General features: G+C 53.4%; 35 protein-coding genes (1 of these 35 running past the window's edge). 18 read left to right on the top strand and 17 right to left on the bottom strand.

Annotated elements, in window-relative coordinates; genetic code table 11:
* The 7 genes from cysM to rluF form a co-directional block, all read left to right on the top strand.
* Positions 1 to 263 carry the 3' portion of a cysteine synthase CysM gene (gene cysM, locus ELY33_RS05940; protein WP_126945377.1) on the top strand. The gene continues 634 nt to the left of window position 1, outside the view, so the window shows 263 of its 897 coding nt (coding positions 635–897); its start codon lies off the left edge, out of view; the stop codon is at positions 261 to 263.
* On the top strand, positions 264 to 1,730 hold the full coding sequence (gene rlmD, locus ELY33_RS05945; protein WP_126945380.1) for a 23S rRNA (uracil(1939)-C(5))-methyltransferase RlmD: 1,467 nt from the start codon (positions 264 to 266) through the stop codon (positions 1,728 to 1,730).
* A gap of 70 nt (positions 1,731 to 1,800) precedes the next feature.
* Positions 1,801 to 4,077, top strand: a complete 2,277-nt coding sequence (gene relA, locus ELY33_RS05950; protein WP_126945383.1) for a GTP diphosphokinase — start codon at positions 1,801 to 1,803, stop codon at positions 4,075 to 4,077.
* Complete coding sequence (mazG, locus tag ELY33_RS05955; RefSeq protein WP_126945385.1) at positions 4,077 to 4,916, top strand: nucleoside triphosphate pyrophosphohydrolase; 840 nt, start codon at positions 4,077 to 4,079, stop codon at positions 4,914 to 4,916. The genes relA and mazG overlap by 1 nt, the downstream gene beginning before the upstream one ends.
* 47 nt (positions 4,917 to 4,963) lie before the next feature.
* On the top strand, positions 4,964 to 7,612 hold the full coding sequence (ppc, locus tag ELY33_RS05960) for a phosphoenolpyruvate carboxylase (RefSeq protein ID WP_126945388.1): 2,649 nt from the start codon (positions 4,964 to 4,966) through the stop codon (positions 7,610 to 7,612).
* Positions 7,613 to 7,700: 88 nt separating this feature from the next.
* A complete protein-coding gene (locus ELY33_RS05965; RefSeq protein WP_126945391.1) occupies positions 7,701 to 8,246 on the top strand; it encodes a DUF924 family protein in 546 nt (181 codons plus the stop codon).
* Between the two features lie 51 nt (positions 8,247 to 8,297).
* Positions 8,298 to 9,401, top strand: a complete 1,104-nt coding sequence (rluF, locus tag ELY33_RS05970) for a 23S rRNA pseudouridine(2604) synthase RluF (protein WP_126945394.1) — start codon at positions 8,298 to 8,300, stop codon at positions 9,399 to 9,401.
* 119 nt (positions 9,402 to 9,520) lie between these two features.
* Here rluF and ELY33_RS05975 read toward each other — a convergent pair whose 3' ends face one another.
* The 3 genes from ELY33_RS05975 to ELY33_RS05985 are packed head-to-tail and all read right to left on the bottom strand — an operon-like array spanning position 9,521 to position 11,876.
* Positions 9,521 to 10,180 carry an anthranilate synthase component II gene (locus ELY33_RS05975; RefSeq protein ID WP_126945397.1) on the bottom strand — a complete coding sequence of 220 codons (660 nt, stop codon included), beginning with the start codon at positions 10,178 to 10,180 and terminating at the stop codon, positions 9,521 to 9,523.
* Positions 10,177 to 11,598, bottom strand: a complete 1,422-nt coding sequence (locus ELY33_RS05980) for an anthranilate synthase component I family protein (protein ID WP_126945400.1) — start codon at positions 11,596 to 11,598, stop codon at positions 10,177 to 10,179. The genes ELY33_RS05975 and ELY33_RS05980 overlap by 4 nt, the downstream gene beginning before the upstream one ends.
* A gap of 2 nt (positions 11,599 to 11,600) precedes the next feature.
* Positions 11,601 to 11,876 carry a Trp family transcriptional regulator gene (locus ELY33_RS05985; protein WP_126945403.1) on the bottom strand — a complete coding sequence of 92 codons (276 nt, stop codon included), beginning with the start codon at positions 11,874 to 11,876 and terminating at the stop codon, positions 11,601 to 11,603.
* Between the two features lie 118 nt (positions 11,877 to 11,994).
* Between ELY33_RS05985 and ELY33_RS05990 the strand changes: the two genes are divergently transcribed.
* On the top strand, positions 11,995 to 13,893 hold the full coding sequence (locus ELY33_RS05990; RefSeq protein WP_126945405.1) for a monovalent cation:proton antiporter-2 (CPA2) family protein: 1,899 nt from the start codon (positions 11,995 to 11,997) through the stop codon (positions 13,891 to 13,893).
* On the opposite strand, the gene ELY33_RS05995 is transcribed toward ELY33_RS05990, so the two are convergent.
* The 9 genes from ELY33_RS05995 to ELY33_RS06035 form a co-directional block, all read right to left on the bottom strand.
* Positions 13,890 to 14,459 carry a hypothetical protein gene (locus ELY33_RS05995; protein WP_126945408.1) on the bottom strand — a complete coding sequence of 190 codons (570 nt, stop codon included), beginning with the start codon at positions 14,457 to 14,459 and terminating at the stop codon, positions 13,890 to 13,892. The genes ELY33_RS05990 and ELY33_RS05995 overlap by 4 nt on opposite strands.
* A 42-nt stretch (positions 14,460 to 14,501) precedes the next feature.
* A complete protein-coding gene (locus ELY33_RS06000) occupies positions 14,502 to 15,326 on the bottom strand; it encodes a class I SAM-dependent methyltransferase (RefSeq protein ID WP_126945411.1) in 825 nt (274 codons plus the stop codon).
* A gap of 61 nt (positions 15,327 to 15,387) precedes the next feature.
* Positions 15,388 to 17,091 carry an AMP-binding protein gene (locus ELY33_RS06005; RefSeq protein ID WP_126945414.1) on the bottom strand — a complete coding sequence of 568 codons (1,704 nt, stop codon included), beginning with the start codon at positions 17,089 to 17,091 and terminating at the stop codon, positions 15,388 to 15,390.
* 61 nt (positions 17,092 to 17,152) lie between these two features.
* Positions 17,153 to 18,058 (bottom strand): hydroxymethylglutaryl-CoA lyase, encoded by a 906-nt coding sequence (locus tag ELY33_RS06010; protein WP_126945417.1) that lies wholly within the window; start codon positions 18,056 to 18,058, stop codon positions 17,153 to 17,155.
* Between the two features lie 10 nt (positions 18,059 to 18,068).
* A complete protein-coding gene (locus ELY33_RS06015) occupies positions 18,069 to 20,108 on the bottom strand; it encodes an acetyl/propionyl/methylcrotonyl-CoA carboxylase subunit alpha (protein WP_126945420.1) in 2,040 nt (679 codons plus the stop codon).
* Entirely contained in the window at positions 20,105 to 20,938 is an 834-nt protein-coding gene (locus ELY33_RS06020; RefSeq protein ID WP_126945423.1) for an enoyl-CoA hydratase/isomerase family protein, read from the bottom strand. The genes ELY33_RS06015 and ELY33_RS06020 overlap by 4 nt, the downstream gene beginning before the upstream one ends.
* An 11-nt stretch (positions 20,939 to 20,949) precedes the next feature.
* Positions 20,950 to 22,557, bottom strand: coding sequence for a carboxyl transferase domain-containing protein (locus ELY33_RS06025; RefSeq protein ID WP_126945426.1), 1,608 nt, complete (start codon positions 22,555 to 22,557; stop codon positions 20,950 to 20,952).
* 10 nt (positions 22,558 to 22,567) lie between these two features.
* Entirely contained in the window at positions 22,568 to 23,737 is a 1,170-nt protein-coding gene (locus ELY33_RS06030; RefSeq protein WP_126945429.1) for an isovaleryl-CoA dehydrogenase, read from the bottom strand.
* Positions 23,738 to 23,743: 6 nt separating this feature from the next.
* On the bottom strand, positions 23,744 to 24,151 hold the full coding sequence (locus ELY33_RS06035) for a MerR family transcriptional regulator (RefSeq protein ID WP_126945432.1): 408 nt from the start codon (positions 24,149 to 24,151) through the stop codon (positions 23,744 to 23,746).
* Positions 24,152 to 24,509: 358 nt separating this feature from the next.
* Between ELY33_RS06035 and ELY33_RS06040 the strand changes: the two genes are divergently transcribed.
* The 8 genes from ELY33_RS06040 to mmsB all read left to right on the top strand — a co-directional run bounded on the left by ELY33_RS06040 (position 24,510) and on the right by mmsB (position 33,094).
* Entirely contained in the window at positions 24,510 to 25,298 is a 789-nt protein-coding gene (locus ELY33_RS06040) for an ABC transporter ATP-binding protein (protein WP_126945493.1), read from the top strand.
* Positions 25,295 to 26,047: an ABC transporter ATP-binding protein gene (locus tag ELY33_RS06045; protein ID WP_126945436.1), complete on the top strand. Its 753-nt coding sequence runs from the start codon at positions 25,295 to 25,297 to the stop codon at positions 26,045 to 26,047. Before ELY33_RS06040 ends, ELY33_RS06045 begins: the two co-directional genes overlap by 4 nt.
* A 136-nt stretch (positions 26,048 to 26,183) precedes the next feature.
* Positions 26,184 to 27,407, top strand: a complete 1,224-nt coding sequence (locus ELY33_RS06050; protein ID WP_126945439.1) for an ABC transporter substrate-binding protein — start codon at positions 26,184 to 26,186, stop codon at positions 27,405 to 27,407.
* A 263-nt stretch (positions 27,408 to 27,670) separates the two neighbouring features.
* A complete protein-coding gene (locus ELY33_RS06055) occupies positions 27,671 to 28,558 on the top strand; it encodes a branched-chain amino acid ABC transporter permease (protein WP_126945443.1) in 888 nt (295 codons plus the stop codon).
* A gap of 2 nt (positions 28,559 to 28,560) precedes the next feature.
* Positions 28,561 to 29,553: a branched-chain amino acid ABC transporter permease gene (locus ELY33_RS06060; protein WP_126945446.1), complete on the top strand. Its 993-nt coding sequence runs from the start codon at positions 28,561 to 28,563 to the stop codon at positions 29,551 to 29,553.
* A gap of 318 nt (positions 29,554 to 29,871) precedes the next feature.
* A complete protein-coding gene (locus ELY33_RS06065; protein WP_126945449.1) occupies positions 29,872 to 31,026 on the top strand; it encodes an acyl-CoA dehydrogenase family protein in 1,155 nt (384 codons plus the stop codon).
* Between the two features lie 20 nt (positions 31,027 to 31,046).
* Positions 31,047 to 32,162 (top strand): enoyl-CoA hydratase/isomerase family protein, encoded by a 1,116-nt coding sequence (locus ELY33_RS06070; RefSeq protein WP_126945452.1) that lies wholly within the window; start codon positions 31,047 to 31,049, stop codon positions 32,160 to 32,162.
* A 23-nt stretch (positions 32,163 to 32,185) separates the two neighbouring features.
* Positions 32,186 to 33,094, top strand: a complete 909-nt coding sequence (gene mmsB / locus ELY33_RS06075; RefSeq protein WP_279629868.1) for a 3-hydroxyisobutyrate dehydrogenase — start codon at positions 32,186 to 32,188, stop codon at positions 33,092 to 33,094.
* A 55-nt stretch (positions 33,095 to 33,149) separates the two neighbouring features.
* Here mmsB and ELY33_RS06080 read toward each other — a convergent pair whose 3' ends face one another.
* From ELY33_RS06080 to ELY33_RS06090, 3 genes are all read right to left on the bottom strand, one after another.
* The gene (locus tag ELY33_RS06080) at positions 33,150 to 34,070 is read right to left on the bottom strand and encodes a ketopantoate reductase family protein (RefSeq protein ID WP_126945458.1); all 921 of its coding nucleotides are present in this window, start codon (positions 34,068 to 34,070) and stop codon (positions 33,150 to 33,152) included.
* A 273-nt stretch (positions 34,071 to 34,343) separates the two neighbouring features.
* Positions 34,344 to 35,684, bottom strand: a complete 1,341-nt coding sequence (locus tag ELY33_RS06085) for an HlyD family type I secretion periplasmic adaptor subunit (RefSeq protein WP_126945461.1) — start codon at positions 35,682 to 35,684, stop codon at positions 34,344 to 34,346.
* Complete coding sequence (locus tag ELY33_RS06090) at positions 35,681 to 37,450, bottom strand: type I secretion system permease/ATPase (protein ID WP_126945465.1); 1,770 nt, start codon at positions 37,448 to 37,450, stop codon at positions 35,681 to 35,683. Before ELY33_RS06090 ends, ELY33_RS06085 begins: the two co-directional genes overlap by 4 nt.
* 601 nt (positions 37,451 to 38,051) lie before the next feature.
* On the opposite strand from ELY33_RS06090, the gene ELY33_RS06095 reads away from it, so the two are divergent.
* Positions 38,052 to 51,815: a carbohydrate-binding protein gene (locus tag ELY33_RS06095; RefSeq protein ID WP_244208567.1), complete on the top strand. Its 13,764-nt coding sequence runs from the start codon at positions 38,052 to 38,054 to the stop codon at positions 51,813 to 51,815.
* Positions 51,816 to 52,015: 200 nt separating this feature from the next.
* On the top strand, positions 52,016 to 52,321 hold the full coding sequence (locus ELY33_RS06100; RefSeq protein ID WP_126945468.1) for a hypothetical protein: 306 nt from the start codon (positions 52,016 to 52,018) through the stop codon (positions 52,319 to 52,321).
* Between the two features lie 144 nt (positions 52,322 to 52,465).
* Here ELY33_RS06100 and ELY33_RS06105 read toward each other — a convergent pair whose 3' ends face one another.
* Entirely contained in the window at positions 52,466 to 52,855 is a 390-nt protein-coding gene (locus tag ELY33_RS06105; RefSeq protein WP_126945471.1) for a hypothetical protein, read from the bottom strand.
* A gap of 116 nt (positions 52,856 to 52,971) precedes the next feature.
* A protein-coding gene (locus tag ELY33_RS06110; RefSeq protein WP_126942763.1) for an IS3 family transposase occupies positions 52,972 to 54,542 on the bottom strand; the annotation gives its coding sequence in 2 pieces (ribosomal slippage) (positions 52,972 to 54,089 and positions 54,089 to 54,542; 1,572 coding nt in all).
* Positions 54,543 to 54,617: the final 75 nt, after the last annotated feature.

A 54,617-nucleotide genomic window follows, 5' to 3' on the forward strand; every position in this document is an offset into this window, starting at 1 on the left:
GTCGTTGGCCAAAAGAGTATTTGCCGTCGATTTTTGAACCACCAAGAGTCGATATTACCCTGGATATCGGTCAGCTAGAAGCAGAAGCCCACATGCGCCGTTTGGCCCGTGAAGAGGGTATTTTAGCAGGAGTGTCATCGGGTGGCTGTTTGGCGGGCGCTCTGCGCATTGCAGAGCAAACCGAGAACGCGGTCATTGTCTTTATCGTTTGTGACCGGGGTGATCGCTACCTTTCCACAGGCTTATTTGCGCCGGAGTTATAGATGGCCATGTTGGGTAAGCGGCGGCCACCTCGCCCCGCCTCAGGACACTCGGGACTCGTACGCAAACCAAACCGTAAAACTGAGTCTAACGATGAGACCTCGACAACGCTGGTGGTTGAGCGTCTAGCCCATGATGGCCGTGGTGTAGCGCATAACACAGCGGGTAAAACTGTGTTTATTGATCAAGCGTTACCTGGTGAGCATGTCGATGTGGCAGTACACGTTACCCGTAAACGATATGACGAAGCGCATATTAAAACGCGGCTGACCACATCAGAGCAGAGAGTTCAGCCTGCTTGTGTTTACTTTGGCCAGTGTGGCGGCTGTGATTTACAACACCTTAACCTTGCTGCACAACGTCAGCATAAGCGCGATGTGGTCACCGAGCTGATGGCGCGCCAAGGACTAACGCTAGGTTCAATTGCTGCGTTAGATGGCAGTAGCGAGCACTACCGACGTCGCGCACGCTTGGGGGTTAGGGTGGATGGACAGGGTAATGTTCTCCTGGGATTTCGAGCGCCCAACAGTCATCGGTTAGTTGATATTGAGCAGTGCCATGTTTTGGTGCCAGCGTTGAATGCATTGATCCTTCCGTTGCGGCAACTGCTAGCAACGTTAGCCTCTCCCCGTCTTGTTGGCCATGTTGAACTACTGGCGACCAATGAGGCGACGGTGGTACTGGTGCGTCAGTTAAAAGCACATGATCAAGATATGGCCCGTTGGCAGCGCTTTGCGGAGCAGCAGCATGTCGCGCTAGGCACTTGGTTAGGGCGGGAAACACCAGTTTTGCACTGGAATAGTGCGCATAGTAGCGGGGCACCTACTCTACAAGAAGTGGTTAACCTTGATGAACTCGATATTCAAAGAGCGAGTTTGCCAAACATTGAGCATCGTTCGTCAGCTGATGAGGTATCCAATTTACTGACGTTACGTTTCTCGCCAGGCGATTTTTTACAGGTAAATGCTGAGGTTAACCAAAAGATGGTAGCCCAGGTGATAGCATGGTTGAAGCCATCGCCAGGGCAACAGCTCCTAGACCTCTTTGCTGGGATTGGCAACTTCAGCCTGCCGCTAGCGGCGGCTGGAGCAGAGGTGATCGCCGTAGAAGGCAGCCCGGCGATGGTGAAGCAAATTACTGCCAACGCAGAAGCTAATCAGTTGGATGTGCATGCTCAGCAAGCCGACTTAAGTGACGCTCACACGGTGAAAAGGCTACTCAGCGAGCACCAACAAATAGATGCAGTTGTGCTGGATCCACCTCGCAACGGCGCAGAAGCAGTTTGCCAAGTATTAAGCAGTTACAATGTATCCCGGGTGGCCTATATTTCTTGTGATCCAGCAACGCTTGCTCGCGATGCGGCACATCTTGTGCATGCAGGTTATCGTGTCAAGCAAGTCGCAGTGGCAGATATGTTTCTACACACTGCTCACCTGGAAACGCTGATGCTGTTTGAATACGAGGGCTAGCCAGCCCTTTGCATCAAGCCTCGGTGACGGAAAATGAATAGCCGTTTCCCTGAAAGGATGAATCATTGTCATGGTGAAAGTGCGTGCAGACCAACCGCTTACACAAAGCGGAAAGGTAGACATTCAGCAGTGGTTAGCGCGCCTTCAAGAAGATGTGCGCCTACGCGAACCCGAGCGACTCTCGCAAGCGTGTGAACTTGCTGAGCAGTTGGAGCGAGAGGCGCCGCAAACCCACCGCGCGTGGCTCTCGCCAGGTTCAAGTTTTCGAATGGGGCTGGAAATGGCCGATATATTGGCCGAGCTCAAGCTTGACCAGCCAACCCTTGAGGCTGCCGTGTTGTATCGTGCAGTTCGCGAGGGGCTGCTGAGTATAGAAGCGGTTACCAAGCGTTTTGGAGAAGAGGTCGCTAAGCTGATCGATGGCGTTCTGCAAATGGCGGCCATTAGCTACCCACTAACACCCAATCATGGTATGGGGCAGCATAACCAGCAGGAAAATCTGCGCAAAATGCTGGTTAACATGGTCGGGGATGTTCGCGTTGCACTGATCAAAATTGCGGAACGCACCTGCGCTTTGCGCCAAGTAAAAGATGCGCCCCGTGAAAAGTGCTTACAAGTAGCGCGCGAAGTGGCCGATATTTATGCGCCACTTGCTCATCGATTAGGAATAGGTCAAATCAAGTGGGAGCTTGAAGACCTATCATTTCGCTATCTGCATGAAGAAGAGTACAAAACGATTGCTAAGCTGCTGGCGGAAAAGCGCTTAGATCGTGATCGCTATATTCACGACGTGGTGGAAACCATCAAGAGCTTGATGGAAGCCCAGAATATTCACCACTACGACGTGGACGGCCGAGCCAAACATATTTACTCAATCTGGCGCAAAATGAAGCGCAAACGGATTGATTTTTCCCAGGTACACGACGTGCGCGCAGTGCGCATTCTGGTGCCCGATGTAGCTGACTGCTACACCGTACTCGGGATTGTTCATTCCCGCTGGCACCATGTGCCTAACGAGTTTGATGACTATATTGCTAATCCGAAGAAAAATGGTTACCAGTCGCTGCATACCGCAGTGATGGGGCCGGAAAATAAGGTGCTGGAAATCCAGATACGCACCTTTGCAATGCATGACGAAGCAGAGTTGGGTGTATGCGCCCACTGGCGGTATAAAGGCCACGATACCAACGCCAAAAGCCGAAGTTATGAAGAAAAAATTGCCTGGTTGCGTCAGGTACTTGAGTGGCAGGACGAAGTGGGTGGTTTTGGTGATTTACGTGAAGGGCTCTCAAGTGATGTGGCGCCTGATCGGATCTATGTCTTTACCCCCGATGGCCATGTCATTGACCTACCTCGCATTGCAACGCCCATCGATTTTGCTTATCGCGTGCACACTGAAATTGGTCACCGCTGTCGCGGTGCCAAGATTAATGGCCGTATCGTCCCGCTTACCTACAAATTAAAGACTGGTCAGCAAGTTGAGATTTTAACAGCAACCAAAGGTGGCCCCAGTCGCGACTGGCTAAACCCTAGTTTGGGCTATGTGCGTACCTCTCGGGCGCGTGCCAAAATCCAGGCGTGGTTTAAGTACCAAGCGCGAGACCAAAACTTAGATGAAGGGCGGGCGCTGTTCGAGCGTGAGATGCGCCGTTTGGATGTTGAAGGGCTTGATCTCGCTAAGCTTGCCGGTGCTGTTAACTACCAAAATGCCGACGATATGTATGCCGCTCTTGGCGCGGGCGACCTGCGTATCGGCCAAGTACTCCATCAAGCTCAGCAACTGTTTGGTGAAACTGATGATCAAGAGCAATTAGATCGATTGCTTGCAAAGCCTCGTCGTCAGCAAAGCAAAGCAACGAAAAGCGATATCACCGTACTGGGTGTCGGTAACTTAAAAACCAGCATGGCCAACTGCTGTCGGCCAGTGCCAGGCGAACCGATAGTGGGCTTTATTACCCAAGGCCGCGGTGTCACCGTCCATCGCCAGGATTGTAGCAATATTCTTCAATTGCGTATGGAAGAGCCCCAACGCATTATCGAAGTAGAGTGGGGTGAGCGCGCCCACACCCGTTACCCCGTCACTATTGAAATTCAAGCATGGGATCGCTCTGGATTGCTGCGCGATGTAACCGGACTATTAGGTAATGAAAAGGTTAATGTATTAGCAGTGAACACGCTAACAGATACCGATAAGGGGATTGCGCGGTTGCGCATCACACTTGAGGTTGACGGTCTTGAATCGTTAGGGCGCTTGTTTTCCCGTATTCAGCAACTGCCCAATGTCACGGAAGTGCGCCGATTGCGCAATGCTGACCCAGAGAAAAATCCCCGCAAAGGAGGAGCTTGATGCGTTACAGCGTCGATGATCTGCTCACGTTGATGTCGGTACTCCGCGATGCGGAACAGGGTTGCCCTTGGGATATCAAGCAAGATTGGGATAGCATTGTTCCCCACACCATAGAAGAAGCTTACGAAGTTGCTGACGCTATTGAGCGACGCGCCTTCGATGAATTGCCGGGTGAACTGGGCGACCTGCTTTTTCAAGTGGTGTACTACGCCCAGTTTAGTGCCGAGGAGCAGCGCTTTGACTTTCATGACATTGTCGATACGTTAACTGCGAAAATGGTGCGACGTCATCCGCATGTGTTTCCCGATGGCACGCTCGCGTCGCGGCGTCCACCTGGAGTGAGTGCCGAGGACGTACAAACCGAGCACGTTAATTCGCGCTGGGAAGCGCTCAAAGCCAATGAGCGTGCCGAGCGTGCACAACATACAGCGCCTTCGGTACTTGACGATGTTCCGCGCACGCTACCTGCGCTCAGCCGTGCCGCTAAGCTGTCGAAACGCGCCGCCAGGGTCGGGTTTGACTGGCCGGATGCCAGCGGCGTGCTAGACAAAATCCGTGAAGAGCTGGCTGAAGTTGAAGAAGCCCTTGCCGAGGGAAACCAACAGCATGTCCAAGAAGAAGTTGGCGACCTGCTGTTTGCAGTGACCAATTTAGCTCGCACAGTCGGGGCTGACCCCGAACGATGCCTGCGTAGTACTAACACGAAATTTGAGCGCCGCTTTCGCTACGTTGAGGGCAAGCTTGCCGCCGATGCGCGTCCGCTGGCCGACGCCTCGCTTGATGAAATGGAAAGCCATTGGCAAGCCGCAAAAGCACAAGAAAAAACATTTACCCCTTAATTGCTAACATTTAACAACTAATGCGACCCCGCAAGGAGGCCATGCCAATGAGTCACGACCTACACGAATCGCTACGTGATAACGTACGCATTCTCGGCGACAGCCTGGGCCGTACGATTGCCGATGATTTAGGCCAGTCTTTTGTTGATAAAATTGAAACGATTCGTGCCCATGCTAAGCGGGGACGCCAGGGCGATTCATTGCAGCAGCGTGAACTCATTGAGTATCTACGCCAATTGCCTGAACGCGATCTGCTGCCCGTTACGCGTGCGTTTAACCAGTTCTTAAACCTCGCCAATATTGCTGAGCAGCACTACCGGGCGCGCTTTCGCCGAGTGGAAGACTACAAGCCTGGCACCCAGCCGGTGCTTGGTGAACTGTTAAGCCGTGCTCAGCAGGCGGGTAATTCGCCGCGCAAGTTAGTAGAAACTTTGGCCAGCATGCGCGTTGAGCTCGTGCTTACCGCCCACCCAACAGAAGTTATTCGCCGCACGCTGATTCAGAAATATGATGCTATCGACGAATGCCTGACTGCCATTGAAAGCTCCGAAGACTACCCGGAACGTGGAACCCGCGCTCAAGGGCGTTTGGAAGAGTTGATCAGTCAGGCGTGGCATACCGATGAAATTCGTCATGAACGTCCGACGCCTGTTGATGAGGCCAAGTGGGGCTTCGCTGTTATCGAAAACTCCTTGTGGCAGGCGGTGCCAGACTTTCACCGTGATCTCGATAATTTATTGCTGGATACTGCCGGAGAGCGGTTGCCGTTGGATGCGGCGCCAATTCGCTATGCTTCTTGGATGGGTGGTGACCGAGACGGCAATCCAAATGTAACGGCGCGTGTGACGCGAGAGGTGCTGTTATTGGGCCGATGGATGGCTGCCGATCTCTATTTACGGGATATTGAGCAGCTGAAAACCGAGCTTTCTATGTGGAAAGCCAACAGTGCCTTAAAGGCAGAGGTAGGGGAAGGTACTGAGCCTTACCGTGAACTGCTCAAGCGCCTACTTAACAAAATGGAAGCCACCCGCGACTGGGCAAAAGCCGAGCTGGATGGCCGCAACTATGATGGCGGGCCAATTATTGAAACCCGCGACCAGCTCTATTCGCCGCTGCTGGCGTGCTACCGCTCACTGTGTGATGTCGGACTGGATACGATTGCCAACGGCGCGTTGCTTGATACCTTGCGACGCGTGGCAGTGTTCGGTGTCACGTTGACCAAGCTTGATCTGCGCCAGGAAGCCAGTCGCCACGCCCAGGTGATGGAAGAACTCACCAGTGTGCTGGGCTTGGGTCACTATCAGGAGTGGAGTGAAGCGCAGCGCCAAGAGTTTCTATTGGGCGAACTTGAATCACGGCGGCCGCTGATTCCACGCCGTTGGGAGTGTTCGGCAGAGTCCCGCGAAGTGCTCGATACCTTCAAAGTAATCGCTCAAGAGCACGCCGAAGCGCTAGGCACATATATTATTTCAATGGCTGCCGAGCCCTCGGATGTTTTAACAGTGGCGCTGTTGATGAAAGAAGTTGGGGGACAAGTCACGCTACCTATCGCACCGCTATTTGAAACCCTAAACGATCTTGATCATGCGGGCGATGTTATCGATCAATTGCTGACGTTACCGGGTTACCGCGCCCTGGCAAAAGACCGACAAGAAGTCATGATTGGCTATTCTGACTCTTCCAAAGACGCCGGACAGCTTGCCGCCGCCTGGGCACAGTACCGTGCCCAGGAATCGTTGGTCGATGTATGCAACAAACATGGCGTGGATTTGACGCTTTTCCATGGCCGCGGAGGTACCGTAGGTCGTGGTGGCGGTCCTGCCCATGCGGCGATTCTCTCTCAACCGCCAGGTTCAGTGAATGGTAGTCTGCGGGTAACTGAACAGGGTGAGATGATTCGCTTCAAGTTTGGGCAGCCGGATATCGCCCTGCGCTCAATGGAAATTTACGCCTGTGCCGTGCTTGAGGCCACCTTGTTACCGCCGCCCGCGCCGGAACCTCACTGGCGGGAAGAGATGGACCAACTGGCGAAAGTGGCCCATGCCGCCTACGTCGGTGTCGTGCGGGAAGACCCCGACTTTGTCCCGTACTTCCGGTCTGTTACGCCGGAAGGTGCGCTGGGCAGGTTGCCGCTCGGCTCTCGGCCAACTAAGCGCCGTCAGGATGGAGGCGTAGAAACGTTGCGCGCGATTCCGTGGATTTTTGCCTGGACGCAGATTCGCTTGATGCTCCCTGCCTGGCTAGGCAGTGGTGAAGCGTTTTCGCGGCGTTTAGAGCAGCCGGGTGGTCGAGAAGTCTTGCAGGAAATGCGTAGCCAATGGCCTTTCTTTGGCACCTATCTCGATATGTTGGAGATGTTGTTGGCAAAAGCGGACGTAGCGATTGCTGCTTATTACGAGCATCGGTTGGTCGACGAGCCCTCATTGAAAGCGCTGGGCAAAAAACTGCGTACGCGATTTGAGTGCCTAGAAAATGTGGTGCTGGATATTCTCCAGCAAGAGAAACTCCTCGAAAATACACCGCTGATTCGCCAGGCAATTGATGTGCGCAATCCCTACATCGACCCACTTCATGGCTTGCAAGCGGAACTTCTACAACGTAATCGAGATGCCGATGGTGCGATCAGTGCAGACCTCTCGCGGGCGCTGATGGTGACCATGGCAGGGATTGCCGCAGGCCTGCGTAACACCGGTTAAATACAATGCTATTCGGTTTTGCCGCCACACTCGTGGCGGCATTTTTATCGTTCTGCCATAAAAAATAGCCATCAAAAAGGGACGTGATATGTCACAGGATGCTCAGGCCGTATTAAAGTTCTGGTTTGATGAATTAACACCCGCCCAATGGTTTAAAAAAGACCCCGACATGGACCAGCAGATCGCAGCGCGTTTTGGTGCTACCCATGTCCAGGCCGCCGCCTGCGAGTGTTTTGAGTGGCGAAGTCACCCACAGGGGCGGTTGGCGGAAATCATTGTACTGGACCAGTTTTCGAGAAATATTTATCGAGACGATGCACGCGCGTTTGCCAGTGATGGTATGGCCCTGGCGCTGGCTCAGGAAGCGGTCGCTCATGGCGCGGATCAGACATTATCAGTGACCGAACGCAGCTTTTTATACATGCCTTACATGCACAGTGAGTCTGCTAAAATCCACGCCATCGCAATGCAGCTTTTCAATCAGCCGGGGTTAGAGAACAACCTGGACTTTGAGGCGCGCCACAAGGTCATTATCGACCGCTTTGGTCGCTACCCGCATCGCAACGCGGTATTGAAAAGAGCCTCAACGCTTGAAGAAGTCGACTTTCTCACGCAGCCCGGCTCGGCGTTTTAAGCGCTTTTAATACGCGGCTTTTGTTCATTCCACCTATGCCTATGGCGTTTTATGTCATTACGAAAATCGACCCGGATCAATAAGTACATCAGTGAAAGTGGTCTTTGTTCCCGTCGGGAGGCTGACCGCTTTGTGGAGCAAGGCAACGTCTGGATTAACGGACGCCGTGCGACGACAGGCGATCAGGTGGTGGCAGGTGACCGAGTAAAGGTCAATGGCCAGGACATTGAGCCTCAAGAAGAAGAGGATTTAGTGCTTATTGCACTCAATAAGCCGGTGGGTATTGTCAGTACCACCGAATCTAGCGAAAAAGACAATATTGTTGACTTCGTTAAGCACGGCACGCGCATCTTTCCTATCGGGCGGCTGGATAAAGACTCCCAGGGGCTTATTTTTCTGACCAACAACGGCGACTTGGTTAATAAAATTCTGCGCGCCAATAATAACCACGAGAAAGAGTATGTGGTAACGGTCAACAAGCCGATTACCGATGAGTTTGTTGCGGATATGCAAAACGGGGTGCCAATCCTGGGGCAGGTCACCAAAAAGTGCAAAGTGAGCAAAGAATCGACCTTTGTGTTCACTATCACGCTGGTGCAAGGATTGAATCGCCAGATTCGTCGCATGTGCGAATATTTCGGCTATGAGGTCACTCAGCTTGTTCGTACACGTATCATGAACGTGTCTCTGAAAAGCCTGGCCCTGGGTGACTGGCGGGATTTAACGCCGAAAGAGATCGATACCATCGTCGCACTCACGGAACGTTCGCAAGCCGTGCCCGATAAAAGCAAGCCCGCGAGGCCCGATTACAACGCGGGTGCCGGCTCCAACAAAGTCAACCCTGCCGCCAAGGGCAACGGTGGGCGCCAGCAGGTGGCAAAAAACGCGGCCAAGCCCGGTGCCAGCGCCACAGGGAAACCAGCGGCCAAAGGCAAAAAAGCCGCCAGTGGAAAAGTGCGCCCTGGCCCGAAAGGTAATCCGGCAGGTAAGCACCCTCCAAAGGCCAAAGCAGGAAAGCCCGGTGCGAAAGGCAAAGCCGGGGCGAAACCAGTGGGTAAAGGTGGGGTCGGGCGATCAGGCAAACCAACCTCAGGTAAGTCTGTCTCAAGTAAGCCTGTCTCAAGTAAGCCCCCACGCGCGAAAGGAAAGCGTTAATCTGTTTGTTAGGGAAAGGCGGTTAAGAAAGGATGGTCAAGAAAGGATGGTCAAGAAAGGGCGGGTTGATGCCCGCCGTCAACGTTAATCAACTTAGATAGTTAGAAACTCCAACAAGGTTAGGCAAACAGAAAGTTAGCGATCAGCTCCTTGCCACCTTCGGTTGCAAACGATTCAGGGTGAAACTGGATGCCATGAATCGGGTAATCACGATGTTTGACGCCCATCAATTCGAATTCGCCTACCGTTTGCCACTGGTCGCGTTGTTCGAACTTGTCAGCGCCCAGTGCGCCTACTGTTGCGGTCACCTCCAAGCAGTCGGGCAGTGTCGCCGCATCAGCAATTAATGAGTGATAGCGCATCACTTCAAGTTGGTCGGGCACGCCATTAAAGACTGAATGATTGTTGTGGTTTATCGGGCTGATTTTGCCATGCATAGGTAATGGCGCTTTTACAACCTTGCCGCCAAACACATGGACGATTCCCTGCATGCCCAGACAAACCCCTAGCAGCGGTGTCGTCTTGCCGAGCCTTTCAATCACGTCAGCACAGACGCCAAAATAGCGTGGATCATCGGGCGAGCCTGGGCCGGGGGAGATAATAATGCGATCTGGTGCCATGGCCTCAATGGCCTGAAAATCAATCTGATTGTTGCGCTTCACCAGAATCTCGAAGTCCGCCAGCCCGCCGCGATTTTTCTCCGTCGTTAAAATCTCACCTATAAATTGATACAAGTTATAGGTAAAAGAATCGTAGTTATCGATAATTAGCACCTTCATGCTTGGCTCTCCATATCCGCGCTCATAAAAGGGGCAAGGGCTTTGCGGGTACCGGCAAATTTGCGGCGAATCTCTTCGTATTCATCCTCAGCGTTACTATCAAAGACGTTGCCACCACAGGTCTGCACATAAGCGTTTTCGCCGTTAACAAACACCGTGCGAATGGGAATCGCAAAGGTGCAGTCGCCATTGAATGAAAACTGGCCAACCGCGCCACCGTAAGGGCCACGCCCGTCAGTTTCCAGATCGTCGATAATTTTCATTGCCTCGATCTTGGGGGCGCCGGTCAGTGTGCCCGCCGGAAAATTACTGGCCAGCGAGGTAAACATGTCTTCCCCTTCGGCGATAATCCCGACAATCTCGCTGGAGATATGCTGGACGTGGCTAAAGCGCTTGATGTCCATCAGGCTGCGCACTTTCACCGTGCCGAACTGCGCCACCCGGCCAATATCATTGCGGTGTAGGTCGACAATCATGTTGTGTTCGGCAATTTCTTTCGGGTCGTTGAGCAGCGCGCGGGCCAGTTGAGTATCTTCCTGCGCTGTCTTGCCGCGAGTGGTCGTGCCTGCCAGCGGAAAGGTTTCCATTTCTCCCTGACGTAACCGGAACAGCAGTTCAGGGCTTGCGCCAATCAGCTTCTGCTCGCCGAACTTGACGTAATACATCTGCGGTGACGGGTTGATGGTACGCAGCTGATCGTAGAGCGCCAATGTATCGCCTTGAATGCGAAAGCGCTTTTTAAAGCCCACTTCGCACTGGAAAACCTTACCGTCAATAATGTCTTGCTTCACCTTAGCGACGGCGGCGGCGTGTTCTGCCTGGCTCATGGTGTCGCCAAGTGCGGTGATATGCAGTGGGCCTGAAGGGGCGTCGTCAGCGTCGATCAGCGCCTGGAGAAACGTATAGCGGCTATTATCGTAATAAAAATAGGTGACTTCCCCAGTCATTTTGTCGAGGATCAGCCCATCCTTATAAAGCCCGAACCGAAAGGTGTCGAAGTCGTCACTGGCTTTCAACGTTAGGGAAGGCTCAAAGTATTGCATGGCGTCGTAACCCAGATAGCCACTTAATCCGCCCGCATATTTGCGTGAAATAATGTTTTGCGGGATCAGGCTGCGCAGCAGTTCATAAGGGTTGTCGCTGGGGTAATGATTGGCGTTGCCGTCGCGATCTTCAATGCTCAGCGTCTTGCCATTAGCGTAGAGCGTGTACTCCGGGTCAAAGCCAATAATCGAGTGGCGCGCCATGTGGCTATCTTCGCCCAGTGATTCCAGCATGTAGCAGGTATTAAATTGGCGTTCTATTTTTTGAAACAATGCAAAAAAGTCACAGTCTGCCGCCAAGGTAACGTAATGAGGCTTGCGCGGCAGCGTAAATGGCTGTGGGCTTGATGAAGCAGACATAGTGGCTGTCGTCATGATCAATCGGTCCGTGAAAAAGGTAACGATGTTGATGAAGGTAATGCGGTTAAAGCGCGAGAGCCGCGGGAAACTGTGGCAATACCAACGCCTAGGGTTTCGGCAATTTTGCGATGAGGAACACCTTCACGCAGCAGCTTAAAAATTTGTAGGCGCTTGCTGATTTCTTGGTATTCAGCGGGCGTTAATAAGCTGGCTAGTGCCTCATTCATTGCCTCTGGCGAGTCAATGGCGAGTAAGTAGCGTATTAAATCAGCTTGATGTTCATCAAATGACATAGCGTGAGGTTACCGTGTTGCCACCCAAAAAAGTGAATAAGATCCTGTACTAGCGTACTAGTACGTTACCTTATTGTTCGATGAAGTCAAGCTTTTTGCGTCAACCTGAGGAAGCCCGATGACCGACTATTTTATTCAAGCGTTTATCTACCTTATCGCCGCGGTGGTAGCGGTTCCCCTTGCCAAACGGTTTGGACTGGGTTCGGTGCTTGGCTATTTGGTCGCTGGGGTAGTGATTGGGCCTATGCTTGGGTTAGTCGGGCAGGAGACCACCACAATTCAGCATTTCGCCGAGTTTGGTGTGGTAATGATGCTGTTTTTGGTGGGAATGGAGTTAGATCCTCGAAGCTTATGGGCCATGCGGGTGCGCTTGATAGGAATGGGTGGTTTGCAGGTGCTAATAACCGCCGCTGCAGGCACTGCTATAGCTTGGTGGTTGGGGCTTGTTTGGCAAGCGTCTCTCGCTATCGGGCTGATTTTTGCACTGTCTTCAACGGCGATTGTGCTGCAAACCCTAAATGAAAAAGGACTCACAAAAACAGATGGCGGGCGAAGTGCGTTTTCGGTGCTGCTCTTTCAGGATATTGCGGTCATCCTAATGTTGGCATTTATTCCGCTGCTAGCATTGCCCGAGCTGGCGGGAGAAGGTGGAAACTACGCGGAGCATGGAAGTCTTAGCCTTGTAGAAGGAATGTCTGCCTGGCTCCATGGGTTAGTAGTGATTGGGGCTATTGGGTTCGTTATTGTTGGGGGGTATTACCTTGGCCCTCTATTATTCCGCTACGTCGTCTCTTCAGGCTTGCGCGAAGTATTTACCGCGGCAGCACTAATGCTGGTGATTGGTATCGCCGCCCTCATGGGGTTGGTCAATCTATCACCCGCTTTAGGTGCTTTCTTAGCCGGCGTTGTACTGGCGAACAGTGAATTCAAACACGAAATTGAGGCCAATATAGAGCCATTTAAAGGGCTCTTATTAGGTCTATTCTTTATCACGGTGGGGGCGGGAATAGATTTTCAGGTGCTCGCATCGCAATGGGCAACGGTACTAGCCCTCGGTGTCGTCGTCATTGCTGTTAAAGGCGTGCTCTTATTCGGGTTAGCAACGCTGTTTGGAGTTCGTAGCAGTAATGGTTGGTTGTTTACGCTGAGCCTTGCCCAGGCGGGTGAGTTTGGGTTTGTGTTGTTAACCTATAGCGTGCAAAGCAACGTTATTCCTTTCAATGTATCGCAAGTACTTTCACTGGTTGTCGCATTTTCAATGTTTGTAACGCCACTATTGTTTATCGCCTATGACCGCTTAGTGCTGCCGCGTTACCAAACAACTAATAATAACAAGCGCGATGCGGATACGATTGAAGAGCAAGCACCTGTCATCGTTGCCGGAGTTGGTCGTTTTGGTCAGGTTGTATGCCGCCTGTTACGGGCAAACAATATCCCTATCGTGGCTCTTGATCTCGAAATTAAGCAAATTGAACTCCTTCGATATATTCGTATTAAAAGCTATTTTGGTGATGCGAGCCGTTCAGACCATCTAGAAACCGCGGGTATTGCGCATGCGCGCGTACTGGTGGTGGCTATTGATGATCGAGAGCGCGCTGTAGATATGGTGAAGCACGTCAAGCACTACTATCCTAACGTTTGGGTATTGGCACGTGCCTTCGACCGTGGTCATTGTTATCAACTTCGCGAAGCGGGAGCGGACGATGTAACCAGAGAGGTCTATCACTCTGCGCTGGAGCTGGGCGGTCATACGTTAACAGCTATGGGCGTACACCCCATGCGTGCTAAGCAAATGACCGACGCTTTTGAGCAGCACGAAAATGCCCATGAGGATGTACTGTTTGAGGCCTGGAAGGAAATCGAGGAGGGTATTAGTTTTAGCCCGCGTTATGGTGAACTGTTTATGAAATTGGAAGAAGCGTTAAGTACGTCCATGCAGCATGGCGTGGAGAAGCCAAATCAAGAAGATGAGCCCACATGGACGCCACCCGAACAGGCACCCGAGGGAAACCGCTAAAACGGTAGGTGCAGGGAAGCGCTTAACATATTGAGGTGGCTGAGGGTGGGGGCGTCGATGCGTTCGTATTCTAGGCGACTTACCAAGCGATTGATGGTCATGGTGGCACCAAATCCTTGCAGGAAGGCGGTGCCGCTGTCGTCAGCTAATGGTTGATCGGTTTCGCCACGCCACTCGGTTATGCCAGACTTCGCGTAAATACTAAAGGCCCCCATTCTAAGGCCTGCAACGATGGCTCCGCCTAGGCTGAGGGTATCCATGATGAGAGGGTCTGCATTAGAAGAGATGGGGACTTCTTCACTTTCGCGGTAGGCAATTTCAGCGCCAATATCCAGCTGTGGTAGTTGCCATGGACTAAAACCTGCCGTAAAGCGAAAGCCTGTTGTGTAGCTATCGAGGCTACTTAGGTCACTGCCTTCCAAAACAACACCGTTGCGTAGGGACACGAACTCACTATTGGGAGTCGCATAGGCAAGGTCGGTATCTCCACCGCTGGCGAAACAGCTTATGAGCGGTAGCATCGAACCAGTGAATCCATAGAGCAGGGTGCTTGCCAAGCGTTTCATTGGCGTTCCTCGTTCCCTGGTTAAGGAAGTTATTTACTCAGCCTAGCAACGGGCGCTGATTTCTACCACGTTAATTGCGCTATTTGATAAATTTTCTAGCAGATTTTTACCCATGTTTAAAAAGCGCTCGCCAAATACCCATTGCGGAGAAAGCACAGCGACAGTGTTAGTTTGCTCTTTCTGCCGCTGCCGCTGCCGCCACTCAAGCGCAGTGCTACTCCAATCTTCACTGTGCTGAAGCTGAAAGCCGTTTGCCTCCAATAAGCCCGTCAGTTCTGTGATTGTTAGTAAGTGCGAGTGCTCTGGCGTTGCTGCCCAAGGAACTGGATAGCGCAGATCGGCAAGGTTTTTCCCGCTAACCACTTCATGCATGACAAGCTTGCCGCCTGGGCGAAGCACGCGTCGGCTTTCGGCAATAACACGGGAGGGGTCGGGCATATTCATCAGGCTGTGCTGAAACAGCACTGCATCGAATGTGCTTTCTGGAAAGGGTAACGCGCAGGCATCTCCAGTAACCCAGCGAAGTGGTGGGTGGGTCAAATCAACTGATAAGTCCGTTAGCGCCTGGTTAAGCACGTTAAAACGATGGGTGATATCTAACCCAGTCAGTTGAAAACCTAGCGCTGCCCCTTGGCGCATTAACCCCCCTAAACCTGAACCGATATCGAGCACAGTTTTGTGTAGCGACGGATCAAGCAGGTTAAGCAGCTTTTTAGAAGCGGCAATGCCGCCGATATGCAGCTGGTCTAGCGGGGCAAGCTGGTGAAGAGTTGGGCCATCAGGATAATGGGTGCGAATTTGGTCAAGGATATCGTCATCGCGTAACCCTTGATGGTAATGCTCTGCAAGCCGCTGATGAGTGGACATGTCAGTGTCTCAATACCTTACAAAAATCAACGCCGACCATTGGCCAGCGTTGATTATAAAGTTATTTTTGATCCTCAAGCCCAAGCTCTTGGATAGAGATTTCGCGCATTTTGAATTTCTGAATTTTACCTGTCACCGTCATGGGGAATTCATCAACAAATTTAAAGTAGCGGGGAATCTTGAAGTGAGTGATTTTGCCTTTGCAGTACTCGCGGAGGTCTTCTCCCGTGACTTCTTCAGCGCTGCTGTTAATCTTCACCCAGGCAATTAATTCTTCGCCATACTTCTTGTCTGGCACGCCAGTAACTTGTACTTCTGAAATCGCTGGATGGGCGTACAAAAACTCCTCGATCTCTTTGGGATACACGTTTTCGCCGCCGCGAATGACCATGTCTTTAATGCGGCCAACGATCTGGATATAACCTTCCTCGTCCATTGTTGCCAAGTCACCCGTGTGCATCCAACCCGCTTCATCAATGGCTTCCACAGTGGCTTTTTCATTTTTCCAATACTTAAGCATCACACTGTAGCCACGGGTGCATAGCTCGCCAATTTCACCGCGGGGCAGAATGCCGCCATTGCCTGGATCGACTATTTTGCTTTCCAGGTGGGGCTGGGTGCGGCCAACGGTAGAAACGCGTTTTTCGATGGTATCGTTAGCGCCGGTTTGCGTCGATACGGGGCTTGTTTCAGTCATGCCATAGGCGATTTGTACGCCTTTCATGTTCATCTTTTCGATGACCTGCTTCATGATTTCTGCAGGGCATATAGAGCCCGCCATAATGCCAGTGCGCAGCGATGAAAAATCGGTAGTGGCAAAGTCAGGGTGTTCTAGCTCGGCGATGAACATAGTGGGTACGCCGTACAGCGCGGTGGCTTTTTGCTCGTGTACCGCTTTTAACACTTTGCCTGGGTCGAAACCTTCATCCGGATAAATCATTGTTGCGCCGTGGGTCATGCAGCCCAGGTTACCCATCACCATGCCAAAACAGTGGTATAGAGGCACGGGGATTACCAAGCGGTCTTCGCTGGTAAAGCCCATGCTTTCGGCCACAAAAAAACCATTGTTAAGAATATTATGGTGTGAAAGTGTCGCGCCTTTCGGAAACCCCGTTGTGCCCGAGGTGTACTGAATATTGATCGCGTCATCAAACTGTAGCGTGGCCTGTAGGTCATCGACATCTGTTTGGCTGACCTTTTTGGCTTCCTTAATAAAATCTTCCCAGCGCCACATACCGCTGTGTTTTTCATTGCTTAGATTAATGACGCATTCAAGATCAGGCAGCTTTTGTGATTTTAATTGACCTTCCTCACTGTTGTTCAGTTCGGGCGCAAGCTCAAATAACATAGCGGTGTAATCAGAACTTTTGAACTGATTGGCCGTAATTAGAAAGCGCGCACCAGATTGATTGAGCGCGTAGTCCAGCTCATGAGTGCGATAAGAGGGATTAATATTGACCAAAATTGCGCCGATTTTGGCGGTGGCAAACTGGGTTAGGGTCCATTCGCAGCAGTTGGGTGCCCAGATGGCAACTCGGTCGCCTTTTTTAACGCCAATGGCCAGCAACGCGCGGGCGCAGCGGTTAACCTCTTCTTGGAGCTGCCGATAGCTCCAATGGATGTTCTGGTGAAGTGCGATCAGTGCGTCGTTATCAGGATATTGTGCAGCGATCTGGTCGAACTTATCGCCAATGGTCATACCCAGCAGCGGCTTATCTGCGGTGCTGCTGGTATAACTAGGTAGGGTGTGTGCAGGTGATGCCATGGGTTTCTCTCCGAACTGTTTTTTTTGTCTCAACGGGAAAGTAGTTGGCCTCTAGTTATTATTAGCCAACCGTGCTTTTGGCCAACGCGACTTTAGAACTGGGCTTGCGGCCGAGCTGTTGAGAGATCCAGATGCCAGTATCAATCACTGCCTGGAGGTCTATGCCGGTGTTAATGCCTAGCCCTTCCAGCAGGTAAAGGACATCTTCCGTAGCCACATTGCCGGATGCCCCTTTGGCATATGGGCAGCCGCCAAGCCCCGCTGTCGCAGCGTCAATCACGCCCACACCTTCTTCCATAACGGCATAAAGATTGGCTAGTGCCATGCCATAGGTGTCGTGGAAATGAGCGGCTAAATGCTCAATGGGCACCTGCTGACGGGTCGCCTCGATCATGCGTTTAGCGGCCAATGGGGTGCCTACACCGATGGTATCGCCTAGGGAAATTTCATAGCAGCCCATTTCATAAAGTGCCTTTGCTACCTCAGCGACTTTGTGGGGCGAAATATCCCCTTCGTAAGGGCAACCCAGTACACACGAAACATAGCCACGCACTCGAATGCCAGCGTCATTGGCTCTCGCCAGTACTGGCTCAAAGCGGGCCAGCGACTCAGCAATCGAGCAGTTAATATTTTTCTGCGAGAACGCCTCAGAGGCCGCACCGAATACCGCTACTTCCTCAACGCCAGCGGCAAGCGCACCTTCTAGCCCCTTTAGGTTAGGCGTTAACGCCGAGTAAACCACGCCAGGCTTGCGAGTAATGCCGTGCATAACTTCGCTGGCATCACCCATTTGTGGCACCCATTTAGGCGATACAAAGCTGGCTGCCTCAATATGGGTAAGGCCAGCGTTAGCCAGCCGTTCGATCAGTTCGATTTTGATAGCGGTGGGCACTAGAGTGCCCGGTTCGTTTTGCAGGCCGTCACGAGGGGCCATCTCAAACAATTTAATAGACGTCGGTAGTGCCATCGGTTAGCTCCTATTCGCTGGGGGCAAAGTCGAGTAGCACGTCACCTTGGCTAACGGTATCGCCCGACTGGAAGTGGAACGTCTCCACGCTACCATCAACAGGCGCGGTCATGGTGTGTTCCATCTTCATCGCTTCCATGACCATCAACGGCATGCCTTTCTCAACAGAGACACCCGGCTCCACCAGCAACGCCACGACAGTGCCATTCATGGGGGCAGTCAGTGTTGATTCTGCTTCATGGTGACCGTGATCGATGGCATCAATGCGTCGCCAGAATAGGCGAGTTTCACCGCTTGGTTCAGCCATGACCACGACATGGCCATCGCGGCGCGCTTGCAGGCGATGACGGTGTCCATTTAGTGTGACCGCCACTGCGTCGCCCGTTAGCGGTTGTAAGCTAGCCGTCAGTGTTTTATCGCCAATAGTGAGGTTCCAAAGCGATTCACCGCTTTCACGCTTCCCTTCGACAATAACCACCGCTTCATCGCTGTCAGCCGCTTGGGCACTTGCCGGGTCACATAGCGCAATACGAATCGTATGCGGGGCATTCAGGCGGAAGCCGTCGTGACGATCCCATGGGGAGTCGCTTTCACACTCTTGAGCCAGTTGGTGCAGGCCAATCAGAGCGGCGCTGGCATAGGCCTCGGTAGAGTAGCTACGCGGTGCAAACAGCGTGGCTTCGTTACGTTCGATAAAACGCGTGTCGAGTTCAACGTTTTTAAAGCCTGGGTGATTTGCCAAGCGCTGCAGGAAGGCGCGGTTAGTCACCACGCCCTGCACATCCAATGCTGCCAAGGCGCGATTGAGCGTGGCGAGCGCCGCATCACGGTCAGCGCCATGAACAATCAGTTTGGCCAGCATGGGGTCATAGTGCATAGAAACAGCATCGCCGCTTTCTACACCACTGTCTAAGCGCACCCGATCGCTATCTAAATCGGCACCCTCTAAATCCAACGCAAAGCGAGTCAATAAGCCGGTAGCGGGCAGGAAGTCTTGCTCTGGATCTTCGGCATAAATGCGTGCTTCAAAACTATGGCCTGTGATGGTTAGCTCATCTTGTGAGCAAGGAAGTGGTTCGCCCATCGCGACGCGCAGCTGCCATTCCACTAAATCCTGGCCGGTGATCATCTCGGTGACAGGATGCTCAACCTGAAGACGAGTGTTCATCTCCATAAAGTAAAACGAGCCGTCAATGTCTAGCAAAAATTCGACGGTGCCTGCGCCCACATAACCGATCTCTTGGGCAGCTCGCACGGCAGCGTCGCCCATGGCGCTGCGTAGTTCTGCCGTCATGCCGGGGGCTGGCGCTTCTTCGATGACTTTTTGATGGCGACGCTGAACGCTGCAGTCACGCTCGAAAAGATACACGCCATTGCCATAGCGGTCGCAGAATACTTGTACTTCGACGTGGCGTGGCTGAACCAGGTATTTCTCAATCAACATACGGTCATCGCCGAAAGCCGCTTTGGATTCGCGTCGGCAGCCGTCTAGCGCTGCTTGAAATCCTTCGCCGCTTTCGACAACGCGCATGCCTTTACCACCGCCACCGGCGCTGGCTTTCAACATCACGGGATAGCTGATTTTGTCGGCTTCGCTGCGCAGGAGTGCGTCATCCTGATCGTCGCCATGATACCCAGGCACTAGCGGCACGCCAGCATTCGCCATGCGGGCTTTTGCGGCGGATTTGTCGCCCATCGCGGCAATTGCCGACGCGGGTGGGCCAACAAAGATAATGCCTGCTTGCTCAAGGGCTTTAACGAACCCACCGTTTTCTGAAAGGAAACCGTAGCCGGGGTGGATAGCGCCTGTGCCGGTACGTTTGGCAGCGTCGATAACTGCGTCAACGTTAAGGTAACTTTCGCGGGCGGCGGCAGGACCTAAGCGAATAGCTTCGTCGGCTTCGCGGACATGGCGAGCGGAGGCATCGGCATCTGAATAAACGGCGACGGTTTTCAGCCCCATGCGCCGGGCGGTTCGCATTACGCGGCAGGCAATCTCACCGCGGTTTGCCACCAGTAGCGTATCGAATTTTGTGTGTTCAAGCGTCATGAGCGTGGCTCCGCAGCATTGTTATGTTCTTGAAGGCCAGACGGTTGCGTCCAGGCCGGGCGGCGCTTTTCAAAAAAGCTGGATAAGCCTTCTTGGCCTTCTTGGCTCACCCGGAGTTTGGCAATGACGTGGCAGGTATGCTCTCGGGTAACATCGCTATCGGGCGCCTGGGCCACGCTCGCGAGCAATGCTTTGGTCGCCCGCTGAGCTTGGGGAGAGCCCCCAAGAAGGGTGTCAAGCATGTCGTTTACCGCACTATCCAGCGCATCGTGCTCAACGACTTGGTGGGCTAAGCCGAGTGCCAGTGCCGTTGGCGCATCTATTACTTCAGCGGTGAGTGCGTAGCGCCGCAGTTGACGTTCGCCAAGTGCACGCTGTACGTAAGGGCTAATCACCGCAGGTGATAGGCCAATTTTTACTTCCGACAGACAGAATTTAGCTTTATCTGAAGCGACCACCAGATCGCAACAAGCGGCAAGACCTACCGCGCCACCAAAAGCCGCCCCCTGTACACGGCAAATGGTAGGGCAGGGCAAGGTGTCTAGCCCGAACATAAGTGCTGATAGCTTACGAGAGTCAGCTAGGTTGTCTTCAAGGCTGTAATCGACCATGCGCTTCATCCAGTTAAGGTCAGCGCCAGCAGAGAAACTTTTACCTTCGGACCCAAGTACTACCGCCCGAACATCACCGGCGTTGGCAAGCGCATGCAAGTCGTCTAGATGCGTATTTAATTCGGCGATTAAGCTATCGTCAAAGGCGTTATGCACCTCTGGACGGTTTAAGGTCAGGCGTGCCACGCCTTTATCAATCAATAGCGTTGAGTAAGCCATAGTGTTCGCCCTTACATCCGGAACACGCCGAAGCGTGTCTCTTCGACGTCAGCATTCATTGCGGCGGCCAGAGAAAGCCCAAGAACGTCGCGTGTTTGTAACGGGTCGATCACGCCGTCATCCCATAGGCGGGCGCTGGCATAGTAGGGGTGTCCCTGGTGCTCGTACTGCTCACGGGTGGGCTTTTTGAAGGCCTCTTCTTCCTCTTTAGTCCACTCGCGGCCATCGCGCTCATACTGCTCACGTTTTACCTGGGAGAGTACACCTGCTGCCTGCTCGCCACCCATTACCGAAATACGCGCATTGGGCCACATGAACAGCAGGTTGGGATCGTAGGCGCGGCCACACATACCGTAGTTACCCGCACCAAAACTGCCGCCAATCAGAACAGTGAACTTAGGGACTTTAGCGCATGCCACGGCCGTCACTAACTTCGCACCGTGCTTAGCGATCCCTTCATGCTCGTACTTAGACCCAACCATGAAGCCAGTAATGTTCTGCAGGAAGACCAGTGGAATCTTGCGCTGGGCGCATAGCTCGATAAAGTGCGCACCTTTTACAGCGCTTTCTGAAAACAGCACGCCGTTATTGGCCACGATGCCCACCGGATAGCCGTGGATATGGGCAAAGCCAGTGACCAAGGTGTCGCCGTAGTAGCGCTTGAATTCATCAAAGTCAGAGCTATCGACAATCCGCCCGATCACTTCGCGAACGTCGTAAGGCTTTTTAAGGTCGGTGCCGACAATGCCATACAACTCAGAAGGATCAAGCGTTGGTGGCTTGGGCGCTTGCATGGCGAGCTTGCCACGCTTTTGCCAGTTTAAACGGGATACGCAAGCGCGAGCCAACTGCAGGGCATGGGCATCATTTTCAGCATAATGGTCAGCCACACCGCTCACTTTAGCGTGAACATCCGCACCGCCTAGGTCTTCAGCGCTAATGCTTTCACCGGTGGCAGCTTTTACCAACGGCGGGCCGCCTAAGAAAATAGTGCCCTGCTCTTTAACGATAATCGACTCATCAGCCATGGCGGGAACATAAGCGCCGCCCGCGGTGCAGGAACCCATCACCACGGCGATTTGAGGAATGCCTTCAGCAGACATGGTGGCTTGATTGTAAAAAATACGCCCGAAATGATCACGATCAGGGAACACTTCATCCTGGCGGGGCAAGAAAGCACCGCCGGAATCCACCAAATAAATACACGGTAAGCGGTGCTTGCGTGCGATTTCTTGGGCACGCAGGTGTTTTTTCACCGTTAGCGGAAAGTAGGTGCCACCTTTAACCGTGGCGTCATTAGCCACAATCACACACTCAACGCCAGAAACCCGGCCAATGCCTGTCACCACGCCTGCGGCAGGTATGTCGCTATCGTAAACGTGATGGGCCGCCAATGCGGAAAATTCTAGAAATGGCGAGCCTTCGTCAATTAAATGATCGATACGGTCACGCACGAATAGTTTGCCGCGGCTTTCATGGCGCTCACGAGCCTTGTGGCCACCGCCCTGGGCAACGGCAGCGGTCAATTCTCGTAACTTGGAAACTTCCCCAAGCATAGATGCTGCGTTGGTTTGAAAGACATCGCTGCGGGGATTGATCTGTGTAGAGATAGTGCTCATGGCGCGTCCCTTACTTTGTTTCGTTGAAGAGTTCGCGGCCAATCAGCATCCGGCGAATTTCGCTGGTGCCCGCGCCAATTTCATACAGTTTGGCATCACGCAGAAGGCGACCAGTGGGATACTCATTGATATAGCCGTTGCCGCCCAGTAACTGAATAGCATCGAGCGCGACCTGGGTGGCCTTTTCTGCGCAGTAAAGAATGACACCGGCAGCGTCTTTACGAGAGGTTTGTCCACGGTCGCAGGCGCCAGCCACAGCGTACAAGTAGGCACGACAGGCATTCAGCGTGGTGTACATGTCCGCCACTTTTCCTTGCACCAACTGGAACTCGCCAATTGACTGGTTGAACTGCTTACGTTCGTGAATGTAAGGCAAAACAACGTCCATAGCGGCTTGCATGATGCCGATAGGGCCAGCAGCCAGTACGGCGCGCTCGTAATCCAATCCGCTCATCAATACTCGTACGCCTTTGCCAACGTCACCTAGCACGTTTTCAGCAGGTACTTTGCAGTCTTGGAAAACTAGCTCGCAGGTATTGGAGCCACGCATGCCCAGTTTGTCGAGCTTCTGTGCGGTAGTGAAGCCCGGCATGCCTTTTTCGACGATAAAAGCCGTAATGCCTTTGGAGCCTGCGTCTGGGTCGGTTTTGGCATAGACCACCAGTACGTCAGCGTCGGGGCCATTGGTGATCCACATTTTATTGCCGTTAAGAATGTAGTGATCACCGTCTAGTTTGGCACGCAGCTGCATTGACACGACATCAGACCCCGCGCCTGGCTCCGACATTGCCAGAGCGCCCACGTAGTCGCCGCTGATCAGCTTAGGCAAGTATTTCTCTTTTTGTTCAGCGGTGGCGTTAATTTTTAACTGGTTGACGCACAGGTTTGAGTGCGCACCGTAGGAAAGCGCGACAGAGGCGCTTGCCCGTGAAATTTCTTCCATCGCGATGCAGTGGGCCAAATAGCCCATGCCGCTGCCACCATCTTCTTCGGAAACAGTAATCCCTAACAGACCCATGTCGCCAAATTTCTTCCATAGATCGTTAGGGAATTCGTTGTTGCGGTCGATTTCAGCGGCGCGAGGAGCAATTTCGCTAGCGGCAAAGGCGTTGACCTGCTCGCGCAGCATGTTCAGTTCATCGTCGAGGCCAAAATTGAGTTCTGAATAGTGGGTAAACATGGTCAATCACCTTGTCATTGTTAAAGGGGGCTTTTCATCAAGTTCTTCAAGTGCTTGGCGACAACGAATTTCAGCGCTCTCAAGCTCTAGCTGAACCATTGTTATGTCTTTCATTTGTTGCTCTAGCGCCGCTTTACGCTCGCTGATCTTGCTTAACATTAGATGCAACTGCTTTTCACTGCCGCTGCGAGTTTCATCCCACAGCTCGAATAATTCGCGAATTTCTGCCAGGGAAAACCCGAGTCGCTTACCACGAAGCGTTAACTTCAGTCGTACGCGATCCTTACTGCCGTAAACACGTGTTTGGCCGCGGCGGGTGGGGTGAAGTAGCTCCTGGTCTTCATAAAACCGGATGCTGCGAGTAGTAACGTCGAACTCGCTGGCCAGTTCGCTGATCGTGTAGGTTTTGCTCATTATCATTATTCTCGTCAATAGGGGATGTCCCTATGGAACACTGACCATGAGGCTAAAACAAGTTTACGTTAACGTAAAGCAGTTGTTGTGCATTTGTGATTTGCTTGATTTTTTTATAAGCTATTGAAAAATATTAAATTAGATTGTTAACTTGAAGAATCATTAAACAAGCGTAGACCAAAGTTGTAATTGTAATACCCCTCAAGTGATTGCTAGTTTGCACCTACACCTTACGTTCAGGTAAGGGTGTGTTGCCGGCTAACGAGTTTCACTGATGAAGTGGTTGGTGAAACGTCAGCACCCAACACCCGGATACAAGAACACCCGAACACAAGAACAAAAAGAGGCTTATCACTCCATGCGTGCAGACGATGTTCTTAATGGCCCAGTGCTCGAAACCAGAGGGCTGACCAAAGAATTCCGCGGTTTTACCGCCGTGGATAACGTTAATCTCAGTGTTCAAGAAGGGCATATTCACGCCCTGATTGGGCCAAACGGTGCAGGGAAGACCACCTTTTTTAACTTGCTAACCAAGTTCCTGCCGCCTACACGTGGAGAAATTATTTATCGCGGTAAGCCCATTACTAGTAAGAAATCTAACGAGATTGCGCAGTTGGGGCTGGTGCGTTCATTTCAAATTTCAGCAGTGTTTGCCCATATGACGGCGCTGGAAAATGTGCGGGTCGCGTTGCAGCGTCAATTAGGTACATCGTTTCACTTCTGGAAGTCAGAAAAGACGTTGGACCACCTTAACGAGCGAGCCCTGGAGCTACTCGAAGAGGTTGGCCTGCGTGAATACGCCGATACGTTAACGGTAGAAATGCCTTATGGCCGAAAGCGCGCGCTTGAAGTTGCTACCACGCTGGCGCTAGACCCTACGATGATGTTGTTAGATGAACCAACCCAAGGCATGGGCGCAGAAGACGTTGACCGCATCGTGGCGTTAATCAAGCGTGTCTCGAAAGGGCGCACAGTATTGATGGTGGAGCACAACTTGAGCGTGGTTAGCCGACTTTGCGACCGCATTACGGTCTTGGCGCGTGGCGCAGTACTAGCCGAAGGCGACTATGACGAAGTTTCGCGCAATCCGCTGGTGCGTGAGGCTTATATGGGCAGTGACGCTGCTGAAGAGGAGGCTGCCGTATGAATACTGCTGAAGCCCACAACGCTAATGAGTTTGCGGACTCTCAAACGACGTTAGAAATGCTTAGAGTGCACGATTTGCACGCTTTCTACGGCGAATCCCACATTCTTCACGGCGTAAATTTCGATGTTAAGCGCGGTGAGTTGGTCACACTGCTTGGCCGCAACGGGGCGGGACGAAGCACCACGCTAAAATCTATTATGAATATGGTCGGGCGTCGTACTGGCTCCATCGTGATTAATGGCAACGAAACGTTGACGATGAAGGCGCACCATATTCCACGGCTAGGTATTGGTTACTGCCCTGAAGAGCGCGGTATTTTTGCCAGCCTAGATGTGCATGAAAATTTATTGCTTCCGCCCACGGTACGTTCTGGCGGCATGAGCCTAGATGAAATCTACGGCATGTTTCCTAATCTTTACGAACGTCGCAAAAGCCAAGGCACACGGCTTTCCGGTGGTGAGCAGCAGATGCTGGCCATGGCGCGTATTTTGCGCACCGGTGCGCGGCTTCTCTTGCTGGATGAAATTACCGAAGGGTTAGCTCCCGTTATCGTGCAAAAACTCGGCGAGGTACTCATGCAGCTAAAAGAGCGGGGCATGACCATTGTCCTGGTCGAGCAAAACTTCCGCTTTGCAGCGCCATTGGCAGATCGTCATTTTGTCATGGACCACGGTCAGATTGTTGAAGAGATCAGCGCTGAACAGCTTCCGTCACGTCGAGACCATCTCAATACCATGCTGGGGGTATAACGCCGACCTAGATCATTAATATCGCATCAGCTAAACAGTATGTGCAGTACAAGATTAATAACACTAAACGTTCTGTAAGCACTTTATTCGTACGTCGTAACACAACAAAAAAGGCCCCGAGGGCCAGGAGACGAACATGACCTTTATGAAAAAAACACTGACCGCTAGCATCGCCGTTGCCGCTGCTTCTAGCATGGCGATATCCACCGCTCACGCAGAAATTAGCGATAACGAAGTTCGTATTGGTTACCTAGCTGATATGTCAGGCACGTATCGCGATCTTGCTGGACCAGGCGGCCAAACGGCAATGGAAATGGCGGTTGCTGATTTTGGTGGCAGTGTGAATGGCTCGCCCATCGTCATCTTTAGTGCTGATGACCGTAACAGCGCTGACGTCGGTGCTAACACGGTTCGTGAGTGGATCGACCAGCGTAATGTCGACATGGTGGGCGGCCTGGTAGCGTCCTCGGTGTCTATCGCGGTCACTAAGGTGCTTGAAGAAAACAATGGCTTGGGCATCGTATCGGGCTCTGCTGCATCAAGTATCACCAATGAGCACTGTACGCCGAATCACATTCACTGGGTATACGACACTTACCCGCTGGCAAACGGTACCGCGAAAGCAGTCGTAGAGCAGGGTGGTGACAGCTGGTTCTTGTTAACGGCGGATTATGCTTTCGGCCATGCGCTAGAAGCGGATGTCACCAATGTCGTAGAAGCTAACGGCGGTGAAGTTGTTGGTGGCATTCGCCATCCATTCCCAACAAGCGATTTCTCCTCGTACATCCTTCAGGCCCAAGGCTCTGGCGCGAAGATTGTTGGTTTGGCTAACGCCGGTGCTGATACCGTTAACGCGATTACCACGGCTAGCCAGTTTGGTTTGACCCAGAGTGGCCAGCAGTTAGCAGGCCTGCTGATTTTCCTAAACGACGTTCACGCGCTAGGTTTAGAATCTACTCAAGGCCTGCTGCTAACCACTGGCTGGTATTGGGACATGGATGAACAGTCTCGTGAATGGTCAGAGCGGTACTTTGAAGAAGTTGGCCGTATGCCTACCATGGTTCAAGCAGGTATCTACTCAAGCACCATGCATTACCTGAAAGCCATAGAAGCAGCGGGTACCGATGACCCTGAAGTTGTACGTGCCCAGATGGCTGATATGCCTATTGAAGACTTCTTTGCGCGTAACGGTTCCATTCGTGAAGATGGCCGCATGATCCATGACATGTACCTTGCCCAAGTAAAAACGCCGGAAGAGTCTACCGGTGAGTGGGATCTTTACGAAATCCTCAGCACCATTCCTGCCGATGAAGCCTATCGTCCGCTCTCTGAAAGCCAGTGCAAACTGGTTCAAAACTAAGCGCTTGTAAGCTTAAGTGCTGAGAAATTTAAGTACTTAGCAATTTAAGTACTTAGAAACTTTAGCACTTAGAAACTTTAGCACTTAGAAACCAAGCGGTTAAATCGTCGAGTTGTTCAAGCCATATTGGATGGCTCGGCGGTTTATGTAACCCGCTAGGTGTTATTGAAAAAGGCGCTTTTGTAAACGCTTCTAAAAAATAGGCAACACGCAGGGGTGGTAGCAGGCGCTACCATCAGCTTGGCGGCGAGGAGAGTCATACAATGATGATGATATTCGGCGTGCCATTGGCCGTTTTCATGGGCCAGCTAACGCTTGGGCTCGTGAATGGAGCCTTTTATGCACTGCTTAGTTTGGGCCTGGCGGTCATCTTCGGCCTACTGAAGATCGTCAACTTCGCCCATGGGGCGCAATACATGCTGGGGGCCTTCGCCGCACTGCTAGGCTTTCGCTATTTAGGTATCAACTATTGGCTAGCGCTGTTTTTAGTGCCATTGGTGGTTGGTGGTTTCGGCATGCTAATGGAGCGCTTTTTGCTACGTCGCATTGCCCATTTAGACCATCTCTATGGGTTGCTACTCACCTTTGGGCTGGCGCTAATTTTTGAAGGGACGCTGGTGAATTTCTTCGGGGTTTCTGGTGCGCGTTATTCGACCCCAGAAGCGCTACAAGGCGGCCTGAATTTAGGCTTCATGTTCTTGCCTACCTACCGTGCTTGGGTGTTGGTAGCCGCACTGGCTATGTGTCTATTTACCTGGTTTATGATTGAGCGCACGCGGTTGGGCGCCTATCTACGGGCGGGCACTGAAAACTCCCAACTGATGCAAGCGTTTGGGGTAAACGTACCGCTGTTAATTACCCTGACTTATGGGTTTGGCGTAGCGTTGGCCGCTTTTGCCGGCGTGTTAGCAGCACCGCTCTATCCTGTTTCACCTACCATGGGTTCAAGTCTACTGATTGTTGTATTTGCGGTGGTCGTTATCGGCGGTATGGGGTCCATTCTAGGCGCGATTCTCACCGGCTTAGGCATGGGGATCATCGAAGGCTTAACCAAAGTGTACTACCCCGAAGCCTCCAATACCGTGATCTTCTTAGTGATGATATTGGTGCTCATGTTACGCCCCGCTGGGCTGTTCGGTAAGGAGGCATAATCATGGCAGACTCTCAAGCATACGATGCACCATCGGTCGTTAAAGAGCGGCAAAAACGGGCCAGAATGCGCCGCAATATTTTCTATATAGCGCTTTTAGCCGTTGGGTTAGTGGCCCCTTTTCTAGCCTATCCCGTTTTTCTGATGAAGATTCTTTGCTTCGCCCTGTTTGCCTGCGCTTTTAACTTGTTACTAGGCTATGCGGGACTGCTTTCTTTCGGACACGCGGCATTTTTAGCCACCGGTGGCTATGTAACAGGCTATTTATTGGCAAGCTACCCAGGGTTAACACCAGAAATGGGTATTATTGGGGGAACCTTGATGGCAACCCTATTGGGTGTGTTGTTTGGGGTGCTTTCGATCCGGCGGCAGGGTATTTACTTTGCCATGGTGACATTAGCGCTTGCCCAGCTGATGTTTTTCGTTTTCGTTCAGTCATCGTTTACCGGTGGTGAAGACGGCTTGCATGGCGTGCCGCGCGGTGATTTGTTTGGCGTAATCAACCTGAGCAGTAACCTGGCGATGTATTACTTTGTGCTTGCGGTGTTTATTTTTGGCTTCGCAGTAATTCAGCGCACCGTGCATTCGCCCTTTGGGCAGGTACTCAAGGCGATTCGAGAAAATGAGCCGCGTGCTGTTTCGCTGGGCTACAACGTAGATGCTTACAAGCTGCTGGCGTTTGTACTCTCTGCAGCGCTGGCGGGGTTGGCGGGTTCTACCAAAACCGTAGTATTCCAGCTGGCTTCGTTAACGGATGCCCACTGGCATATGTCGGGTGAAGTGATTCTCATGACGCTGCTAGGTGGCGTGGGCACGTTACTTGGTCCTCTTATGGGGGCAGGCATTGTCGTAAGCCTGCAGCATATTTTGGCGCAGTCACCGTTGGGCAACTGGGTAAGCGTCATTCTCGGCATTATCTTTGTTCTCTGTGTGCTTAGCTTCCGTAGCGGCATTGTGGGCGAACTCGACAAAATGTATCGCAAAAACTTTAAATAATCGGTTCTGTCCGATGTTTGGGTGCCTTCGGGCACCCTTTTTTCTGCCCACATTATCTCTCTACACCAAACAAATCATCTCTCTACGCCAAAGGTAGTGGAGTAAGCAGTTGCACGTGTTGGGGTAAAAATATAAGTTAACGTAAACGTCAACATTGTCCGTAAAAGGCAGTTGTCCGTTAAAGACAGTTGTCTGTAATGACAATCGCCTGTAGAGACAATGGCCAATAACGCCAATTACTAATAAAGATAATAGCAAACGCCAAGTTGCTCAGCCCGATCCTATGCTGTTCAGCTATGCATGCTGCGGAGATTCGCCATGAATTTTGAGTTAAGTGAAGACCAGGTAGCTTTTTCCGATATGGCTCGGGCTTTCGCCCAGAACGAGTTAGAACCCCATGCCGCGCAGTGGGACGCTGAATCCTTTTTTCCTGTAGATGTCATCCGCAAAGCAGGCGAGCTAGGCTTTTGCTCACTTTACGCGCCAGAAAGTGTTGGCGGACTTGGGCTGTCTCGTCTGGATGCCAGCATTATTTTTGAACAGCTTTCCATGGGCTGCACTTCAACCACGGCTTACCTCACCATTCACAATATGGTGACGTGGATGCTGGCCGACTTCGGTACGCCGGAAGCGGTAGAGCGGTGGGGCGAAAAGCTGGCCACAGGTGAGTTACTGGGTTCTTACTGTTTAACCGAACCCAACTCAGGCTCCGATGCGGCCTCGCTAAAAACCACCGCTAAACGTGATGGCGATGATTATCTGTTAAACGGCAGCAAGATGTTTATCTCTGGCGCCGGCAGCACCGATTTCCTAGTGGTGATGGCGCGCACAGGCGGTGAAGGCCCTGGCGGCGTTTCTGCTTTCGCAGTCGATGCTAAAGCAAGCGGCATTAGTTACGGCCGCAAAGAAGACAAAATGGGCTGGAACAGCCAACCAACGCGTATGATTACTTTTGAAGATGTGCGTGTTCCTGCCAATCACCTGTTAGGTAATGAAGGCGACGGCTTCAAAATTGCCATGAAAGGTTTGGACGGTGGGCGCATCAACATCGCCACCTGCTCAATCGGCACCGCCCAGCAAGCTATTAATAAAGCCCGTGAATACATGTTGGAGCGCAAGCAATTTGGTAAGCGCTTAGCAGACTTTCAGGCGTTGCAGTTCCGTTTAGCCGATATGGTCACTGAGCTTGTGGCGGCCCGCCAGCTAGTACGAATGGCGGCAACAAAATTGGATGCTGGCAACCCCGATGCCACTGCTTACTGTGCCATGGCTAAACGCTTTGCGACCGATGTCGGCTTTAAAGTATGTGACGAGGCGCTTCAGCTATACGGTGGCAACGGCTACATTAAGGAGTACCCGATGGAGCGCTATGTGCGTGATACCCGCGTACACCGCATTCTGGAAGGAACCAACGAAATCATGCGACTGATTATTTCCCGCCGCGTGCTATCTGATGGTGCCTCTGAACTGTAGCCAACCACAAGGACAATGGAATGAGTAGCGTACTGTTTGCTGAACACGCCACCCAAGATGGCCATGTTATTGGCGAGATCACGCTTAACGCAGAGCGTTCACTGAATGCCCTGACGTTGGAGATGATTGAAGAGATCCTGCCACGCTTACAAGCGTGGCAAACCGACGAAAGAGTCGTTGCTGTTCTGCTGGATAGCGCCGGTGAAAAAGCATTTTGCGCTGGCGGCGATGTCGTCAATCTCTACAAAGCGATTAAAGGTGACGGCGAGCCAGATTTCCCCGAACGTTTCTTTGAAAACGAATACCGCCTGGATTACCTACTGCATACCTATCCCAAGCCCGTGATTTGCTGGGGCAGCGGTATTGTGATGGGCGGTGGCATGGGGCTGCTAAGCGGTAGCAGCCACCGAATTGTCACCGAAACCACTCGGCTTGCCATGCCAGAAGTGACTATTGGCCTTTATCCGGACGTTGGCGCAAGCTGGTTTCTCAACCGCTTGCCGAATGGCACCGGGCGCTTTCTAGCGATGACCGGCAGCCAGATTAACGCGCCGGATGCTGTTCATCTTGGCCTTGCTGACCGTGCGATTGCTAGCCACTACCGCACAGATCTGGCTCAAAAACTGATGGATGCCACCTGGGGAGAAGGGAAACAAACTGACGCCCATGGCGTGGTGAACAGCGTGTTGCGCGAATTTGAGCAAGCGTCTCAAGACGTATTTGCTGACCTGGCATCTCCGGTTTACAAATCAGCTGTATTGATTCGTGAGCTGATGGATCACGACACTATTGAGCAGGCCGTCGATGCTGTGCTTGCGGTTAACAGCGATGATAAATGGTTCAGCAAAGCGCAGAAAACATTGGCCCATGGTAGCCCGGTGTCAGTGAAGTTGATTGATGAGCAACTAAAGCGCGCTAAGCATATGTCGTTGGCTGAGGTGTTTCAGTTTGAACTGGCGCTTTCCGTGCAGTGTTGCCGCCATCAGGAATTCCCCGAAGGCGTCCGCGCGCTGCTGGTCGATAAAGACGGCCAGCCGGCGTGGAAATATCCGGATGTTTCGTCAGTCGAAAAAAGCTTTATCGATGAGTTGCTGGTTTCGCCGTGGGAAAAGAGCCCTCTGGCAGATCTTCACTAACCCGTTTCTCAGCCAATTTTTTAATAAGGACAATAAAGATGACTACTGTCGCGTTTATCGGTTTAGGCAATATGGGTGGCCCCATGGCGGCCAACTTAGCGAAAGCGGGCTTTAACGTTCGTGCGTTCGACCTTTCTGAGCAAGCCTTGGAAGCGGCAAAATCTCAAGGCTGTGAAGTAGCTGCTTCTGCCCAGGCCGCGGCCACCGATGCAGATTTCATTATTTCCATGCTGCCTGCAGGCAAGCACGTGCGTGGGCTGTATGTAGACGGCGACCAACCGCTGTTTGATGTGATTAAAAAAAGTGCCCTGGTGATTGATTGCTCGACCATTGACGCGGATACCGCCCGCAGCGTCGCAGCTGCTGGCGCTGAAAAAGGTGTTGGCTTTGTCGATGCGCCGGTATCTGGTGGGGTAGGTGGGGCGCAGGCGGGCACATTGACCTTTATTGTGGGCGGCAGCGCAGCACAATTTGAGCAGGCCAAGCCCGTTCTTGATGTAATGGGTAAGAACATTTTCCATGCTGGTGACCACGGCGCGGGGCAGGTGGCTAAAGTGTGCAATAACATGCTGCTCTCGATCCTGATGGCAGGCACCTGTGAAGCAATCAACATGGGCGTGAAAAACGGCCTGGACCCCGCCGTGCTTTCCGAAATCATGAAGCAAAGTTCTGGTGGTAACTGGGCGTTAAACGTCTACAACCCTTACCCTGGTGTGATGGAAAATGCCCCCGCCTCGAAAGGCTATCAAGGCGGTTTCCAGGTGGATCTAATGATCAAAGACCTGGGCTTAGCGATGGATGTCAGCCAGCAAAGCGCCTCACCGGTACCCATGGGCTCTGCCGCACGTTCGTTATTCACTCTGCATAAAGCAGGCGGCAACGGTAAACTCGACTTTTCCAGTCTGCTGCAGTTTTATCAAGATAAGGAGTGAGTAGTAAATAATGAATAGTGAGGAGGTTGGGTGGCATAGCCACCCAGTCTACTAGCTAAAAACGTGCCTCCAACAACGCCAATTCACCATCCAACCTCTTCAGCACCTCACACCTCAACCCATGCCGCACAGCACTTTCTATCAGCGGCCCTAAAATCGCCTCACGCTCGGTAGGGCGCTTTGCTTCCACATCCTGCAACATCGACGCCTTATTGTTCGCGGTGTTTTCTACCACCTGCCACACTAGCGCTAACCACGCGGATTCACCTTCGCCACCATTGGGTGCAGCCACGCCTTCTTGCTGTAAAATTGCTGCCACTTCGTTCACTACGGCTATCACACGGCCTGCGTAGGCCTTGTCGCGTAGCTTTCCATTACGCACGCCATTTAGCGCCACTATGGGGTTAATTGCTGCGTTCACCGCTAACTTTTGCCACAAACGCTGACGAATATCGCTTACCGCCGTGGCAGTCAATCCCGCCTCACTCAACAGCGCCGCTAAAGATTCTGCCAACCCCGCGTGCTGATTACCCAAGTCACCAATAAACGTTGGCCCACGCCCAGCGTGTACCACACTATCGTCTCCAGTGAGGTAAGCGCCTTGGGTAGTCGTGGCGCACAGCACCGGCCCAGGCCACAACTGAGTAAGTCGCGGCTGCGCATAAAAACCGTTCAGCCACAGCACCAGTGGGGTAGTAGGCGGTATTACATCAACAATACTCTCAAGCGCCGCTTCAGCGGCCATGGCTTTGGTGGTGATATGCACAAACCCAGGCGGCGCGGGCGCATCAGCCGTTAACTGCGCAGCGGTCAACATGTTTAAGTTCTGACTATGCGATTCGCCTTTTGGCGTGGTAAGCACCTGCCGCGTAGGCAAAGCACGGCGGCCAATCACCACCACCTCAATAAATGGAGCCATTGAATGCGCCAACAAGCGGCCAATGGCCCCAGGGCCAAGAATCCAGTGGGTTGTCATCATCGAAACATTATCGGTATTGGGAATGCTGCAAAGCTTACCGCGTTCGGAGTACAGAGGCGAAGGTGAGGGAACTTTAATAGCCGCATTAGCGAAGATGGCCGCTCCCCCATTACGCTGGGCATGCTAACCAGTGACGTCGTGGTCAAAAGCTATCTGGCCTGCTGGGTCTGTGGAGCGTGCCACAGAACCCAGCGTGCATAACGCTATGAAAACGCTTTTGCTAAGGGCAGGCCGCAAGGGTTAAAAGCGTCTGATAACTAGCCTAACCTATCAATCCTCACGCATGGCGCGGGCTAGCATGTCTGAGAGTGGCTTGGCGAGGTAGCTTGCGAAGCTTCGCTCGCCCGTTCGCAGCATCACCTCGGCCGGCATGCCGGCTAGCAGCGTCATTGTGTCGGTCATATCTTCCTGGCCTTTGGAAGTGACGCGCAGTCGTACTTTGTAGTAGCGAGCCCGAGTGGCTTCATCTTCGAAGCTATTGGCGCTCACATGGATGACCTCAGCGGCGATGACATTCGATAGGCGCTGATTGAAGGCGCTGAAACGAATCTCCGCTGGCTGCCCCCTATAAAGGTGATCGATATCATGGTCGGGGACTTTGGCTTCGACGATGAAACCAACATTGGTAGGCACGATATCGAGTAGTGGATCCCCGGAGCGAATGACGCCTCCCAGCGTATGTACCTTTAACCCGACGACCGTTCCTGAGACCGGCGCTAGCACCTGGGTGCGGTTCACTTTATCCGTAAGTGCCGTGAGACGCTCTTCGGCGTCGGCCACTTCGGCTTGGGTCTGGCGCAGCGACTCGCCCACCTGCTGTTGAAATTCCTGCAAGCGAACTTGTTTTTTTAATGCGTTTTCGCTGATTTGGGAGTGCAGGCGGGCAACCTCAGAGGCATGCTGGGCATTGACGCTCTGGTACTCCAAGCTCTCACGTTCCAGTTCACGCATTCGCTGACTGCTGATCATGCCGTTTCTAAATAGTTGGCGATGATTCGCCGCGTCGCCTTCGAGTGAATTGATACGCCGTTGGTTGATGTCCTGGGTGTTGAGCAAGCCTTCAATCTGCTCGTTCATTTGGACAGTCTGCTCGTCGAGGGACGCTAGTGTTCCAATGAGAGATTCGCGCCGTGATTCAAAAAGACGCTGCTGTACCTCAAGTACTTCTTTCACTCGGGGATTTTCTGAAGCAGTAAGCTCCTCGGGAAAGCTGAGTGACTCGGCATCGCTGAGTTCAGCTAAAAGCCGCACCTCGGTAGCGCGACTAATGAGATAGTTAGAGCGGGTAACCTGCAGTTGGGAGTATGCCTGGGTATCGTCAAGCACCATCAGGACATCGCCTACTTCCACCTGGTCGCCGTCCTCGACGAGTATGCGCTCAACGATCCCTCCTTCTAAGTGTTGCACGGTCTTGGTAAAGCTCTCTACCGAAACGGAGCCGGGGGCAACCACTGATACAGCGAGGTTGGCAAACACCGACCAGCTGCCAAAGCCGCCAACGGCGAGGATTAGAATGGCAATACCTAGCCGGCGATAGCGCTTATCTTCAAGTGGCAGCTCATCGTTCGCCGCTGGCGCGATATTGGCACCCAGAGTATTTTGCATGTTCATGGTTGGGTATCCTCGCCGTTATTACGGCCCCGTGCGCTGGGCTTTAGTGTGGTCACCCGTTTTGGGGTCACCGTGCGGGTTCCATCTGCCGTCATACGTGCAACGGGCGCGATGCTGGTGGGTGGCTTGATCGAGGAAATCTGGCCCTCTTTAAGCACCAATACCTTGTCGACGTTAGTTAGCAAGAGCGTCCGGTGGGTGATGATCATTGCGGTAGTGCCTTCCTGACGCAGTAGGGCTAAACAGTGGGCAAGCGATTGTTCACCTGCTTCGTCCAGATTGGCGTCAGGTTCGTCCAGCACAACCAGCACGGGCTGCCCGTATAGCGCCCGCGCTAAACCAATGCGCTGGCGTTGGCCAGCTGAGAGGGTATTACCTCCATGGGATAGCCAAGTGTCGTAGCCATTGGGTTGTTCTAGGATCATTTCGTGAACGCCAGCTTTCTGTGCCGCATGCACTACTGCCTGAGGGTCCACCGCGTCAAAACGGGCAATGTTTTCCGAGATAGTGCCATCGAAGAGTTCGATGTCTTGAGGCAGGTAACCGATGTGAGGCCCCAGCGCCGAGCGATTCCACTGAGTAATATCAGCGCCGTCCAGGCGCACACAGCCAAACTGACTCGGCCAAATGCCGAGGGCAACACGTGCCAGGGTAGATTTACCGGAGGCACTGGCCCCCACGATGGCTAGGTGTTCACCCCTGGCTAGCGTCAGGTTGATATTGCGTAGGGTCGGTAGCTTCTGTCCGGGAGGTGCGGCTGTAACGCCTTCGAGTACGAGGCGGCCCTTGGGCTTGGGCAGCGGCATGCGCGGCTCTTCGGCAGCAATGGTATTAAGCAGTTCTTCAAGGCGTGCCCTGGCAGTGCGGGCTCCTGAGAACCCTTTCCAACCGTTGATCATTTGATCGATAGGTGCCAACGCACGTCCCATCAAGATGGAGCCGGCAATCATCATCCCGGGGGTGAGATCGCCGGTGAGTACCAAATATGCCCCTAGCCCTAGAATTAGCGACTGGAACATCAGCCTGAGCACCTTAGAGGTATTGGTGATCATGCCGGCTCTATCGCTGGCTTTGGATTGCAATACCAAGTATTCACGATGCCGCGCGCTCCAGCGGCCCATGATATTGGGCAACATACCCATGGCATGAAGCACTTCGGCGTTTCTGAGGTTGCTGTTGGCTAAATCTTGGGAAAGTACATGCTGGCTATTGGCGTCGTTCAATAGCGATTTGGTAATGGCTTCGTTAATGATGGCCAGCGTCGCCAAAATGATGCCGGCTCCCAGGGCGAAAAGCCCGAACCAAGGGTGGAACATTGCTAGAACGGCGATATAGATCGGCACCCAAGGCGCATCAAAAAATGCAAACAGGCCGTTACCGGAAAGGAATTGCCGCAGTGTGGTCAGGTCATTTAGCGGCTGAGCCGAAGGCCTACCAGGCATTATCAACGAGCGTTTAAACATGGCGGAATAGAGGCGCTGGCTGATAAGTACATCGAGTCGGTTACCGATCCGCACAAGAATACGCGAACGCAGAAGCTCCAGCCCCCCCATCACCAAAAACAGGAATATTACCAACAGGGTTAGCATCAGCAGTGTTTCCTGGCTGCGTGTGGTGATAACCCGATCGTAGACCTGCAGCATATATAGCGGCGGAGCCAGCATCAGCAAATTAATAAAAAAACTGAATATTCCTACGTAGATAAAACTTTGCCTGCTGGTATTGAGCACCTTCTTTAAGTCAGAACCTTCATGTGAAACCGCCATAGCCAAGCTCCTGGGTATTTTTCGATTATTGGTACGTTTCGCATCCGTAAGGAAATTCTGACCCTGACAGAGACGAGAGCCGGCCTGAGGCGCTTAATCGCCTTGCCTGTTTGTATGTTAATTGTAAGTGAATTGTTTTTTAACGTATCAGAATTTATTTGAATTCACGTTGTTAATTTTTTAGTTTTTTTTGTTTTGGTATGTCATCCCGAATTCGTTATGCATCAAATTTTATCGTGAGCTATCGCGGTTATTTTTGTACTCAAATCTATTTATTTTGAGCGTCGGTTTTAGCTGAATTTCTGTTACTAGCTTGGATGGTTGGAAAGTTAAATTATTGATTATATTGTATTAATTTAAAAACAGGTGGTAACACTTAGTATCAATTGGATACAAATTTACTTAAATTAACCCAGCTTGCCACCTCAAAAAGCCCGGTTAGACTCTCAAATAGTCAGCCTAATTGCACCTTGTAGGGAAGGCGTCATCAATGCCAAAGGCTGATAGTGAGATTAAAAAAAAGAGAGTGATTCCTGTTACATGCACCTCGTGGTGCGTTTAAAAACATCTAATTAAAACCGTGGGGTGGAGCATGTATTCAATGTCGTTTTTTTCTGGCAAAGCAAAGTCTTTTCTGGGTTCCGTTCATGAAGGAGATCGTTGGGCTAGTGATACCTTCAGTGACAATTATTTACAGGTAGTGCCGCAACCTTCTCCCTGGGAGTCATCCATCAAATACCTAAGGATGTCTTGGGAAGATGCACGCAATGAAACCTCGGTCTTCGAAAGCGTTGAGCGCCCCTTTGTTTTCGAAAATCTACCTACGCCTGCCTTGGGAAGTCTAAAGATTCGACTGGAAGCTTTGGATGAGCGTGGTCGCGTGTTACCCGAATCGGACATGAGCATTGACCTCGATGTGATTCCCGAAAGCGATGGCGCTACAACAGCTTCCGAGCCGCTAGAAGAGCTCCTTTTTGAACCGGTAAGCAGTGCCGCACTCACATCGCTTGGGACGGAAGAACCGGATCTCCCTCAGAGCGACGACAGCCCGTTTATGGCTCTGACCGTAACATCCGCTACCTTCACATCCCTGCGCATACAGGCCGAGGATACGGATGCAAGCGATGGTGCCTCGGCGGCTATTTTGGGTTCTGGTATTAACGTAGTGGATGACCCCGCCCAACCGAATACCGTGAATGCCGACGGAGGGGCGTACGTTGATTATGGTGACAGTGTTAACAGTGGGGAGACGCTGACGTTCACGTTTAGCGTTCCGGAAACGGGGGAGTACGACCTTGCATTGGGTTATGCGCTGAATCAGAACGACGATGGCTCAGATAGCAACCGTCCCTTGCGGCTGGACGTCAACGGCGAACTGGTTGATCGCATGTTTGATCTGCCGAGCACGACCCCAAGTGATTCCACTGATTTCAACGAGTTTGGCGAGCGGACCATTCGTGTGCAGCTTGAGGCGGGTGAGAACACGGTTACCTTCTCGTCCAATGGCGCCGGTGGTCCCAGCGTCGATTATCTGGAAGTGCGCGCCCCCGATCCTGACGTTTATGTGATTCAGGGCGAGGAACTTGCGCTCGAGCCAGCTATCGACAATAAAAATGGCGCCACTAATCGGGTGGTTACCCTCGACAATATCACTGACTTTACTAACGGCACTGAGATCTTCCGGGTAGGCGCCGAAGGCGCAAGCTATCTTGACTGGGCATTCGGCAACGCCAGCGCCCACGGCGAGTTCACCCTGGACGTAGCCACTGCCGGCACCTACAGCGTTACCGTGACCTACGCATCAAGCTCTGAACGTCCTTTAGACCTGTCCTTGGTTGAAGGAAGTGAGCTCACCACGCTTGGGACCTTCGACTTTGCAACGACAATCGCGCCTGTTTACTACCCAGACGACGTCAGCGATGTACCCGCCGCCAATTTACCTAGCGGCCCAAGTCAATGGGAAGGCTGGTCCACCGAGACGATGGAAATCACACTGGCCGCGGGTACCAATACCCTGCGCCTGGGCGGTTACAGCAATGGTCCTAATATTGACAAGATTGAGGTGTCGCTGTTGAGTGCTGATCCAGTTGATCCGTCGCAGCCAACGATCGATGCCATTGTCGTTCAGGCCGAAAATGCTGAGTTAGCTGCCAGCAATGATGCAGGCACTTTGGTACGCGACGCCGAAAACCCCGAGACCAGTGCAGGCTTCCAAGGCCTGCGTCCCGACTACTCTGGTACCGGCTATGTCGACTTCGGCAGTGCCCCAGGTGACAGCCTGACGTTTACTGTCAATGTGGCCGAGGCAGGTGAATATGATCTCAACTTCCGTTACGCCAGTAACGGTTCCCGCCCGCTGGATTTGACGGTAAACGGCAATGCGGCAAGCCTGCTGGCTTTCGATACCACCGATCCTGATGGCAACGGCCTCGAGGAAGGCTTCGACAACTGGGGCTATCAAACACTGACAACGGCGCTGGCTGTAGGGGATAACACCATCACGCTAAGCATCCCGGCGGGAGCCAACAGAGGCCCTAACATCGATCGCCTGGAAGTGACCACCGCGGGCACTGGCCCGGTAGGTGATGTGCAAGCGGATGCGGATGCCACGCCGCTGGTCTTCAGCGCAGACAGCACCATGATCGATGGCACGAACGTCAATGAAGCTGGTTTCAGCGTGACCGGACTCGATGACGATATTGTCTCCGTAGGGGTGAGCTTTGATGGTGGTGTTACCGTTGAAGAGGTCACGCCAAATTCGGATGGCAGCTTTGTGTTGGATTTATCTGGTCAAGACGATGGCGATCTTTCAGCTACCTTGATTGCCATGGACGCTTTTGGCAACCGCGCAGAGCAGACATTGGATCTCACCCTCGATACCACTGTCGATGAGACCGGTCCGGTGGCGCTTGATATTACCTTCGATGACGCTACCATCACGCCTTATAACGAAACCCAGGACAATCCGGCAAGCGGCACTGGCGCTGCGGTAGAAGACGATGGCGCCACGCTCACGTTGAACGATAACGTCTGGAAGCGGGCCGATCTGCCGAGCAGCTACACCATCACCGGGGATACTCTGCTAACGCTGGATCTGGCTATCTCAAGTTCGCCGGAGCCAGAAATTGTTGCCATCGGCTTCGATGCCGATTCCAACCCGTTTAACGGCGGAGACAGCCTCTACCAATTGGGTGGTACCCAAACTCAAGGCGGGTTTATTGACCTGCGTGGTCAGGGTGTCGATAACGGTGATGGCACCTTCCGCTTTACCATCGACCTGTCGGCGCATGCGGGCACGACCCTCGATTCACTGGTATACATCAATGACGATGACTTAGGTGAAAAGGGCAGCGCGAGCTTTAGCGCCGTAAGCCTATCGGAAAACGAAGTAGACGACACCGATACCAACAGCGCACCGCGCGTGGTAGGCGGCGGTATCGCTGACCTTAGTCTTGATGAAGGTTCGAATATCGAAGTTGACTTGCCCTTTGTCGATGATGATGGCGACACGCTCAGCTTCAGTGTTGACATAACCGACAGCGACGGCCAGCCGGTAACGGTCGCTGGCCTGAGCGTTGAAGGCCAGGTGCTGTCCGGTAACCTCGGTGGCCTAGCGCCGGGCAACTACACTGTATCGGTGACCGCCGATGACGGCACTGCCAGTACCTCGACCGAGTTCGCGCTAACCGTCGAGAATATTAACGGGGCACCCGTGGCGGAGCCTGCTGCACTTGAGCCGTACTTTGGCGAAGTAGGTGAGAGCTTCATCCAGATCCCCCTTGCCGATTTTGCTTCTCTGTTTTCCGATCCCGACGGCGACAGCCTAACGCTATCCGCCGAGGATTTGCCTGCGGGTCTTGACGTGGTGGACGGCATTATTCAGGGCATCCCTAGCCAAGGGGGCGCTTTCGATGTGGTCATTCGAGCCACCGATCCGGACGGTCTGTCGGCGACCCTGGCGCTGAGCTTCGTCATCGAAGGCACTCAGATCGGCGATTCCATCACCATTGAGGCGGAAAACTTCACTGATCTCAATGCTGATAACTTAATCGTGACCGGTAACGCGTTCGCATCTAACGAACAGCTTATTCGACTCACCAGCAATACACCTGCCACTATCGGTACCGATTTATTAGCCGGTGGCGTGGAGCCCGGCTGGTATACCGCGCGCCTGTATGTGTTCGACGAAACAGATGGGGAGGGCGAATTAACCCTGACCATTGGCGATACCACCCTCCAGGCACGCAACGCCGCAAGCGATACGCTGAGTTCCGCTGTCGTGCTTAGCGACGACTTCGGCACCATTGTGGGCAGCGGCCCGCGTGGCAACGCTGGTCAGAGTGGTAACCGCAAGGAAATTGTCTTCGAAACGCCCTTCGAGGTCACCGCTGGCGACCTGGCGAGCCTTGAGCTTCGCGGTGCGGGTGGCGAATTGATGCGCATCGACTCCCTAGTGCTTGACCGCATTGAAGAGCCGACCAACGCCGCGCCGACACTTGAGGGGTTGGCGGCCGATGTTAGCGTTGACGAGAACAGCGCGACCGTGGCAAGCCTGATCGTCGACGACGCCGATGGTGATAGTCTCACCGTGACCCTTTCCGGTGCCGATGCTGCACTGTTTATCTACGATGAGATGAGCGGTGAGCTCGCGTTCATTAATCCGCCGGATGCAGAGTTGGCCGCCGACAGCGATGAAGACGGTGTCTACGAATTGACCGTGACCGTATCCGACGGAAAAGACAGTGTCTCCCAGAACACCTTGATCACCGTGAAGGATCTTAACGAGCGTCTCGTTATTAACCAAACTGTCTTCTCGGTCGACGAAAACCTGACCGAAATTGGCGCGATTCCCATCGTTGACGAGGATGGTGTTACAACGGGTCTCAATGCGCCAATGTTCGCCATCACCGGTGGCGTCGACGCGCCACTATTTACTATCAACGAGACTACCGGCGTGCTGAGTTTTACCAGTGCCCGGGACTTCGAGTTGCCGGTGGATGATGACGAAGATGGCGTTTATGAAGTGGAGGTAACTGTCACTGATGGGGATCTTAGCGATGTCCAGACCTTGGCCGTTACCGTCAATGACGTCGATGAGACAGCCTTCTCACCGATCAGCCTGCAAGCAGAAGACGGCGTACTTACCATCCTCGACGACGGCAGCAATGCCAACGTCACCACCGTTCGCGATGCTAATAACCCGGAGACAGGAAGCGGCTTCAGCGGGTTGCGCCCGGATTATTCGGGCACCGGTTACGTTGATTTCGGCGATACTGCCGGCGATGCCATCACGTTTGCGTTTACAGTGCCGGAAGCGGGCAGCTACGATCTGAATGTTCGCTACGCCAGCAATACTACGCGGCCCCTGAACCTAAGCGTCAACGGCGGTGATGCCACTGAACTGCCGTTCGCCAGCACCGACCCCGATGGTAGCGGCGTCGAAGAGGGATTCAATCACTGGTTGTTCGAGACGGTTACTGTCACCCTCGAGGCAGGAGATAACACGCTCTCGCTGGCGATTCCTCCGGGCGCCAACACTGGCCCCAACATTGATCGAATCGAAATCACCGAGGCAGGTAGCGGGCCGATTACCGAAGACACCTCGGCTGATGAGGATGGCAATTTAACCCTGACCGCCGCCGATGACATGCTGGACGCCGGGCAGCTCGCTACCGCGATGTTCAACATCGCGGGTGCGGATGATGACATCGTTACCTATGAAATCAGCCTCGATGGTGGTACCACTCGCACACTAGTGACGCCGGATATCAATGGCGATATCGCGGTGGATCTTACCGGCCAGAGCGGCGATGTCAGCGTGACGTTGATCGTCACCGATGCTGTCGGTAACGAGGCCCAGGCCAGTGATAGCGTGACCATTGATGAAGGCGATACGGGCCCGGCGCCGTTCTCCTTCGTAATCGAGGGAGAAGCCCTGACGCTGTTTGATACCGACAACGTGGGCGACACCCTGGATACTCAGGTGCGCGACGCGAACAATCCCGAGACCAACATCAGTGCTGGAGCAGATGGCTTATGGGATGGCTATTCAGGCACCGGCTATCTGGACATGGGGGGTGATACCGGTGACGCCGCCGCTTTTGACGTCGAGGTTGATGAGGCAGGTACCTACACCCTGACGGTTCGCTATGCCAATGCTGGCGGCAACGGCGCCGATCGGCCGATGGATATCCTGGTTGGCGGGGAATCTCAGGGCAGCCTCGACTTTGCCTCGACCGGTGTCGACGCAGCCGGATGGGAGAACTGGACTGAGACCACCATCGAGGTCGACCTTGAGGCAGGCAGCAACACCATTCGCCTGGAGAACCTGAACGGGAACGGCCCCAACATCGATCGTCTCAGTGTGAGTCGAGGCGGTATCGAGCCGCCAGATGTTATCGAGCCGGGCGAACGTTTCTCGGTCAAGATCAATTTCGAACCCGAGGGATTTGCAACGCCGGAGGGCTATATTGCCGATAACGGCAAGGCGTTTGGCGCTCAGTCGGTGACCATCGACGGCCAGACCTACCAGTACGGTTGGGTGACGGAAGCGTCGATTTACGACGATGAACCCGGCACAACGCCGCTGGATATTTCGAGTTTGACCAGCGTGGCGGTTAACGACCGAACCGACGATATCGCCGGACTCGACCCACGCCAGGGCACCTACGCCCACTTCGACCAGCCCGCCGCCAACTACGTGCGCGCAGGTTGGGAAATGGAGCTGGATGACGGCTACTACGAGGTGACCATTGCCATCGGTGACACTTCTGGCCCCTACGATAGCGTCAATGCCATTAATGCCGAGGGCGAGGCGTTCAATGACGTCTTCACTCCGTTCCGGCCCGATGATTTTCCGGAGGACAACAATCCTGCTAACGACACCCAAGGCTTCCGTTCGGACCTGGTGACTCGCGTGGTGCAAGTCACCGACGGTCGTCTGACGCTCGACTCTCTCGGGCTCGGTGATAATACCGAGATCCAGTACATCGAGATCCAGTCGCTGCCCGACCTGACGCCGGATGACGATCGCGAAGCGCCTGAGGACTATGCTCTTTTCAATGACCCCAGGGCCATTGCCGGTGTCGGTGCAAATGTGATCCGAGTAGAACTCGACCCGCAAGATGGCAGCGTGCCGGTGAATGTCGATCCTGGTTCGGACATCTTCGTGGGTATTTCTGTGGTCGACGGACGTGGTGGCGCTTTACTAGAAAGTCTTGATGATGGGTCCGTGCGGCTGTTTGAGACCGTCACCGGCGAGGAAGTTAGCCTTAACGTCAACACCACTGGCGGCTTCGATTCCCTGACTATCTCGCCAAGCAGCATGCTCAAGGAGCATACCAGCTATACCCTGGTGATCGACGGCTTCCAGGATCGCGGCGAAAACGACAATCCCGATGCACCGACCCGGCTGTTCCAGAAATTCACCAACACCTTCGTTACCGGCGAGGCGCAAGAAGTCGTGCCTCGGGAAGTGGCCTTCAGCCATACAGTTGAATTGAACGGTGCCGATGACAACGCCTTCCAGTTCACCTCGCTGGAAATCTCGCCAGACGGCGCCAAGATGTACATCTCCAACATGCTGGGTCAAATCAAGCGTTACGATATCGATCCGCAAACCGGGGCGCTGTCCGACGAGCAGGTTCTGTCGTTAGATATCTTCCAGGGCGATTCGAGCGGTCCTCGGGGCATCATTGGCTTGGTCTTCGACCCCACCGATCCCAATGTTCTGTGGATCACCGATAACTACCCGATTCCGCTCACTGGCAAGGACGATGGCGTACCCGACTTCAGTGGACGTATTCTGAAGATCACACTGGATGAGGGCGAGGCCTTTGGCGCAACCGCCGAGCCTTATATCATCGGCTTGCCGCGCTCGAGTGGCGACCATGTCACCAACAGTCTGGAATTCCGGGCCAATCCGGAATACGACGCCGCAATCAACCCGGATGTGCCGACGCATCTCCTGTACCTGGTCCAAGGCTCCAATTCAGCGATGGGCGCACCGGATAGCGCTTGGGGTAACCGCCCTGAGCGTCTACTCAACGCCACCGTCATGGAAATCGATCCGACGCGTGACGCACCGGCGGGCGGCTTTGATGTGACCACCGAACCCTTGCCCGATGATGGTTTCAACCGCCGTTTTACCGACGATGACGGGGAGAATTTCAAGGCCGACCCGATTGCCATGGGCAACGACCGCTTCCTGGTGTTCGCGCCCAACGGTACCGCGACGGTCGAGAATTCCAACGGCGATGTGATCGAGAGTTACTACGACCCCTTCGCGGAAGACGCCGTGGTTAAGATATTCGCCACCGGCATCCGCAATGCCTACGACTTAGTCTGGCACTCCGATGGCAATCTCTACGTACCGACCAATGGCTCGGCAGCAGGCGGCAACGTACCGGACGACCCCTCGACGCCTGAAAACGAGTACCAGAGCAACGTCGAAAAACAGGACGACTACTTGTTCACGGTCGAAAAGGGCGGTTATTACGGTCACCCCAACCCCCTGCGCGATGAGTTCATTCTCAATGGTGGTAACCCGACCTCGGGCAGCGATCCCAACCAGGTGAACAAGTACCCTGTCGGTCAGCAGCCCGACCCCAACTATGACATAGACGGCGTCTACTCACTGGGTGAAAACCGCTCTCCCAACGGCGTGATCGAATACACCAATGGCGTATTCGGCGGTAACCTTCAGGGTAGCGTGCTGTTTACCGAGTATTCCGGCGGCGACGACATTCGCTCCATTACCTTTGACGCCAGCGGCAACATTATCGGTGACGAAGTACTGCGAGATATCAATGGCAACGTCATCACCTATATCGACCCGCTGGATATCATCGAGAACCCGGCTACCGGTCAACTCTACCTGCTGACGCTTAACCGCAACAATGGCCAGAGCCAGATAGTGCGCCTGGACCCGGCACCCGGCGGTGTGATTGATCCGGTTGATCCGGTTGATCCTCAAGATCCTATCAATGGCCTAGTATCGTTGCTAACTATCCAGGCTGAGGACAACACACCTAATGACGGCACTTCCGTGACGATTGCTGAAGGCAGCGGCGCACAGATACAGATTCGCACCAGCGACAACCCCGAGCCGAATCCCAGCCTGGCGACAGGACTGCGTCCCGGGGCTTACGGCCTCGACGGCAATACCGACGACAGCGATGGGGTGCTTGGGGGCTATGCGGACTTCGGCAGCACCAACGCTGACTTCTTAACCTTCAATTTCGAGCTTTCCGCAACGGAGGCAGGAGAATCGGTACTGCGGGTGCGTTATGCCAACGGAGGAAGTGGCGATCGACCGCTGGAAGTATTCGTCAATAATATCAGCGTTGGTACCCTAAGCTTCAGCCCGCCGGCAGGGCTTACCGGCGATGCTGCCTGGGCCGAGTGGATGACACTGGATATTTCCGCTGAATTGGCGTCCGGACTCAATACCGTGCGCTTCCAGGCTATCAACAATACGGGGCCGAACATTGATCAGCTGGAAGTGCTGCAGGCACCCCAGGACGCAACCCCTGGCTACGTGGAATACGAGGCGGAAGGTGCCGTGCTCGATGGGCCGGTGATCGTTACCGCTGCTGAAGACGACCGCAATGCCTCCGGCGATGGCTTCGTCGATTTTGATGGTACAGGTGATCAGAGCATTACCTGGACGATCGAGGTGGCGGAGGCGGGTACCTATGAAATCGGTTTCCGCTATGCCCTGTCTGCCACCAAAGCCGATCGGCCGATGGTTCTGAGTGTCAACGGTAACGACCTGGAATCGCTGCCATTCACCGGTCAGAGCAATGTTGCGGAAGACGATTGGTACTACCAGACCACCACCGTGACCCTGAAAGCGGGCACCAACAGTATTACCGTTACCGCGCCCGATGCCAACGGTCCTAATATTGACCTATTGCGCGTCTCGGATGAGCCGCTTGATATCTTCGAGCCACGCTATGCCGACATCGACGGCAGTGGGCGTATCGAGCTGGAAAGTGGCGATACGGCGCGTGCTTTGAACGAACGCACGGCAGACTTCTACTTCACGGTGGATGAAAACGGCGCCTATAAACTTGACCTGGCGGCCAATAGCGGCGCTTCCAATGGCGGGCAGCTGACCCTGTTACTCAACGGCCAGCAGATTGATGCAATAGCCTTCCCCGGAGCAGGCGATGCCGGTGAGGAGTCGGTTTACATCGAGCTTGAAGCGGGCGTCTCCTACCACCTGCGAGTGATATCCGAGGCCGATGGTGCCAACGAGATCGACTATCTGGATGTGTCTTTGGCACCGGGCGATCCGGATGCGGATATCGGGATTCAAAGTGGTGACGCCGCCTATTATTCCGACCGCTTGCACTTCAGTTACCTCGAGAACAATAGCGCCTCTAACCCTAATCGTGACTACAAGGAGGATGGCACCGTCACCATCAGCAATACCGGCACCAGTGAACTGACCTTCATTGACGTTGATCTCGACGGTCCCTTCAAGCTTGCCAATCCGTCGATCTTCAACGGGTTGAGCCTGGCTGCCGGGGCGTCCATCGCTGTCGAGGTGCTGTTTGATCGTAGCGCCTATGTGCCGCCGACCAGTGATGGAGGAGATGGTGTTTTTGAGGGTGTTCTGCGCCTGATCACCAACGATGCCGACACCCCGGTTGCCGAAGTGCATCTGGCGGGTTTCTGGCAGCAAGTCGACGAAGGTGGCTGGGAGCCCAACGTTAATGAAGTTTGGGAGGTGTTCGGCTTTGGCAACGTGATTGACGGCTTGTCCACCTTGCGGGGGGGCGAGAACTCGGTGCTCAATGACTTCGATCTCTACCGCCCGATAAACGATGATGAGGTGATGTCACGTTACTGGAAGATCGCTGAGGGTTTCGAGTCAGCCAAGATTACCCAGCTGGCGGCTTATCATGGCGATGGTGGTGCCACAATGGGCATTCATAATCCCGGCAACAAGGGCCAGGACGTGATCTTCTCGAACCACGCTGGTAACAACAACCAGACGCTGCTGCCGATCAAGAGCAACGGCCAGTTCGCGACTGCGACATTCACGCGCGACCGGATCCCCGACAGCTGGATCGGCAATGATATCTTCGGCATTGAAATCGCCAACCTCTCTACCGACCCGTCGCTAAACCCCTCGGGAGGCGGCACGGTGCCGGAGGATGCCGCGGGTATCGAGCGCGGCTACACGGTGCGCATGTTCCAGGCGCTGGATGCCAACGGTAACGTGATTCCCAATACCTACCTGGGCATCATGGATTACACCGGCATCAACTACGACTACAACGACAATATGTTTGTCATCGAAGGGATATCACCAGTCTCCGGCGCTGAGATATCGATCATCAATCTGGATGGGGTGCCCTCGAACGAGCGCCTGGTGATGAGTCGGATCGAAGACCCGGCCAACAGCAGTCAGGTGTTCCACGACGAATCCACCTTCACCATCACCAACGGTGGCTTTGTTAATCTGGAGATCAGCAGCCTGGAGATCACCGACCCAACGCTGTTCGAAATCGTGGGAGCGACAGAAAACCTTATCATTCCTCCGAGCGGTACCCTGGACGTGACGGTTCGCTTTATCGCCAAGGATTTCGACGATGCAACGCTGTACGAGACATCGTTGCTCATCAATTCCAATGATGCCAATGCGGGTCAGAAGGTCATCCAACTAGCGGGGCTTGCCCAGGGGAAATCAGAAAGTGGTATGGAGCCGTTGGTGCAGGAAATCGTTGATGCCTTCGGTTTCTCGACCAATGTCGCAGAAAGTGAGATGAATAAGGGCGGCCTGGTGGAGGCCAATGGTGACGAGATCCTGTCACCTTACTTCCAGCGTGCTGATGCTGGCTCACCCATCAAAATCACCCAGCTGGCGGCGTATCACACCCAAGGTGATGTGGCTCGGCTGTACATACATGATGTCGATAGCCGCGATATCGACGAGGTGATTGCGCATGATGAGCAGGATGGGCAAACGCTGCTGCCACGGGCACTAAATAGCGGCGACCAGTTAGCCGTGACTACACTCGACCGCGACGCTCCCTTCGGCTTCTTTGCCGACATCACCGGGCGCGAGGGTTATATTTCTTGGTCTGACCCGGATGCCAACCTCTACGAGGACACCATTGATGCCATCGGCAGGCCGGGTACCAACCTCAGTTGGGATGAGAATGACGGCCATCTGATTCGCGTCTACATCGCCAAGGATGCCGACGGTAACGTAATCCCGAATACCTATCTTGTCATCCAGGATTACGCCGGGGTGAACTACGACTACAACGACAACATCTTCCTGTTGGAGAACGTCACTACGTACGACCCTACGGGCGCAGAAGATGCTGACGGCAATGGCCGGGTGGATCTGTATGACGATGACAACAACAACGGCGTGCCAAACTTCATCGATAACCCAGAGCCAGACCCAGAACCGAGCGAGCAGACGGCCTTCAATGATAGCGAAACACCTTGGGCAGTGGGTGCCGAAGGACTAGCCTTGGAGGCGCGCTTCTACGACAACGGTGGCCAAGACGTTGCTTACAATGACTCGGATTCAAGCCATCAGGGTGCCGCCTTCCGATCCGATGAGGCAGTAGATATTTCCACGCCATCGTTGGCGATTGGCTTTATTGAGGACGGCGAGTGGGTGGAATACACCATTAATGTCGCGGAAGAGGGCGTTTATGATCTCGACTTCCTGACCTCGATGAATTCTTCAAGTCCAGGCGCGCGCTCAATTACCGCTAGCTTCGCTAAGGGTGATACGCCCTACGCGACAGCATCACCGGTAGGTGTCGCACCAACAGGCAGTTGGACCAACTTCACCCAAACCGACACCACCCAGGTATCGCTTGAAGCCGGTGAGCAGGTGCTGCGGCTGACGTTTAATGGCGGCCCCATGGATCTGGCATCGTTTAATCTGGTGCCCGTTGAACAGGCTCCGACGAACCAAGCGCCAGAGGTGGGAGCCGGCATTAACGACATCACTTTGGTGGAGGGTGAAGCGATTGACTTCAGCCTTCCCGGCGATGCCTTCACCGACGCTGATGGCGATAGCTTGACCTATACCGCTAGCGGTTTGCCCGACGGCTTCTCAATGTCACTGGACGGGGTTTTCTCCGGTACGGCTGCCACTGCGGGAAGTTTCGATATTATCGTGACGGCGTCGGATGGCCTAGAAAGCGTTCAAACAGCGTTTACGTTAGCGGTAGAGGAGGCTCCGCTAGAGGACGGGCAGCAGGCTTACACGGCTGGGGGTGAGCCTTGGCAAGTCAGCAATGACTTTAGCTTAGCAGCGGTTAACTATGACGAGGGCGGCCAGGGCGTGGCCTACAACGACTCCAGCGAGGTTCAGCTTGGCAGCAATTTCCGCGGTGAGGGAGTGGATATTGTTGGCGACGGCGATGCTATCGGCTGGGTGCAAGAAGGTGAGTGGGTGGAATACACCCTCAACATCCAGCAGTCGGGGCTCTATGATCTGTCGTTCCTGTCGGCTCTCGGTAACAGTAGCGGCCCTCAACGTAGCATCACGGCGACTTTTACCAAAGGAGACGGAACGCCCTATGTTACGACCGACCAAGTCGTTGTGTCGCCGACCGGAGGCTGGCGAGACTTCCAGCCTACCGATACCACCCAGGTAGCGTTGGAGGCTGGCGAGCAGGTACTGCGGCTTACCTTTAGCGGTGGTTCCCAGGATCTAGCCTCGTTCAGCTTAGAGCGTGGGGGGCAGCAGCCGTTTAACGCCGATGGAACTCCTTGGCTAGTTGACGCCGATGATGGCTTGGCCCTTAATGCGGTTCAGTTCGACAAAGGTAAGCAGGGCGAGGCTTACAATGAGCTGTCTTCGGCGCAACTGGGAACGAACTTCCGCGACGAACCGGTGGACATCGTGGGTCAGGGAGAGGCGATTGGCTGGGTTCAGAATGGCGAATGGGTGGAATACACCATTAATGTCGAACAGGCCGGTAGCCACACCTTGTCGTTCGTTACCTCCACCCCCAACAATGGGCGCAGTATTACAGCGTCGGTTGAACAGGATGGGGTGACCTACGATCAGGCAAGTGCCTCGGTGCCCAACTCCGGCGCATGGGGCACCTACGTTGATGGGCCCTCAGTGACCATGGAGTTGGAAGAGGGTGTTCAGGTGTTGCGTCTCACCTTCAATGGAGGATCTCAGGACTTAGCTTCTTTCCAGATCAGTCGTGATTCGGATATCAGTGCGGCCAGCGTTTCGAATATGGACATGATGATGGCCATGTCCACCGAAACGAATGACGTTTCTACTCCTGAAGAAGCGCTGGTTGCGTTAAGTGAGGATGTCAGCATCAGCGGCGTGCAAGAAGATGGCCAGGGGGTCTTAATGTAAAGGGCGCCCTTGTAATCGTATCGACGAGATCTTAAAACACGGCAGGGGACGGCACATCTGGAACGTCCCCTGGTAACTGGCACCGGCCCTGTGTGGCTGGGCCAGTTACTTTTATTTTTTCGACGTGAAGCGCGCGTGTACAACAATTGCTTGCTGGTAGCGACAGGGAAAGTGTCGGCCTTAGCTTCACGGATTCAGGTATGACAGAGGAAGAAGCGGCTTCTTATATAGGCCGTACTATTCATTATGGGGAAAACTCAGTGCAGTTACTTGAGGCTACGTGCAATAACCCAATATACGAAACGGAGGTTGTCACTGCCGGTGATTTTTTAACGAGTAATAGATTCCCATTGAACAGCCTTGAAATAGATAGTCCATCCGTAGAATTATTGAGAGTAGAATGCGCTTCAGTAAGGTATGGGGTAGGGTTGGGCGTTATCAAAAAAGATGAAACAACAGGTTATATTTCCTGGGACGGTGCGTATTTTCTAATTACGAAACAATGATAGAAAATAATGCTAGCACTTTCATGAAGCTTTGCTTTTTAAAAAAGTGTTGGGTGCCTATTTCTTGATTTAAAATATAGCTATATCAATCGATCTAAACGAGACCCCCATTCCTTACATGCTCCTCGCAATCGTTATATCAGCTTACTCAAGACACCACCACGATTGTATGTGCCTGTCGTTTATCAAAACAGAAAGCTGACCAGTTGCATTTGGTGGGGGCATTTTCACGCCGCACGCCATCGGTGTACTTATAATATATTTAACATTGCTGTTATTAAACTCCCATCTAGTGGTGCGGCATACGCCGGTACCCTCAGTTATCTCTTCGCCACCGACGACTAGCATATCGGGCTCATCGGTGATGCTCTTTGGCTTGTTCCAGGCCGTGTAATGAAATTCATTTGAGGGAGTAGCATTCACGAATACCGTATGTTCTGAGGTATTGCAGACGAATGTTTCTGATGCAACTGCATTAGAAATGGCGAACGATCCTATAATAAAGAAAGGTATATTTTTTAGTATGGTTTTCATGGGTCGATGGCCTAATAAGACGTTGAGAAAAGACTTGGAAGCTTGTGCCAACTGGCACACAAAGTGGGCTGGCAACCATCCGGTGATTTTCAACCCAGTTGTCCAAATGGCTGCCTCTAAGCAGCCTGTTTATTACGCTCGATTTCGTGCATTTTTCCAGGGTTGAGCGACACCGAACCGAGCACCTCCCAGTTTCGGGTGCTGCCCGACCAGCGTTGTGGATGCCGGCGCTTAGCCCTTTCGTAAACCGCTTTGCGGTGCTCAAGACGTTCTCGGTCGACACCTCGATGCCGATCAGCGGGTGTCACGTACCGAATGCCACTATGCAGGTGCTGTTCGTTATAAGCGCGTTCGAACGCCAGCATCCAGTCTCGTACCGCACTCAGCGATGCAAACCCCTTCGTAGGCCACGCGGGGCAATATTTGACGGTGCGGAACAACGCTTCCGAGTAAGGGTTGTCATTGCTCACTCTCGGCCGGCTGTAAGACATCAACATTCCCAGCTCTGTTAATCTTGCTTTAAGCGTATAAGACGTCATCGGCGCACCGTTATCTGAGTGCAGCACCGGGGGCTGATGCCAGCAGCCTTCTCGCAATAAGGCGCGTTCCAGCAGTTGTTTCGCTAACTCGCCTGATTCCGCCTCATGGACTTCCCACGCGATGATTTTGCGGCTGTAGATATCCATGATCAGATAGAGATACCAGTGCTGACCACGCACAACGGAAGAACAGTAGCTGATATCCCAACACCAGACCTGGTTCGGCCCAGTGGCCGTAAAGCTCGTCGGCTCAGGTACTGGTCGGCGTGGTTTCATTCGCCCTCGGTGGTGCTGCTGTTCGTGCTTTTTCAGCACCCGGTAGAACGACGATTCGGACGCCAAGTAGGCCCCTTGATCGGCCAGTAACGGCACGATTTGAGACGGCGGCAGGCTCTGATACTCGGGGCGATGGCAGGCGTTCAAAATGGCCTGTTTCTCCTCGTGAGTCAGTTGATGCGGCTGACGGCCTTGTACCGCGTGTGGACGCTGATCCTCAGCCACCGCGCCACACGCAGAACGCCAGCGTTTCAGTGTGCGCTCGCTCACGTCGATAATCGCCGCTGCTTGATAACGGGAAGCACCCCCCGTTATCGCTTCATCAAATAACGCAATGAGCCTTGCACGTTCCTCAAACGGCGTCAGTCGTCCTCGCCGCTGTTCGGGTCTTCGCTGTACAAGGCGTCGAGCTTTTTTGAGAGCACCAGCAACGACGTGGTTTCCGCTAGGGCTCTGTCTTTGCGGCGCACTTCCGCTTTGAGTTGTTTGATCGTCTTACGGTCTTGTTTACGCTGCTTTTGTGCCGTTTTTTGCTGGTCTTCTTGTTGGCCAGCGCCCTGGAGACAAGCGGCTTTCCACTGCTGGATTTGCTCGGGATAAAGGCCTTTTTCGCGGCAGTAAGCACCAAGCTCTGTTTCTGAGAGGGTGGCGGTTTCGATGACCACGGCAAGCTTGGCGTCAGGCGACCACTCGTTGTCGCTTTGGGTGTAACCCGGCACAGGCACTCCTTTTTCTCGACACTGTTTTAACCAACTATACAGCGTCGCGTCAGAGATGCCTTCTTCAGTGGCGACCGACACCACACTGCGATTATGGGGGGGCAACAACTTTTTCAGTACGGCGGCTTTACGCTCTGCAGAATAACGTGGCACACGTGCTCCATGCCGCTCCCTCTGGAATAGATTTGGGCAATATCGCCAACCGGACAACTAGGTTGACAGAGGGGG

Origin of the sequence: Vreelandella andesensis (assembly GCF_003989795.1) — a bacterium.
Lineage (GTDB): Bacteria > Pseudomonadota > Gammaproteobacteria > Pseudomonadales > Halomonadaceae > Vreelandella > Vreelandella andesensis.

Coding starts and splice junctions, on each gene's coding strand:
- rluF (WP_126945394.1), top strand. CDS start 8,298: ATGTCATTACGAAAATCGACCCGGATCAATAAGTACATCAGTGAAAGT.
- relA (WP_126945383.1), top strand. CDS start 1,801: ATGGTGAAAGTGCGTGCAGACCAACCGCTTACACAAAGCGGAAAGGTA.
- rlmD (WP_126945380.1), top strand. CDS start 264: ATGGCCATGTTGGGTAAGCGGCGGCCACCTCGCCCCGCCTCAGGACAC.
- ELY33_RS06070 (WP_126945452.1), top strand. CDS start 31,047: ATGAGTAGCGTACTGTTTGCTGAACACGCCACCCAAGATGGCCATGTT.
- ELY33_RS06100 (WP_126945468.1), top strand. CDS start 52,016: ATGACAGAGGAAGAAGCGGCTTCTTATATAGGCCGTACTATTCATTAT.
- ELY33_RS06085 (WP_126945461.1), bottom strand. CDS start 35,684: ATGAACATGCAAAATACTCTGGGTGCCAATATCGCGCCAGCGGCGAAC.
- ELY33_RS05980 (WP_126945400.1), bottom strand. CDS start 11,598: ATGACGACAGCCACTATGTCTGCTTCATCAAGCCCACAGCCATTTACG.
- ELY33_RS06040 (WP_126945493.1), top strand. CDS start 24,510: ATGCGTGCAGACGATGTTCTTAATGGCCCAGTGCTCGAAACCAGAGGG.
- ELY33_RS06080 (WP_126945458.1), bottom strand. CDS start 34,070: ATGACAACCCACTGGATTCTTGGCCCTGGGGCCATTGGCCGCTTGTTG.
- ELY33_RS06015 (WP_126945420.1), bottom strand. CDS start 20,108: ATGACGCTTGAACACACAAAATTCGATACGCTACTGGTGGCAAACCGC.
- ELY33_RS05975 (WP_126945397.1), bottom strand. CDS start 10,180: ATGAAGGTGCTAATTATCGATAACTACGATTCTTTTACCTATAACTTG.
- ELY33_RS06065 (WP_126945449.1), top strand. CDS start 29,872: ATGAATTTTGAGTTAAGTGAAGACCAGGTAGCTTTTTCCGATATGGCT.
- ELY33_RS06055 (WP_126945443.1), top strand. CDS start 27,671: ATGATGATGATATTCGGCGTGCCATTGGCCGTTTTCATGGGCCAGCTA.
- ELY33_RS06025 (WP_126945426.1), bottom strand. CDS start 22,557: ATGAGCACTATCTCTACACAGATCAATCCCCGCAGCGATGTCTTTCAA.
- ELY33_RS06050 (WP_126945439.1), top strand. CDS start 26,184: ATGACCTTTATGAAAAAAACACTGACCGCTAGCATCGCCGTTGCCGCT.
- ppc (WP_126945388.1), top strand. CDS start 4,964: ATGAGTCACGACCTACACGAATCGCTACGTGATAACGTACGCATTCTC.
- ELY33_RS05995 (WP_126945408.1), bottom strand. CDS start 14,459: ATGAAACGCTTGGCAAGCACCCTGCTCTATGGATTCACTGGTTCGATG.
- ELY33_RS06045 (WP_126945436.1), top strand. CDS start 25,295: ATGAATACTGCTGAAGCCCACAACGCTAATGAGTTTGCGGACTCTCAA.
- ELY33_RS06010 (WP_126945417.1), bottom strand. CDS start 18,058: ATGGCACTACCGACGTCTATTAAATTGTTTGAGATGGCCCCTCGTGAC.
- ELY33_RS06095 (WP_244208567.1), top strand. CDS start 38,052: ATGTCGTTTTTTTCTGGCAAAGCAAAGTCTTTTCTGGGTTCCGTTCAT.
- ELY33_RS06035 (WP_126945432.1), bottom strand. CDS start 24,151: ATGAGCAAAACCTACACGATCAGCGAACTGGCCAGCGAGTTCGACGTT.
- ELY33_RS05985 (WP_126945403.1), bottom strand. CDS start 11,876: ATGTCATTTGATGAACATCAAGCTGATTTAATACGCTACTTACTCGCC.
- ELY33_RS05990 (WP_126945405.1), top strand. CDS start 11,995: ATGACCGACTATTTTATTCAAGCGTTTATCTACCTTATCGCCGCGGTG.
- ELY33_RS06030 (WP_126945429.1), bottom strand. CDS start 23,737: ATGTTTACCCACTATTCAGAACTCAATTTTGGCCTCGACGATGAACTG.
- mazG (WP_126945385.1), top strand. CDS start 4,077: ATGCGTTACAGCGTCGATGATCTGCTCACGTTGATGTCGGTACTCCGC.
- ELY33_RS06105 (WP_126945471.1), bottom strand. CDS start 52,855: ATGAAAACCATACTAAAAAATATACCTTTCTTTATTATAGGATCGTTC.
- ELY33_RS05965 (WP_126945391.1), top strand. CDS start 7,701: ATGTCACAGGATGCTCAGGCCGTATTAAAGTTCTGGTTTGATGAATTA.
- ELY33_RS06005 (WP_126945414.1), bottom strand. CDS start 17,091: ATGGCATCACCTGCACACACCCTACCTAGTTATACCAGCAGCACCGCA.
- ELY33_RS06060 (WP_126945446.1), top strand. CDS start 28,561: ATGGCAGACTCTCAAGCATACGATGCACCATCGGTCGTTAAAGAGCGG.
- ELY33_RS06090 (WP_126945465.1), bottom strand. CDS start 37,450: ATGGCGGTTTCACATGAAGGTTCTGACTTAAAGAAGGTGCTCAATACC.
- ELY33_RS06000 (WP_126945411.1), bottom strand. CDS start 15,326: ATGTCCACTCATCAGCGGCTTGCAGAGCATTACCATCAAGGGTTACGC.
- ELY33_RS06020 (WP_126945423.1), bottom strand. CDS start 20,938: ATGGCTTACTCAACGCTATTGATTGATAAAGGCGTGGCACGCCTGACC.